We start from the raw sequence: 57,671 nt of genomic DNA on the forward strand, positions 1-57,671 counted from the left end.
GTTCAAAGAGGCAGAATTTGATATTATGTTCGGAAAAGGTATTTCAAAAGAAGGAGATATTCTGGATCTTGCAGTAAATCTTGGACTTGTCAACAAAAGTGGTGCATGGTTCTCCTGTAATGGAGATAAAATCGGCCAGGGACGTGAGAATGCTAAGATTTATCTCACAGAGCATCCGGAACTTATGGAGTCTTTGGATAAGCAGATTCGTGCACACTATAATTTTGACGGATCAGCATCAGAGGAAGCGGATACAAAGGAAGGAAAAAGCAGTAAAGCTGACAGTGCGGTCAAAGTAGCAGCAGAGGCAGAAAAAGAGGACTAACAGATGATTGTCACAAGAGTTGAAGCTGTGACAAAGACAAAGTATAAGGTATATGTAGATGGACAGTTTGCTTTTATATTGTATAAGGGTGAACTGTCCCGTTTTCATATAGCCGAAGATCAGGAATTGTCGCAGGAAAGCTATGAGAAGATTCGAACAGAGGTTATATTAAAAAGGGCAAAGCTTCGGGCAATGCATCTTTTGAATGATATGTGGCGTACAGAGGCGCAGCTTAGGGAGAAACTTACGCGTAATGAATATCCGGCAGATATCGTGGAGGCTGCAATCAGTTATGTAAAATCTTTTGGTTATATCAATGATTATGAATATGCAAGAAGTTTTATTGAATCAAGGAAAGAACGAAAAAGCAGGCGGGAGATTTATATGCAGCTTGTGGGAAAAGGAGTGTCCAGAGAACTAATTGATGAAGCATTTGAAGAGAGCTATGAGCGTGAAGATTCTACGGAGGCAATTCGCAGACTGCTAGAGAAAAAGCATTATGATCGGGAGAATACGACGCCGGAGGAAAAGAAAAAAATAATGGCTTACCTTGTCAGAAAAGGTTTTGACTATGATGATATCAGAAGAACCATGCAGATATATGAGTGTGAGATGTACAGTTGATATAAAGAAAACATATTTAAATTATAGAAGTTTCCAATGGTTAAGCTTGACATCTTTCACAAAACAGTATAGAATTTAACTGTTGTATTTGTACAATGAAAACTAAATAAGGAGGTGCTCCTGTGCCGATAGGAATAGTAATTGCTGTCGCAGTAGTGCTTGTCATTGTGTCAGCAGTCATCAGTCACTTTGTAACCGTTTCTAATCTGAAGAAGAATGCGGAATCTAAGATTGGTAATGCGGAGAACAAAGCGCGTGAGATTATCGATGATGCAGTGAAGACAGCCGAGGCTAAGAAGAAGGAGTCTCTCTTGGAAATTAAAGAGGAATCAATCAAGAATAAGAATGAACTTGAGAGAGAGTCAAAGGAACGCAGATCTGAATTACAGAGATATGAGAAGCGTGTACTTTCCAAGGAAGAAGCTTTGGATAAACGGTCTGAGGCAATTGAGAAGCGCGAAGCAAGCTTTACAGCAAAAGAAGAACAGTTGAAGCAGCGTGAGAAGAAAGTTGACGAGCTGAGTCAACAACGTGTACAGGAACTAGAAAGAATCTCAGGACTTACCTCCGAACAGGCAAAAGAATATTTGTTAAAAACTGTTGAAGAAGATGTGAAACATGATACTGCGAAGATGATCAAAGAGATGGAAGCGCAGGCAAAGGAAGAAGCAGATAAGAAGGCAAAGGAATGTGTTGTCACTGCTATCCAGAGATGTGCAGCAGATCATGTAGCTGAGACTACGATTTCTGTAGTTCAGCTTCCGAATGATGAGATGAAGGGAAGAATTATTGGTAGAGAAGGACGTAATATCCGTACTTTGGAGACACTGACAGGTGTGGAACTGATTATCGATGATACCCCGGAAGCTGTTGTATTATCAGGCTTTGATCCAATCAGACGTGAAGTTGCGAGAATTGCGCTTGAGAAGCTGATCGTTGACGGACGTATTCATCCGGCAAGAATCGAAGAGATGGTAGAAAAAGCGCAGAAAGAAGTCGATTCTATGATTCGCGAGGAAGGAGAGTCAGCTGCACTTGAAGTTGGTGTTCATGGAATTCATCCAGAGCTTATCAAGCTTCTTGGTAGAATGAAGTTCAGAACAAGCTATGGACAGAATGCATTGAAGCATTCTATTGAAGTGGCACAGTTATCCGGACTTCTTGCTGGAGAAATCGGTCTCGATGTCAGAGTGGCTAAGAGAGCCGGACTTTTACATGATATCGGTAAATCAATCGATCATGATGTGGAAGGATCACATATCCAGATCGGTGTTGACCTTTGCAGAAAATACAAAGAGTCAGCAACCGTTATCAATGCGGTTGAAGCCCATCACGGCGATGTAGAGCCGGAATCCCTGATTGCATGTGTTGTACAGGCTGCTGATACGATTTCTGCAGCAAGACCGGGTGCAAGAAGAGAAACATTAGAAACATACACAAACAGGTTAAAACAATTAGAAGATATCGCCAATCAGTTTAAAGGCGTTGAGAAATCTTTTGCAATTCAAGCAGGTAGAGAGATTCGTATCATGGTAGTTCCAGAACAAGTATCTGATGCAGACATGGTATTGCTGGCTAGAGATATTGCGAAACAGGTTGAATTTGAACTTGAATATCCAGGTCAGATTAAGGTAAATGTAATTCGTGAATCAAGAGTTACAGATTATGCCAAGTAGAAGATAAATGATAAGGAATCATCACATATAAAGCATAAAAGCTTATGGTGATGGTTCCTTTTTTGTATAATAAGAAATTGCTATAATAGTCCTAAAATGCTACAATTATGGTTGATAGTAAATAAAAGGAGATGTATGTGATGGATTTTAAAGAATATATCGTACAGAGAATCGAAGAGATGCCGCTTGTGACGCTGGCAACGGAGGAAAAAGATGGGGCAGTCTGCATCGATTTTACAAAAGTGGATGAGAAGATGTACAATGGAGTTCTGATTGGAAATACGGCAAATGCTGCGAAGATTCTGACAGAGGAATATATGACGGCTGTGACACCGGACGCAGAAAAAGATCAGCTGCTGTGGTTCACTTATGAAGGTATGACAGAAAAAAATCTCAAGAAGAAAATGAATATGATGGAAGCATTTGTATCATCTATATAAGAAAGGTGGCTGAATTATGAGCGAAGAAGTGAAACGTATCGGAAGAGATCTGGCATATGAAGGAACAGTCATAAAAGTTTATAAAGACCATATGAAATTTGCAAATGGTAACACGGCAGAATGGGATTTTATCCATCATGACGGGGCAGCCGCAGTTGTTCCGGTCATGGATGATGGAAAAATTCTCATGGTTACCCAGTATCGTAATGCGTTGGAGCGAGATACGCTTGAAATCCCGGCAGGGAAACTGGATGCGCCGGGAGAGCCTGGAATTGAATGCGCTTCCAGAGAACTGGAGGAGGAGACGGGATATCGTTCAGAGGATCTTGAATGGTTGATTACACTTCGGACAACAGTGGCATTTTGCGATGAGAAGATTGATATTTACGTTGCGAAAAATCTGATTCCGTCACACCAGCATCTGGACGAGGATGAATTTATCAATGTGGGAGCTTACACCATTGATGAATTGAGAAAAAAGATTTATTCCGGTGAGATTGAAGATTCCAAGACGGTGGCAGCACTTCTCGCATATGCGGACAAATATGGAAAATAGCAATCTGCAGACATCAGTGTTTACATGAGATGGAAAAGCAGATTTTTGAACAAAGAAGAATCACAACAAGTAAATAAGAATATATAGGAAGTCCGGGCATATAAATAGAGGGAGACTACATGCAAAAGTATCTGAACAGGAGGTTACGTGTGTGAAGATACAAAGAAGGCAAAGGTATCCTATTCTGATTTATATGCTGGGCTTTTTTCTTGGAATCATATATTTGAATGTTGCTTCGACCAGGTATGTTGTAGATGTGGGGATCTGGAGCGAGTGGTTCAGAAGACAGTATCTTGGCTATGATTTGAAATCTTTTGATTATATGTGGTATGTAGCGCAGATACGCCTGCTTCCGGCAGGCGGACTTGCAATACTTGGTGGGACAAAGTTCCGGAAAATAGCAGCTTATCTGTTTCTTTTATGGGCTGGACTGGCAAGTGGCATGATTCTGACATCGGCACTTCTTATGCTGGGAGTCAAAGGATTGATATTATGCGTTATAAGTATGCTTCCACATTTTTTGTGCTATATACCCGCTTATGCAATGCTTTTACTATATTTATTCCGATATCCGGTGAGCGAATGGAATTCTATGAAGACGTTAAGTTTTGTATTATTTCTTACTATGGGAATTGCATTAGAGTGTCTGGTCAATCCGGTATTGTTGAAAATGTTTTTGAGAACATTATAAAAACTAACATTCTTTTATGTGTTGTAATGAGAGCTCAAAAGCATCTGGCGTAAATGATAGCTTATATACAAAATCCCGGTTACGAAAAGGAATATCTGGCTTGCCAGGAGGCAATGCAGGTATCCCGGGATTCCCCAATATGCTGTAAAATATAAGACACCAATGATTCGAATGAAAAGACTTAGCGTATTTAGCAAGAAAGAAATGCCAGTTTTTCCGAGACCATGGATAATGCTGATGAGTGCACTGTTGGCGTATAAAAATGGACACATCCAGGAAAGGGTGCGTATGAACTCTCCGGCAAGAGAGCTATGGAAGAGCAGTCTTCCTAATACGGGACCAAGTAGAAAGAATCCGGCCAGGCATCCAGTTCCAAGAAAAATGCAACCACAGAGGGAACTTCGAATCATTTTCTTTATACGTTGTACGTTTTTTTGAGTCTGGGCTTCTGTGATGACAGGTAAGAGCATTGTGGAAGCAGAATTAGTAAGAGCGGATGGAAACAGGATACAAGGAAGAGCCATGCCTGTCAGGACACCATAAGTACTCAGGGCATCTGAGGTGGAAAGCCCGTAAATTAGTAAAGAAGCAGGGATAGAGACTGCTTCGATACTTTGCAGTATATTTAAAAGTATACGATTACCGGTAAGGGGAAGAGACAGTTTTATAAGCTCTTTTGCATCGGAAAACATTTGCTGTAAGGAAAGAAAAGGCGGAATAAGAAAATGAAGCCCAGGTTTATTACGAACGTATTTTAGACTATAAAGGGCAGAAGATATTTCACCGAATATCAACCCCAGAACAGCAATCCAGATGCCGGAAGATCCTTCGGTGTGGTTTAAAAACTGACAAATAACGAGAACACTGAAAATACGTACAGTTTGTTCTAATAATTGAGAGGATGAAGGAATTTTGGTGTCTTTTAGGCCGAGGCAGTATCCGGTAATACAGCTATGTATAGCACTGAAAGGAAAAACGTAAGAAAGCAGGATCAGAAGATGTTCACATCTTCGGTCGCCAAGTACAGAGCCAGCCAAAAATGGCGCGAATTTTTGCAGAAAAATTGTAAAACAGCAGGAGACGGACAACGTGATGAGAAGTCCGGTATAGAGAAGCTGGCGGGCTTCTTTTTTTCTGCCCTGAACAAGACGGCTGGCAACACTGCGGGAGAGAATCGTCTGAATTCCGGCACAAGTTGCGGAATAGCCAAGAGCATAAATGGGAAAAATAAGCTGGTAAAGTCCGACCTGAACCGCTCCAAATGTATGGCTTAGGAAAATGCGATAAAAAAACCCCATAAATCTGGTGAGCAGCCCTGTAACGGTTAAAATAAATGTTCCTTTGATAAGTGGATTGTGTAACTCCATGAAAGTACCTCAAAAGATGCCTTTATTTCTTTATTATATTCGTAGGAAAAGCTTGACAGAACGGAAAATGGGTGATATTCTACTTAAAGTAAATCCCCAGTATTTTGCTAGGGATTGGAAAAGAAGGTGAAAATATTGAAACTGTCGACAAAAGGAAAGTATGGTCTGCGCGCCATTATCGATTTGGCGAGATTTAGCGAGAAAGAACCGGTATCCATCGGCTGCATAGCTACGAGACAAAAATTGTCTGAGCGATATCTGGAACAGCTTTTTGCATTACTGAAAAAAGCTGGGCTTGTAAAAAGTATCCGGGGAGCGTCCGGAGGATATGTGCTTGCCCGTGATGCGTCAGAAATATCGGTAGGTGATGTACTGCGTGCCCTGGAAGGCAATCTGGAACCAGTAAGATGCGCAGCATTTTATTCAGAAGAAGGGTGTATGGCTTCAGATGAATGTGTCACAAAGTATGTATGGCAGAAAATCAACGACAGTATTAATAAAACCGTAAATGAAATCAAGCTGGATGAGCTTGTAAAAGAAAGCAAAGAACTGAATCCGGAGGGTGTTATCCACGGAGAATGCAGTCAACAATAGAGAAAGAAGGGTAATGTAAGATGTCTAAATTAATTTATCTTGATAATGCGGCAACAACAAAGACAGCTCCAGAGGTTGTAGAGGCTATGCTTCCTTATTTTACAGAATACTATGGAAATCCTTCCAGCGTATATAGCTTTGCAGCACAGAATAAAGAAGTGATCACACAGCAGAGAGAAATCATTGCAAATGCGCTCGGTGCCAAAACAGAAGAAATTTACTTTACAGCAGGTGGTTCAGAGTCTGATAACTGGGCATTGAAAGCAACTGCAGAGGCTTATGGAAATAAAGGAAAACACATCATCACAACAAAGATTGAACACCATGCAATTCTTCATAGTGCCGAGTATCTTGAAAAGAGAGGATACGAAGTAACTTATCTGGATGTAGATGAATATGGTGTAGTGAAATTAGATGACCTGAAAGCAGCAATACGTCCGGACACAATCCTGATTTCTGTGATGTTTGCTAATAACGAGATTGGTACGATTCAGCCAATCAAAGAGATTGGTGAGATTGCTCATGAGCATGGTATACTATTCCACACAGATGCAGTACAGGCATTTGGACAGGTTCCGATCAATGTTGACGAATGTCATATTGATATGTTGAGTGCCAGTGGTCACAAATTAAACGGACCTAAGGGAATTGGATTTCTTTACATCCGTAAAGGGGTTAAGATCCGCTCATTCGTTCATGGCGGAGCTCAGGAGAGAAAACGTCGTGCCGGAACAGAAAATGTACCGGGAATCGTGGGAATCGGAACAGCAACTGAGCGTGCGGTCCGCACGATGCAAGAACGTACAAAGAAAGAAACAGAAGTACGTGATTATCTGATCAAACGTGTTTTGGATGAGATACCGTATACAAGACTGAACGGACATCCGACAAAGAGACTTCCGAACAACGCAAACTTCAGCTTCCAGTTCATCGAAGGAGAGTCACTTCTGATCAGATTGGATATGAAAGGAATCTGTGGTTCCAGTGGATCCGCATGTACATCAGGATCTTTAGATCCGTCCCATGTACTTCTGGCAATCGGACTGCCTCACGAGATCGCACACGGATCGCTCAGACTGACTTTGAATGAGGAAATCACAAAAGAAGATATCGACTACGTTGTAGACAGTCTGAAAGAAATCGTGGCTTATATCCGTCAGATGTCACCACTTTATGAGGACTTCTTAAAAAAACAAAAATAGATAATAAATCACAAACATCAGGAGGAAATATAAATGTATTCAGCAAAAGTAATGGATCACTTTGAACATCCAAGAAATGTAGGAGAGATTGAGGATGCCAGTGGAGTAGGAACTGTTGGAAATGCAAAATGTGGAGATATTATGAGAATTTATCTGGACATCGATGAGAACCAGATCATTAAAGATGTAAAATTCAAGACATTTGGATGCGGAGCTGCAGTTGCAACAAGCAGTATGGCAACTGAGATGGTAAAAGGAAAGACGGTTCAGGAAGCAATGGAGGTTACGAATAAAGCGGTTATGGAAGCACTTGACGGACTTCCGCCGGTAAAGGTACACTGTTCCCTTCTTGCAGAGGAAGCAATCCATGCAGCACTGTGGGACTATGCACAGAAGAACGGTATTACAATTGAAGGACTCCAGAAACCAAAATCAGATATTCACGAAGGTGAAGAGGATGAGGCAGAAGAGTATTAAATCGCAAAGGTAGATGTGATGGAGAAGAAAAAAGTAGTAGTAGGAATGTCCGGTGGTGTGGATTCATCGGTGGCTGCCTGGCTTTTAAAGGAGCAGGGATATGATGTGATTGGTGTGACCATGCAGATCTGGCAGGATGAAGATGAATTCAAGCAGCAGGAAGAAGGCGGATGCTGTGGACTTTCCGCTGTGGAAGATGCAAGACGGGTAGCTGCCCGTCTGGGCATTCCTTATTATGTTATGAATTTTAAAAATGAATTTAAAAAATATGTCATCGATTATTTTATCGATGACTATTTGCATGGAAGGACACCGAATCCATGTATTGCCTGTAACCGTTATGTAAAATGGGAATCTCTGCTTACAAGAGCGATGGAGATTGGTGCAGACTATATTGCAACCGGTCATTATGCACAGGTAGAACAGCTTCCTAGTGGAAGGTATTCCATTAAGACTTCCGTGACAAGTGTGAAGGATCAGACTTATGCGCTATATAATCTGACGCAGGATCAGCTTAGTAAAACACTGATGCCAGTTGGAAAGTACAGCAAAGACGAAGTACGTAAGATGGCTGAGAATATCGGACTTCTGGTTGCTCATAAACCAGACAGTCAGGATATATGTTTTGTTCCGGATGGAGACTATGCCACATATATAGAAGAAAACACTGCGGCAGGTTCAATCCGGCCGGGGAACTTCGTAACTTCCGATGGAACGATTGTAGGACAGCATAAAGGAATCATACATTATACAGTGGGGCAGAGAAAGGGTCTTGGATTATCTCTGGGACATCCGGCATTTGTACTGGAAATCCGTCCAGAGACAAATGAAGTAGTTGTGGGAACCAATGAAGAATCCATGTCCAGATATGTACGTGCTAATCATGTGAATTTCATGTCGGTTGCTGATATTGATGGAAAGAAGCGTGCGTGGGGAAAGATCCGCTATAATCATAAAGGTGCATGGTGTACAGTCGAACGTACAGGTGAAGACGAAATTTTATGTACATTCGATGAACCGGTACGTGCGATTACACCGGGACAGGCACTGGTGCTTTATGATGGAGAATATGTTCTTGGAGGAGGAACGATTCTATGAAAACAGATGCACATATGCACAGCAGCTTTTCTTATGATGCAGAGGTCTGTCCAAAGAAAATGATAGAAGCTTCCATCCAGAAGGGTTTAAAAGCCATCTACTTTACAGATCATTATGACAAAGATGACGATCAGTGGGGCGAGGGAGAGCAGATTTTTGATGTAGATGAATATTTTACAACTATGACAAGGCTAAGGGAACAATATCGGGATCAGATAGAGGTCCGGATAGGGGTTGAACTTGGTCTCAGACCGCATCTTGCAGAATATTACAGCAGGTTCGTTCCAAAGTATCCATTTGATATGGTGATTGGATCGGTCCACTCGGTTCACGGCGTAGACCCGGCATCCGAAAAGCTGTTTGAAGGAAAGACTGATGCGCAAGTATACAGGATGACCTTTGAGGAGAGCCTGGAGGATATCAGACATTTTCATGATTTTGATGTTATGGGACATCTGGATTATGTGGTAAGATATGGTAAGAACAAAGAAAAAGAATATTCGTATAAGATGTTTGCAGATGAGATCGACGCTCTTTTAAGAGAACTGATCGAACATGGCAAAGGACTTGAGCTTAATATGGCAGGACTCAAATATGGACTGCCCTTCGCACATCCGCATCCGGATATTCTGAAGCGTTACAGAGAGCTTGGAGGCGAAATTGTTACAGTTGGTGCAGATGGGCACCGGCCAGAGCATATTGCATGGGAATTTGACAAGGCGTGTGACATTTTAAAAGGGTGTAATTTTAAATATTATACAGAATTTAAGGAAAGAAAGCCGATTTTTTTGACACTTCGATAGAATTCGAAAAGAGACTTGAATTTTTGTACTTTCTTTAGTACAATGAAAGAGGTTGATGAATCTTTAACAAACTTTTGTTGAAGATATCAGCATAAAATGCAAAGAACTAAATTTAAAACTTTAGGAGGAATTAATCATGGCAGTAAAAGTAGCGATTAATGGTTTTGGACGTATTGGACGTTTAGCTTTCAGACAGATGTTTGGAGCAGAGGGATATGAGGTAGTTGCAATCAACGACCTGACATCTCCTAAGATGCTTGCACACCTGTTAAAGTATGATTCTTCTCAGGGAAGATATGCTTTAGCTGATAAGGTAGAGGCTACAGAGGATTCTATCATTGTTGACGGAAAAGAGATCAAAATCTACGCAAAAGCTAATGCTGAGGAACTTCCATGGGGAGAAATCGGTGTAGACGTTGTTCTGGAGTGTACAGGATTCTATACATCTAAAGAAAAATCCATGGCACATATCAAAGCAGGAGCTAGAAAAGTTGTTATTTCCGCACCAGCTGGAAAAGACCTGCCAACAATCGTATATAATGTAAACCACAATGAGTTAAAACCAGAGGATACAGTTATTTCTGCAGCTTCTTGTACAACAAACTGTCTTGCACCTATGGCTAAGGCACTGAATGATCTTGCACCGATCAAATCTGGTATCATGAGCACAATCCATGCTTACACAGGAGATCAGATGACTCTTGATGGACCACAGAGAAAAGGTGATTTAAGAAGATCTCGTGCAGCAGCAGTTAATATCGTACCAAACAGCACAGGTGCTGCAAAAGCAATCGGTCTTGTTATTCCAGAGCTGAATGGAAAACTCATCGGTTCTGCACAGCGTGTACCAACACCTACAGGATCAACAACAATCCTTACAGCAGTTGTAGAGGGTAACGTAACAGTAGAGCAGATCAATGAGGCTATGAAAGCAGCTTCTAATGAGTCATTCGGATACAACACAGATGAGATCGTATCCAGTGATATCGTTGGAATGAGATATGGTTCACTGTTCGATGCAACACAGACAATGGTTATGCCACTTGACAACGGAACAACACAGGTTCAGGTTGTTTCCTGGTATGACAACGAGAATTCTTACACAAGCCAGATGGTAAGAACAATCAAATACTTCTCAGAGCTTGCATAAGATTTCGAGTATTTCATAAAGACTCACAAAGGGTCCGGTCTAATATGGACCGGATCCTTTTTCTGTAATAGAAATATAATTTTGTTGCAGAAAAGCCTCTGGCAGGACAAGCCAGAGCATATTCATTTTGAGAATGGAGAGAATGTTATGTTAAATAAAAAATCTGTAGACGATATCAATGTAAAAGGAAAAAAGGTTCTTGTAAGATGTGATTTCAACGTACCGCTTATTGACGGAAAGATCACAGATGAGAACCGTCTTGTTGCAGCGCTTCCTACAATTAAAAAGCTGATTGCTGACGGAGGAAAGATCATCCTTTGCTCACACCTTGGAAAACCGAAGGGACAGCCAGTACCGGAGTTATCTCTTGCACCAGTTGCAGTACGTCTCTCAGAGCTTCTTGGACAGGAAGTAAAATTTGCAGCAGATCCTGAGGTTGTAGGAGCTAACGCAAAAGCAGCAGTAGCCAATATGAAAGATGGAGATGTCATCTTACTTGAGAATACACGTTACAGAGCAGAAGAGACAAAGAATGAAGATGCTTTCAGCAAAGACCTTGCTTCTCTTTGCGACGTATTTGTAAATGATGCATTTGGCACAGCACACCGTGCACACTGTTCTAACGTAGGTGTTACAAAATATGTGGACACAGCAGTTGTAGGATATTTAATGCAGAAAGAGATCGATTTCCTTGGAAATGCAGTAAACAACCCGGAGAGACCTTTCGTAGCAATCCTCGGTGGAGCAAAGGTATCTAGCAAGATTTCTGTAATTGAGAACTTGATCGATAAAGTTGACACACTGATCATTGGTGGTGGTATGTCTTACACATTCAGTAAAGCTCAGGGCGGTACAGTTGGAAATTCACTTCTTGAGGCTGACTACTGCCAGTATGCACTTGACATGTTAAAGAAAGCACAGGAGAAAGGTGTAAAACTTCTTCTTCCTGTAGATACAGTTATTGCAGATGATTTCTCCAATGGAGCAAATAAAAAAGTTGTAAAAAGCGGTGAGATTCCGGACGGATGGCAGGGACTTGATATTGGACCTGAGACAGAGAAAATTTTCTGTGACGCAGTAAAAGATGCTAAGACAGTTGTATGGAACGGACCAATGGGCTGCTTCGAGATGCCGAACTTCGCACATGGAACAGAGGCAGTTGCAAAAGCACTTGCTGATACAGATGCAGTTACAATCATCGGTGGTGGAGATTCCGCAGCAGCAGTGAACCAGCTTGGATATGGCGACAAGATGACACACATTTCCACAGGTGGCGGAGCTTCTCTGGAATTCCTGGAAGGAAAAGAATTACCGGGTGTTGCAGCTGCTAACGATAAATAGGTGACGAAAACCAAGTATACACTCGTATCTAATGTTTTTCTTTGATTAATTTCAGAAAAATGCTGAACAATAAAATTTAAATTAGGAGATAAAATCATGGCAAGAAGAAAAATTGTTGCAGGTAACTGGAAGATGAATAAAACTCCAAGCGAGGCAGTTGCTCTTGTAAATGAGTTAAAACCTTTAGTTGCAAATGACGAAGTAGATGTAGTGTTCTGTGTACCAGCAATTGATATTATTCCAGTTGCTGAGGCAGTAAAAGGGACCAACATTCAGGTTGGCGCTGAGAATATGTATTTTGAAGAGAGCGGGGCTTACACAGGCGAGATTTCACCAGCTATGTTAGTAGATGCAGGTGTCAAATATGTTGTTCTTGGACATTCTGAGAGAAGAGAGTATTTTGGTGAAACAAATGCTGATGTCAATAAGAAAATCCTGAAAGCATTTGAACATGGTATTACACCAATTATGTGCTGTGGTGAGACACTGGAGCAGAGAGAGCAGGGTGTGACAATGGATTTCATCCGCCAGCAGGTGAAAGTCGGATTCCAGAATGTGACAGCAGATCAGGCAAAAACAGCAGTTATCGCTTACGAGCCAATCTGGGCAATTGGAACAGGTAAGACAGCAACAACCGAGCAGGCTGAAGAAGTATGCGCAGGTATTCGTGCATGTATCGCTGAAATCTATGATGAGGCAACAGCAGAAGCTATCCGTATTCAGTATGGCGGATCTGTAAATGCTGGAAATGCAGCAGAATTGTTCGCACAGGCTGATATCGATGGAGGACTTGTAGGCGGAGCATCTCTGAAAGCAGATTTCGGAAAAATTGTAAATTACAAGTAAGATTTTGAATCGCAGGGGGCGGCAGACACTTCCTGCGATTTTTACCCTGACTCGTCAAAGAGTCTTAAGGTATGATCAGTTTACGAAAATAAACAGCGCTAGAGGATAGTATTATGATATATAAAGAAATACCAATTCAAGTGGAAGGTTCTGATAAGACGAGCCGAGCACAGTTTTATATACTGGATACACTTCCGAACGAGATGAAGATCCAGAAACGGCCGATCATTCTGATTTGTCCGGGCGGCGGATACCACAAAGTCAGTTACCGAGAAGGAGAACCTCTTGCCATGCATTTTTTGAGTCTGGGCTATCATGCATGTGTGTTACAGTATTCTGTGTCACCGGAGGCATTTTATCCGACACAGCTTTTGGAAGTGACAGAGAGTGTCAGACAGATTCATGAACATGCAAAAGAATGGTATATTGACACAAAGAAAATTGTACTGGCGGGAGCTTCAGCAGGAGGACATCTGGCGGCTAATTACTGTGCATTTTGGAAACGCGAGTTTTTGGCGGAGAAAAGTGGTATGCAAAGAGAGATGTTAAAGCCAAGAGGCTTGATCCTTTGTTATCCGGTTATCACATCGGATCCGAAATATGCGCATACGCCAAGCTTCCAGAATCTTCTTGGAGATACAGTAGAGGAAGAGGCTTGGAACTTATCTTTGGATCATCAGATTACAGATTCCATGCCGCCTTGTTTTATCTGGCATACAGCAACAGATCAGACAGTACCGCTGCCGAATTCTCTGCTGCTTGCCATGGCATTATGGAAAGCAGGCATTCCGGTGGAGCTGCATGTGTATCCGGAAGGGATTCATGGACTCAGCCTTGCCAATGAACTGGTAGAATGTCTGGATGGCAGGGGTGTACAGGAGGAATGTACAAGCTGGATTTCGCTTGTTGATACATGGCTTGACAGACTTATGAAGAAAGAAGGAGAAGAATAATGAGCAAGAGACCAACAGTTCTTATGATTTTAGATGGTTATGGTTTAAATAATAATCAGAAAGGAAATGCTGTAGCTGAAGCAAAGACTCCGGTTGTGGATAAGTTAATGGCAGAGTATCCATTTGTAAAAGGATATGCAAGCGGACTAGCTGTCGGACTTCCGGATGGACAGATGGGAAACTCTGAAGTCGGACATCTGAATATGGGGGCCGGACGTATTGTGTACCAGGAATTGACAAAAATCACAAAATCTATTCAGGATGGAGATTTCTTTGAGAACAAAGCACTGCTTGCTGCGTGTGAAAATGTAAAGAAAAATGATTCTGCACTTCATTTGATGGGACTTGTATCAGATGGAGGAGTACACAGCCATATTGAGCATATTTTCGGACTTCTTGAGTTGGCAAAAAGACAGGGACTTAAGAAAGTTTATGTACACTGCTTCCTGGATGGACGTGATACACCACCGGCATCAGGAAAAGAGTATGTAGAGCAGTTAGAAGCTAAGATGAAAGAAATAGGTGTTGGTGAAGTAGCGTCTGTTATGGGACGGTATTATGCGATGGATCGTGATAATCGCTGGGATCGTGTAGAAAAGGCATACCGTGCAATTGCATACGGAGAAGGCGAAAAGGCAACAAGCGGACCAGCCGGAATCCAGGCATCTTATGATAAAGATACAACAGATGAGTTTGTTCTGCCAACAGTTGTTGAAAAAGATGGAGCTGCGCTTGCAACAGTCAAAGAAAATGATTCCATCATCTTCTTTAATTTCCGTCCAGACCGTGCGAGAGAAATTACAAGAACATTTTGCGATGATAAATTTGAAGGCTTTGACAGAGGCGTTAGAATTAAGACAACATTCGTATGCTTTACAGAGTACGATGTGACAATTGAAAATAAACTTGTGGCATTTGTAAAAGAAAAGATTACCAATACATTTGGTGAATTCCTTGCAAAGAATGGACTTAAACAGGCACGTATCGCCGAGACAGAGAAATATGCACATGTGACATTCTTCTTTAACGGTGGAGTTGAGGAGCCGAATGAGGGCGAGGATAGAATCCTTGTGAAATCTCCGAAGGTGGCAACTTATGATCTGAAACCGGAAATGAGTGCTTATGAAGTATGTGACAAATTAGTTGAAGCAATTGAATCTGATAAATATGATGTGATTATCATCAACTTTGCAAACCCGGATATGGTCGGACATACTGGCGTAGAAGGAGCTGCAATCAAGGCTATTGAGGCGGTTGATGAGTGTGTAGGAAAAACAGTTGAAGCAATTAAGAAGGTAGATGGACAGATGTTTATCTGTGCAGACCATGGAAATGCAGAACAGTTGATCGACTATGAGTCAGGCGAACCATTCACTGCTCATACAACAAATCCGGTTCCATTTATTCTTGTAAATGCAGATCCTGCATATAAATTAAGAGAAGGCGGATGCCTTGCAGATATTGCTCCGACATTGATTGAATTAATGGGAATGAAACAGCCAGCAGAGATGACCGGAAAGAGTCTTTTAGTGAAATAGTCGGTGAAAAATTGTAAGGGGCAGAACATGAATCGAGATCAAATTAAATTTCTTGCAATCATTACCATGACATGCAACCATATTGCAAATATATTTCTGACACCGGGAACGTTACTATTTGAGGTTATGATCGACATTGGGTATTTTACTGCAATTACGATGTGCTACTTTCTGGTGGAAGGTTACGGTTATAGCCATGATAAGAAAAAATATGGGGAGCGGCTGCTGCTGTTCGGTGTGATATCATTCATACCATTTTGTCTGGCATTTGGCATGGTCCAGATGAATATGCTGTGTACCTTATTTTTGTGTTTCCTGATTCTTAAGGTTATGGAAATGTCCACTTTAAAATGGGAAAAATGGACTGTAATATTAATTTTAATCTTTGTATCCCTGTATTCAGACTGGGCATTACTGGCTCCTGTTTTTACAATTTTATTTGCAAAAAGTAAAGGAAATCGAATAAAAACAGCAATATCATTTGGAATAGGAGCATGTTTATTTGCAGGATTTAATTATTTGTCAAATTTAGAGAGTATGAGTACGGGCAGTGCGCTGATTCATGCATTGTGTTCAGGTATCGGACCGGTTGTGGCAGGAATCATCATTTTATTCTGCTACAATGGAAAGAAATCTAATCATGCAGGGAAAGCGTCAAAATGGTTCTTTTACATATACTATCCGACGCATCTTCTTTTCTTGTGGGCAGTACATCAGCTTTGCATGTTGTAGAGAAGTATAAATAACAGGAGTACAGGAATATGAGCAAAAAATATGAGATATTATTATTTGATCTGGACGGAACTATCACAGATTCTGCTCTTGGAATCACCAATTCAGTCATGTATGCATTGAAAAAGTTCGGCATCGAAGAGACAGACCGGACAAAATTATATAAATTTATCGGTCCTCCGCTTACAGAGTCCTTTGAGAAATTTTACGGTTTTACAAAAGAGCAGAGTCTGGATGGAGTAAAGTATTACCGGGAATATTATCATGATAAAGGCATCTATGAGAATCGTGTTTATGATGGATTAGAAGAAGTTTTAAAGAAGATAAATGAAGCCGGAAAACAGGCAATTGTTGCAACATCAAAACCGGAGAAATATGCAAAGATTATTATTGATCATTTTCATCTGACTAAATACTTTGCATGCGTTGCAGGTATGGAGATGGACGGTGGAAGAGGAACAAAAGCTCAGGTCATTACCTATGCTCTTGAGAAAAATGATATTACAGACAAGTCTAAAGTACTTATGATCGGTGACCGCGAACACGATGTCATCGGCGCCCATGAAAATGGACTTGACTGTCTCGGCATTCTCTACGGATTTGGAAGCCGCAAAGAATTTGAAGAAGCCGGAGCGGATTACATTCGTGAAAATGTAGAAGACATTTTACAATTCGTATAAAAATTTATTCGCCAATATTAATCCAGAGAAAATTATTATTTGTCAAAGGCACGCTCGCGCTACCTTCCGCTGGTAGCGGTACATAAGGCGCTAAAAAACACCGCCTAAGTACCGACCGCTCCAGAGTACCTTTCTCCAAATAATAATTTTCCTGGATTTTCTATATTTTGAACAAAATTATAAGGTGATTTTCGCTTTTCGAAGGAATTATAAAGTGTAGTGATATTAGTGAATAAAAAGAATCCAGCAAGGTGATGTTATCTGACGGTAGAGTGATTTCTGATACATCTGCGAGTATAGTCTCATATATTTTACATTGTCTGAGTCCATACGGACGAGTTTGTAAAATATATGAGAAATAAACGACGCAGCAGATGTCAGAAATCATTCGTGTCAGAAACACATCTAGCTGGATTCTTTTTTATGTATCACTACAAATTATAAATTACGCCTCTAAATTCCTGTTTGCTGTGGAAAGCATCAGTTTAATTCGATTCAACTGATTTACTTCACTTGCGCCCGGATCAAAGTCGATCGCTACGATATTTGACTGTGGGTAGCGTCTTCGTAACTCTTTAATAACACCCTTGCCTACTACATGGTTTGGCAGGCAGGCAAATGGCTGTGTACACACGATATTTGGTGCACCGCTGTGAATCAGCTCTAACATTTCGCCGGTCAGGAACCAGCCTTCACCAGTCTGATTCCCAAGAGATACGATGTCAGAAGCCATCTTTCCGAGATCACGGATATCTGCAGGTGGGTTAAAATGTTTGCTCTTCTTAAATGCTTCGGTAGCCGGAGCGCGGAACCAGTCTATGACCTTGATGCCCCAGTTTGCAGCAGTTGCTTTTGATTTTGCAAATCCAAGCTTTTCTACTTTAAAGTTCTGATTGTAGAAGCAGTACTGCAGGAAATCCAGAAGATCTGGAACAACAGCTTCGGCGCCTTCGCTTTCCAGCAGATCGACCAGATGATTATTAGCTGCCGGAAGGAATTTGACAAGAATCTCACCGACAACGCCGACGCGTGGTTTTTTAACATCTAAAAGTTCGATATTATTGTCAAAGTCTTCGATGATCTGCCGGCATAACTTCTTGAATTTTCGTCTGGAAGGATAGCCGGAAGAGACAAATTCTTTACATACTTCCACCCATTTTCTATGCATTGCATTCACAGATCCCGCAACAGCTTCGTATGGTCTTAAACGATACACACATTTCATAAAGATATCACCAAATACTACACTGTAAATACCACGAAGTACGAGAGCGGGTGTGATCTTAAATCCAGGATTTTCTTCCAGTCCGCTTAAGTTAATGGAAATAACCGGAATATATTCGTAACCGGCTTTTTTTAGGGCACGGCGGATAAATCCGATATAATTGGAAGCACGGCAGCCACCACCGGTCTGGCTGATGATGACAGCAATCTTGTGTGTATCATATTTGCCGGAAAGGATGGCCTCCATGATCTGTCCGACAACCATAAGGGACGGGTAACATGCGTCATTGTTAACGTATTTAAGCCCCACATCTACTGCCTGTTTGTTGTCATTTGGAAGGACTTCGATGTTGTATCCGGAAGCTTTAAATGCAGACTCCATCAGTTCGAAGTGGATCGGTGACATCTGTGGGCAGAGAATCGTGTAATTCTCGCGCATTTCCTTTGTGAAAGATACTTTTTTAATAGCTGCGGAATGAATCGTACGTTTGTCATTTCGCTGTTCTCTGACGCGGATAGCAGCCAGAAGAGAGCGGACACGGATCCTTGCAGCACCTAAGTTGTTGACTTCATCAATCTTCAGAGATGTATAGATCTTATCTGAATTATTTAAAATATCCGCAACCTGATCGGTTGTGACCGCATCCAGTCCGCAACCGAAAGAGTTGAGCTGGATCAGATCCAGATTGTCTTTTGTTTTTACATAGTTTGCCGCTGCATACAGACGGGAATGGTACATCCACTGATCCATCACGTTGAGTGGGTGCTCAGCTGGATTTAAGTGGGAGATGGAATCCTCAGTCAGCACAGCAATATTATAAGAATTGATCAGTTCTGGAATGCCATGGTTAACCTCCGGGTCAATGTGATATGGACGTCCTGCCAGTACAATACCTCTGTTTCCGGTCTCATCCAGGAATTTGATAACTTCCTCCCCTTTTCGACGCATATCTTCACGGCATGCTGCAAGTTCTTCCCATGCTGCATGGACGGCAGAGTGAATCTCCTGATCGGAAATATCAAATTTCTTTCCAAGTTCTTCCACCAGGCGATAGGAGATCGTATCCTCGCTGGCAAAAGAGAGGAATGGGTGCATAAAATCAACTTCTCCATTTACAATGGCATCAATGTTATTCTTGATATTTTCCGGATAAGAAGTAACAATCGGGCAGTTGTAATGGTTGTCAGAGTCTGCAAATTCATTGCGCTCGTAAGGAATGCTTGGGTAGAAAATGTGTTTCACACCTTCGTTGATCAGCCATTGTACATGTCCGTGAGCCAGTTTTGCCGGGTAGCATTCAGACTCACTTGGAATGGACTCAATACCGAGTTCATAAATGCTTCTTGTAGAAGCAGGAGAGAGTTTGACAGAGAATCCAAGCTGATTGAAAAATGTGAACCAGAACGGATAGTTTTCGTATATATTTAATACACGGGGGATTCCGATTACACCGCGTTTTGCAGATCCTTCCGGCAATGGTTCATAATCAAAATAACGTTTTAATTTGTATTCAAATAAATTTGGCAGCTTATTCTCGGATTTTGTTTTTCCGAGTCCGCGTTCGCATCGATTTCCGGTAATGAACTTACGTCCGCCGCTGAAATGATTAATCGTCAGACGACAGTTATTTGTACAGCCTTTACATTTTGTCATAGTTGTAGAATATTCCATGGCCTCAATGTCCTCAATAGAGAGCATAGTCGTGCCTTCGCATTCTACATAACGTTCACGTGCAATGAGAGCTGCACCAAATGCGCCCATAATTCCGGCAATATCCGGACGGATAGCCTCACATCCTGCGATTTTCTCAAAACTTCGAAGGACAGCATTGTTGTAGAATGTTCCACCTTGAACTACGATATGTTTTCCAAGTTCCGATGCGTCAGAAACTTTGATGACCTTGAATAACGCATTCTTAATAACAGAATATGCAAGTCCTGCGGAGATATCAGCAACCTCAGCACCTTCTTTTTGTGCCTGTTTAACCTTGGAGTTCATAAATACAGTACAACGTGTTCCAAGGTCGATTGGATTTCTTGCAAATAAAGCTTCGTGGGCAAAATCTTCAACAGAATAATTCAGTGATTTTGCAAATGTCTCAATAAATGAACCACAGCCGGAGGAGCAGGCCTCATTGAGCTGTACACTGTCAACGGTCTGATTCTTGATCTTGATACACTTCATATCTTGACCGCCGATGTCCAGAATACAGTCAACATCCGGCTCAAAGAAAGAAGCAGCATAGTAATGAGAGACAGTTTCTACTTCACCTTCGTCAAGGAGAAGGGCTGCTTTGATCAGAGCTTCTCCATATCCGGTAGAGCAGGAGTGTACAATCTGTACATCCTCTGGTAATTTGCTGTAAATATCTTTGATCGCAGTAATTGTTGTACCAAGCGGATCTCCGTCATTGTTGTGATAGAAGGAATATAAAAGTGTTCCGTCTTCGCCGACAAGAGCTGCCTTTGTAGTGGTAGATCCGGCATCAATACCAAGGAAAGCTTTTCCTTTATAGGTAGCCAGATCTCTGATGGGAACCTGATCCTTGTCGTGCCGCTTTTTAAACTCTTGAAAGTCAGCTTCACTTGCAAACAAAGGTTCCATACGGTCAACTTCAAATTCCATCTTAATCTTGCCTTCCAGGCGCTTTTGCATCTCCTGGATTGGTACGTCCAGATCCTTTTTTGAGTTCAGGGCAGAACCAATGGCTGCAAACAGATGGGAATGATTCGGGGCAATGATGTGCTCATCATCCAGATTCAATGTACGGATAAATGCCTTGCGCAGTTCGGAGAGAAAATGCAGAGGTCCGCCAAGGAATGCAACGTGTCCGCGAATAGGTTTACCGCATGCAAGACCACTGATAGTCTGGTTGACAACTGCCTGGAAAATGGAGGCAGCCAGATCTTCTCTTGCAGCACCGTCATTGATGAGTGGCTGGATATCCGTCTTTGCAAATACACCACATCTTGCAGCAATAGTGTAAAGTGCTTTGTAATTCTTTGCGTATTCGTTAAGACCGGAAGCGTCTGTCTGAAGAAGAGATGCCATCTGGTCAATAAAAGAACCTGTACCACCGGCACAGACACCATTCATACGTTGTTCAATATTCCCGCCTTCAAAATAAATGATTTTAGCATCTTCACCGCCGAGCTCAATAGCTACATCGGTCTGAGGAGCGTAGTCCTGAAGAGCCGTGGATACGGCTATGACTTCCTGAACGAAAGGTACCCCCAGATGTTTGGCAAGTGTCAGTCCGCCAGATCCGGTGATGACCGGAGAGACGTGGATGGCACCAAGTTTATGAATGGCACGACCAAGAAGATCAGATAAAGTCTCCTGGATATTGGCAAAATGTCTTTCATAATCGGAGAACAGTACTTCATTATCCTGATCTAATACAGCAATCTTAACTGTAGTAGAACCGATGTCAATACCGAGAGTGTAAATGTCGTTTTGAACCATAATTTATGTACTCCTTATTCAATGTTTATTATTAAAAAAGATATGATTAAAATTCATTTGGCAGATATCTCTTCCTATTATAATGTAATCTGCCAATATAACTAAAATATTATACGACAGTTTGCGCCAAATTACAATTAAGAAATCGTGTTCTTAACATAAAAGAAACATAAAAGAAATATGAAATGCGAATTAAAAAATTGTAAAAAATGTAAAATTACCGAAAGCTGGGGAGCGTATGATTGACAAAATAATAGCAAGACGATAGAATGGCTATGTGTGAAAATAATTTTAACAGGAGTTAGGATAATATGAATTGGATGGACAAACTGGAACGAAAGATCGGAAGATATGCAGTTCCGAATCTGATGTTGTACATTATCATCATGTATGGAGCCGGATATGTGCTCTACTTGATAAATCCGGCATTTTATGCACAGTATCTCTGCCTGAATGCACAGGCAATTCTGCACGGACAGGTCTGGAGGATCATTACATTTATCATTCAGCCTCCGTCATACAGTCTGATCTGGATGCTGGTGGCATTATCTCTTTATTATTTTATCGGAAAAGAACTGGAACGGGCATGGGGGACTTTCCGTTTTAACCTCTACTTCTTTGCCGGAGTTCTGTTTCATGTGATCGCTGCCATTTTGGTCTATGTACTGACAGGGCTTGTATTGCCGCTTGGAACAGGATATCTGAACATGTCGTTATTCCTTGTATATGCAGCTATGAATCCGAATGCACAGTTCATGCTATATTTCATCATTCCGGTGAAAGCCAAATGGCTGGCGTGGCTGGACGGAGCATATTTTATCTGGGCAGTTATCCAGGCATTTCTCCCGGCGTATGGAGGAAGTGCCTATGGAATATACTATAAAGCAAATGCACTGGCGGCAGTTGTCTCAATCTTGAATTTCCTGATATTTTTCCTGAATTCAAGAAATGTAAGACCATACCGTCCTTCACAGGTGAAGCGCAAAAATGATTTTCACAGACAGGTTCATAAGGCACGCCCGGTCAATTACTATAAGGACGGTGCAAGACATAGATGCGCAGTCTGCGGAAGAACCGAACTGGATGACCCAAAACTGGAGTTTAGATATTGTTCCAAGTGCAATGGAAATTATGAATATTGCCAGGAGCATTTATTCACTCATAAACATGTAATTTAGAAATTGAACAACAAAAGGAGAACAGGAATGAAGAAAACAAAGATTGTCTGCACAATGGGACCGAATTCAAACGATGAGAATATCATGAGACAGCTTGTAAAAGAAGGCATGGATATTGCAAGATTTAACTTTTCACATGGCTCACATGAAGAACAAAAAGGCCGTATGGACATGTTGAAGAAGATTCGCGAAGAAGAGAAGAAACCAGTGGCAATCCTTCTGGATACAAAGGGACCGGAAATCCGTACAGGTGTTTTGAAAGACGGAAAAAAGGTATTGTTAAAAGAAGGCGAGACAATCACTCTGACGAATGAAGAAATCGAAGGAGATGAAACAAAAGTTTCTCTGACATACAAAGGTCTGGTCAATGATGTGCAGATCGGGAACATGATTCTGATCGATGATGGTCTGATCGGACTTAAAGTAAAAGAAAAGACGGAGACAGATATTGTCTGTACAATCGTTAATGGCGGTGAACTTGGTGAGAGAAAGGGAGTCAATGTCCCGAATGTTCCAGTCAGACTTCCGGCAATTACAGAAAAAGATAAAGAAGACCTGAAATTCGGTGTTGAGCAGAAAATCGACTTTATTGCAGCATCATTTGTAAGAAATGCTGAGTGTATATTGGAAATCCGTTCTTACTTAAATAAATGTGGAGCACCATATATTCCGATCATTGCAAAGATTGAGAACTCGGAGGGAATTGATAATATTGATGAGATTATCCGCTGTGCAGACGGTATCATGGTTGCCAGAGGAGATCTCGGTGTAGAAATCCCGGCAGAAGAAGTTCCATATCTTCAGAAATTGATCATTCAGAAATGCAATGATAATTACAAACCGGTCATTACAGCAACTCAGATGCTGGATTCTATGATCCGTAATCCACGTCCGACAAGAGCAGAGGTTGGAGATGTGGCAAATGCAGTTTACGACGGAACAGACGCTGTCATGCTTTCAGGTGAGACTGCACAGGGAAAATATCCGGTTGAAGCACTGAAGATGATGGTGCACATTGTAGAAAGTACGGAGCAGCATCTGGATTATAAGGAGATGCTGGAAAAAGCAGGTGCACATAGAATGAGAAATGCTTCCAGTGCTCTGGCATATGCAACTGTAACAACTGCAAAAAATCTGAAAGCAGCGTGTATTATTACACCGACTGTATCAGGTGCAACTGCAAGAGTTGTATCCAAATTTAAACCGAAGACAGAGATTATCGGTATATCACCAAACGAAGATACACTTCGCAGAATGCAGATTTACTGGGGAGTACGTCCGTATTGCTCTATTAATGCAAATTCTACAGATGAAATCTGCAGCAGCGCATTAGATCTTGTAAGAGCAAAACAGATTGCAGAGACTGGAGACACGGTAGTCTTGACAGCAGGAATCCCTTCCCCGAATATTTCCGGAAATGTTGCCGGAGTCAGCAATATTATGAAAATAGCAGTGATAGATTAAGAATTATTGAAAACGAACAACAGATGAGAGATTTCTTTCATCTGTTGTTCGCTTTTTGAACATATTTCTCATTTAAGTACTTGACTGATGGCGAGAAATATACTATAGTGTTCCGTGAGAGAACTACTACAAAAAGATGAAAATGAGAACAGGTGAAAAAATGGAAGATAAATCATATATTGAACGCCTGATGGAATTTGGGCTTACAAGGCAGGAAGCAGGAATTTACGGCTGCCTGATCAGTGAAGGAAAGACGACAGGCTATGAAGTCGCAAAGCAGCTTGGAATATCCAGATCCAATGCGTATAATTCGCTTGCAAGTATGACTGAAAAAGGCGCGGCTTATCTGGTGGAAGAAGGAACAACAAAAAAATATGTATCTGTGCCATTGGACGAATTTTGCCGGAATAGAATCCGGAGGCTGGAAGAGTCCCAAAGATGGCTAAAGAAGCATATGCCATCTGAAAAAGATCATGTAGAAGGGTACATTACAATAGAAGGTTCTTCTAATATTTTGGATAAGATTCGTAATCTTCTGGCAAAAGCCGAAGAGAGAGTATACATTTCCTGTACAAGAAATTACCTGTTATTGTTCGTGGATGAGCTGGAAAGTCTGATCCGGGCTAAAAAGAAAGTCGTAATTGTGACAGATCAACCTGTGAATTTCAGAAATGCCAGAGTCTATATGGGAAACAATCGTGGAATGCAGATTGGTGTGATTACAGATTCTAGATATGTGCTGACCGGAGAGTATGGAGAAGGAAGTATTAATACATGCCTTTATTCCGGACAGAAAAATTTTGTAGAGTTATATAAAAGTGCTCTTAGTAATGAAATAAAACTTCTGGCAATACGAGAGGAGAACATGCAATGAAGAAAAAACCATTTGTAACAAAAGAACAACTGGATGAAATTATTAAAAAATATCCAACTCCATTTCATCTTTATGATGAGAAGGGAATTCGCAAGAATATGCAGGCACTAAAAGAAGCATTTGCATGGAATCCGGGGTATAAAGAGTATTTTGCAGTTAAAGCAACGCCGAATCCGTTTCTGATTGATATTTTGAGAGAGTATGGATGCGGATGTGACTGTTCTTCTTATACAGAACTTCTCCTTTCAGATGCAATGGGAGTAAAGGGAGAGGACATTATGTTTTCTTCCAATGACACACCGAGAGAAGAATATGAACTTGCACACAAGTTAGGAGCAATTATTAATCTGGATGATATTACGCATATTGATTTCCTTGAAGAGACAATTGGCGAGATTCCAGAAACGATCAGTTGCCGGTATAATCCGGGCGGACTGTTTAAGATTAGTAATGATATTATGGATAACCCGGGAGATGCCAAGTTTGGTATGACAACGGAGCAGCTTTTTGAAGCATTTAAGATTTTAAAAAGCAAAGGTGCGAAGGAATTTGGAATTCATGCCTTCCTTGCAAGTAATACTGTAACAAATGAATATTATCCGATGCTTGCAAAAGTATTATTTGAAGTGGCTGTAAAGCTTCAGAAAGAGGTAGGCATTCATATCAAATTTATTAATTTGTCAGGCGGTATCGGAATTCCGTATACACCAGATCAGGAGCCAAATGATATCCGTGCGATTGGAGACGGTGTGCGGGAAGTTTATAATGAGGTTCTTGTGCCTGAAGGCATGGGAGATGTAGCTCTTTATACAGAACTTGGAAGATTTATGTTGGGACCTTATGGCTGCCTTGTAACAAAAGCAATTCATGAGAAACACACCCATAAGGAATATATTGGGGTAGATGCATGCGCAGTAAATTTGATGCGTCCGGCTATGTATGGTGCATATCACCATATTACAGTCATGGGAAAAGAAGATGTGCCGTGTGATCACAAATATGATGTAACAGGTTCTCTTTGTGAGAATAATGATAAATTTGCAATTGACCGTATGCTTCCGAAGATTGATATGGGAGATGTTCTTGTGATTCATGATACAGGGGCACATGGATTTTCTATGGGATACAATTATAATGGAAAATTAAAATCCGCAGAGGTGCTCTTAAAAGAAGATGGAAGCACACAGCTTATCCGAAGAGCTGAAACACCAGCAGATTATTTCGCAACCTTTGATTGTTTTGATATTGGAAAAAAATTAATAAAATAAATGTTGTATTTCACGCAGTTGTGTGTTACAATTAATCTCAGCTTGAAAAAGCTGGGATATGCGGATGTGGCGGAATGGCAGACGCATCAGACTCAAAATCTGACGTAGGTGACTATGTACGGGTTCAAGTCCCGTCATCCGCAGTTGATTTATGAAAGGGCATCGAAGACTTAAAGTTTTCGGTGCTTTTCTGCTCTTGCACATTTATTAGATATTCATTATAATAAAATCGATGTTTTTAGAGGAACAAAAGAAGAAAGAATGAAATGACGAAAGGAATAAGATTATGGGATTTACAGTACAGGATATGCTTGATATGAAATTATTTCAGAAAGCGAATCTGCTCTGGGGCAAAGGTGGTATTGGCCAGGAAATCCGTGGTGTTACGATTATTGAATCTCCAGATATTGTTCGTTTTATCAGTGGTGGAGAGGTCCTTCTGACAGGATTGAATGCATTTCAGAATTGTTCCCCGGAAGAGTTCCGCAGTTATATCGCGGAGCTTGCAAAGAAAAAAGTAAGTGCACTTGTGATTAAGCAAGGAAGAACCGTAGACTTCATGGAGGAAAAGATGGCGGTCATACAGGAGTATGCTCAAAAGACAGAAATTCCTGTCATTGAGATTCCGTTTGAAATGCCATTTCGAGAAATTCTTAATACGATCATGGAGCATGTTTTTAGTGAGGAAGTTATCAGACTTAAGTATTTTAAGACAACTCATGATAATTTCACGGCACTGTCACTTTCCTTTCATTCCATGGAAAATGGAGTGCAGCGTATTGTAGACATTTTGTCAAAACTGATTGGAAACCCGGTGGCATTGTTTGATCAGAATCTGGAATGCCAGGCGACAACAGATACGAGAATCCGTGAATTTGAAATTCAGCCGGACGCAAAAGAATATTCTTTAGACTTCTATTCAAATTATAAATACCGGAAACAGGAAATTACATTGGAGGAAAAACCGGAAGAAAAGATCGGGCAGTATCTTGTGCGATTGAATGTTATGTATAATGCGAGAATGTATCTGGTTGTTACTGAAACAGAACATCCGGTCAACGGTATGGATTTTATTGCAGTTGAGAATGCAGTAACAGCGTTGAAGCAGGAATTGTTCCGTCAAAGTTCACTGGCAGATCTTGAGAAAAAGTTCCAGAGTGATATTATGAACAATATTTTGAATGGAAAGGTTCACTCAATTCAGGAACTTCGAAGGGATAGTTTCCTGCTTGGGATTTCTATGGATGCGTCCTACCGTATTATTGCGTTCAATCTCGGATATAGCTCAAATCGGGTCGATCTGAATGACACGGTGAAATACACGAATATATTGAACAATGCGATCGCTATTGAATTTCCGAATGTGAAGATTCAGAATGATATGGACAGAGTCATTGTGATCCAGGAAGTAGATCCGGCGAGAAAACAGGAAGAATATCGTCACGAATTGAAAGAAATAGTCATGAAGATCCAGAAGCGTGTGGCAAGTACGAAAAAAGATTTGAAAGTCTGTGCCGGAGTCGGACGAATGATAGAGGGGATTGAACATATTCCGAGCAGTTTTAAAGAGGCAACTGATTCACTGATGTTTATTGATATTCTTGGAGATGAAAATGAAGACAGTCAGTCCAAAATTATGATTTTCTCCGACATGGGAATTTTCAAACTGCTTTGTCAGCTCAGTGATGAGAAAGAAATGATGGAATATGTACCAGAATCTCTTCAAAAATTATATCATTACAAAAAACAGCAGCGTCAGGATCTGATCCTGACACTTAAGACTTATCTGGAACACAACCAGAATCTGACAAAGACAGCTCAGGACTTGTATATACATTATAAGACGGCGGCCTATCGTATTGAGAGGATTTCGCAGATCACAGGCATAGATTTTGATAACCCTAATGAAGTACTATCTGTCCGAATTGGCTTAGTTGCATGTAAAATGATGGAAAATTTAAAAAAATAGCAGTTTTTTGAGAAAGTAACAGAGATTTATCAGTTGTTGATAAATCTCTGTTATTTTTTTGTCCAATTATGCAGATGCGTATTGTTAAAAAAATATCTATAATATGAGACATAGAAAAACAAAGATTCACAAGGGAGGAGGAATTCGGATGAAAGCAAATATAAATCGTGTGGTTTCCAGATTAGAAGACATTTATCAGTGTGGTAAAAAAGAAGATGGAACGTACACGAGAATGGCATTCTCCGAAGAAGATGTAAAAGGAAGAGAACTTTTTGCATCTTGGGCAAAGCGCCTTGGCATGACATGCCATGTGGACGAAGCTGGTAACCTGATTGCTCATATGGATGGGCAGGATAATGATCTTCCGGCAATCATGATGGGTTCACATCTTGACACAGTTCCGGACGGAGGCCGATATGATGGAGTGACTGGCTGCGTTGGAGGATTGGAAGTATGTGAAGTGTTAAAGGAACATGGAAAAGTTCCGAAACACCCGATCGAGGTGATTGTGTTTACCGATGAAGAAGGATTCCGTTTTGGAAAAGGACTTCTGGGAAGTAGTTCACTTTGTGGACAGGACCCGGATGTAAGTGATGATGAGCTGGATATTTACGGTGAGCCACGAGGCGAAGTGATGAAATCATATGGAATCACAAGTGCAAATGTGATGAAAGCCAAAAGAGATCCAAAGACGGTACACAGTTTTATCGAACTTCATGTAGAACAGGGATCCAGACTTTATAAAGCACATACACCGGTCGGCGTTGTATCATCGATTGCAGGTGTGAACCGATATGATGTGACTGTAGCAGGTGAGGCAAATCATGCAGGAAGTACTGCGATGGCTGACAGAAAAGATGCACTCGTTGCTGCGGCTGGATTCATCAACAAGGTTCCGGAAATTGTAAAAGAGTATGGAAATGAATTTACTGTTGCAACAGTCGGAACCATTAAAGTTACACCACATTCCGTTAATGTAATTCCAGGAACTTGCACTTTCAGCCTGGAGATTCGTGACCAGAGCGCAGAAGTTATGAAACTGATCGAAAATCATCTCAGACAGCTTCTTGAGGATATCTGCAAAAAATATGGAGTTACGTCTACATTTGTTCCGACATCTTATCATGATCCGGCACCAATGTCGGAATTGGTAAGAGGAACGATAGAGGAAGCGGTAAAAGAGCTTGGAATTGATTATACAGTCATCCCAAGCGGTGCATTTCATGACTCCCTGATCATGACAAGCGTATTCCCGACAGGAATGATTTTCGTGCCTAGCAAAGACGGAATCAGTCATTCCAGATATGAATACACAGCACCAGAAGACATTGAGAACGGCTGCAATGTTTTGCTAAATACAGTTTTAAAACTGGATGAAAAATAAAAGTCGAAAGACATGATGCATTTTAAGGAAACCTAAAAAAAGAAAGGCAGGTAAAAAACTATGGCAAAGAAAAAAATTGGTATTATCGGTGGCGGAATCTCAGGAGCAGGACTTGCTTATCACTTAAGCCTCTACGAAGGAGAAGCTGATGTGACAGTATTTGAAAAGGACACAATCGGTGGAGCTTCTACAGCAAAATCAGCCGGAACTGTATGTCTTTTTGATGATTCCCTCAAGAACAGATACTGGGACGTTAGACTTTATGGTTTCGAGTCCTACCTGAAAATGGAAGAGGAAGAGAAAGGTTCAGCAGGATTTGATAAGACAGGAACTCTTGTAGTAGCAACAAATGAAGAAGTAGAGAAGGTTATTAAGACAGGAATCGCTCTTGCAAAAGCAGCAGGATATACAGGAGAGTATATTACAGATAAAGACCGTATCAAAGAAATCCTTCCAGACATTTCTACAGAAAATATTCTTGGAGCAGGATATACAGAGGATGACGGATATTTTGATGGAACAATGATTTCCAATACATATATGAAAAAAGCTCAGAAAAATGGCGTAACTGTAAAGACAGGCGTGAAAGTTACAGATGTTAAGATCGTAGATAACAAAGTAAAAGGTCTTACAACTGACGATGGAGCAGAGTATGAGTTTGATGTAGTTGTTGACTGTACAGGTCCATGGAGCAAAATTACAGGAGAAATGGTTGGACTGAACGTACCAATCTGGCATACAAAAGCGGAAGCATTCTTCTTATGCCCTCCAGGAAAGAAATTAGACTACACATTCCCAGTACTGAAATACCCAGAGTTCTATGCACTGAGAGCAGGAGACAACATTTTTATCTGCAAATCTCACTTATCTATGGATCTGAACAATCCGATGCATGCAGGACAGTGGGATCCAGACAAATTACCTGCAACAGGTGGAACAGACGATTACTTCATCGACTTCCTTCTGGATCAGTTGGATGCTAAGGTTCCGGGAATTGTAGACAGCGGACTTGTATCTTCCTGGTTATCCTACCGTGCAGAGCCAAAGGATTTCTGGCCGGTACTTGGTAAGACACCAGTAGAAGGATACATGCTTTCAACAGGATTTGGTGGAAATGGAGTCATCGAGGTTCCGGCAGCAACACGTGATCTTGCAAAACTGATCATGCGTGACGAGAGCACACCACTTCTTGAGAACTGGGCATTCGAGAGACTTCTTGAAGACTAATAAGCAAACGAAAGTTACCATTGAAAGTAACAGATGAAAGTAAAAATAATAGGAGGAAACTATGAATATAGCAGTTCTTATTAAGCAGGTTCCGGTATCCAACGATGTATCTGTAGACCCGGAAACACATGCACTTGTACGTGCAAGCTCTGAAGGAATGATTAATCCGGCAGATCTGAATGCCATTGAAGAAGCAATGCAGTTAAAAGAGCAGACAGACGGAAAAGTTGTAGTATTTACGATGGGACCACCGGATGCAGAAAAAGCATTGCGTGATGCGATGGCACTCGGATGTGACGAAAGCTGCCTGATCACAGATAGAGCAGTTGCAGGAGGAGATACCGTAGCAACAGCAAAAGTATTAGCAAAAGCAATTCAGTTATATGGCGAATTTGACCTGATCTTAGGAGGTGCCCTGTCAGCAGACGGGGCAACCGGACAGGTGGCAGCAATGGTTGCAGAAGAATTAAATCTTCCACATGTTGTAGAAATCCAGTCTGTAAAATATAAGGAAGATCAGGCAGGAAAAGTTGAAGTTGTAAAGAAAATGCACGATACAAGTTTCAGGATTGCCTGCGCTACACCGGCAGTATTATCTGTAAACTTTGGCTGCAATGAGCCAAGACTTGCAACACTTAGAAGTAAACGTGCGGCAAAATCAAAACCACTTGTTACCTATACAAATGCTGAACTTGGATTTGCAGCAGAGGAAATTGGAATCAAGGGATCACCGACAGTTACTGTTGATTCCTTCCAGCCGGAGACAAAGAGAAGTGCTAAGATGCTTACAGGTACACCGGCAGAACTTGCAAAACAGCTTTATGACCTGATTGAAGAGGAGAAAGGAAAGTAGACCTATGGCTAATGGAATTTGTGTTTATGCAGAAAGTTATAATGGTGAATTAGAGACGGTAGCTGCAGAACTGGTTTCAGCGGCAAAAGGTCTGGCTGAGACAACAAAAGAAAAAGTTCAGGCAATCGTTCTTTCCGACCATGCAGAAGAACTTGTAAAAGAATTAGATAAGCTTGGTGTAGATGAAATCTATGCAGTAAAAGCAGATCATGATATCACACTTCAGGATGATGCAGTCAGTGCTGCAATTGCTGAAATGTTAAAGAAAATCGAGCCATCCGCAGTGCTTGTTCCGGCAACACCACAGGGACGTTCTATTTTCTCAAGAGTAGCGATGCGTCTTGGTTGTGGTATGACTGCGGACTGTACAGAGGTTCTGGCTGCTCAGAGAGAAGACGGTTCTTTCTATATTAAACAGAACAAACCGTCCTACGGAGAAAATGTATTTGTTACAATTCTTACAAAAGAAGGTATTTATCCGCAGATGATGACAGTAAGACCTGGTGTCTATGCAGCCTGTGAGGCAAAAGAAAGCGGAAATGCAAATGTAACATTTTTGGATGATATCAAAATTGAAAAATCTGGAGTTGAGATTCTGGAAGAACTTCCGGCAGAAAATACAACAGACAGTATTCTCGGAGCAGAAGTTGTTGTTGTCGGAGGACGTGGAGTTCTGGAAGATGATAACTTTGAACTTCTTGAGAAATTTGCTGAGAAAGTCGGAGGAGCAATCGGAGGAACAAGACCAATGGTTGATTCAGAGATGATTCCGTTCAATCACCAGATTGGACAGACAGGACTTACAATCCGTCCGAAGATCTGTATCTCCTTTGGTGTGTCCGGAGCAATTCAGCATACAGAAGGAATCAAGGATACAAATTTATATGTTGCAGTCAATACAGACGAAAATGCTGCGATTTTTGGAGTTGCAGATTACGGAATCCAGGCAGATTTAAAAGAAATTCTGGAGAACTACCTGACACTGTAATATAAAGACAGAAATTACTTACCTCAATTTTAGAATATATGCATGCTTTAAAAGGCATGACAAAAAGGAAAGCTCATCGCCGGGCTTTCTTTTTTTGCCATCAGAGTCTTGAATGGAACAATTTGATAGAAATGTATCAAATTTAGCGTTATTTTATTTGTTTTGATAATATATAGCTTTTAAAAAAAACAGATTTGGTGTATAGTAATAAGGTAGTTTGTTTATTAACAAGGAGACTATATGAGCGAGAATACAAATAAAAAAATTGTGCTCATCGATGGGCACAGCATATTAAACAGGGCATTTTTCGGACTTCCGGATCTGACGAATTCCGAAGGACTTCATACGAATGCAATCTATGGATTTCTGACGATCATGTTCAAGATTCTGGATGAAGAAAAGCCGGATTATCTGACGGTCGCATTTGACGTGCATGCGCCGACATTCCGTCATAAGATGTATGACGCTTACAAAGGAACAAGAAAGCCGATGGCAGACGAACTGAGGCAGCAGGTTCCGGTTATTAAGGAAGTCCTTTGCTCTATGGGGATTAAGACTATAGAGTGTGCGGGATTGGAGGCTGACGATCTTCTTGGAACACTGTCCAGACGATGTGAAGAAGAAGGAATGGAAGTGTCCGTTATTTCCGGAGACAGAGATCTTCTGCAGCTTGCAACGCAACATGTTAAGATCCGCATTCCAAAGACAAAGCAGGGTCGTACTGAAGTGGAAGATTATTATGCGGCAGATGTGAAAGAACGTTATCAGGTGACACCGAAGGAGTTCATTGATCTGAAAGCGCTGATGGGCGACACGGCCGATAACATTCCAGGAGTTCCAAGCATCGGAGAAAAGACAGCGACCAAGATTATCACAGAATATCATTCAATCGAGAATGCATATGAACATGTGAGTGAACTGAAGCCGCCACGAGCGTCCAAGGCACTTGCTGAGCACTGGGATATGGCAGTTATGAGCAAGACACTTGCCACGATTGAGGTGCATGCGGATTTTCCGTATGAACTGTCTGAGGCGAAGCTTGGTAATATATTTACAGAAGAAGCATATGCATTTTTCCAGAAACTACAGTTTAAGAATCTTTTGTCCAAATTCGATGTTACTGCACCGGCAAATCAGGTGGAAGACGGATTTGAACAGATTACAGATTATAAGAAGGCAGAAAAAGTTCTGGATCAGGCAAAAGAATCCACATGTGTTGGAGCGGTAATCTTCCAGAATACGGAAAATGTACTTCCGCTTTTTGCAAATGAAGCGGCAATTGGCGGTATTGGTCTTTGCTTTGATGAAGAGCATGCATACTGTATTGAAGTGACTGAGCAGATTACAAAGGAATTCCTTCTTGAAAAGCTGAGTAAGCTGAATGAAAGTTGCGGACGTTTTGTCATGTTCGATATCAAAGAAGCTATGAAGTGGCTGCCAATCAAAAATCAGAAGCATTGCTTTGATGCAACGGTTGCGGCTTACCTTTTGAATCCGTTGAAGAATGATTACACATACGAAGATGTGGCAAGAGAGCAGCTTAATATTGTAATTGAAGAAAAGTCAGAAGCTTATGTGAAGGTTTGCTATGAAGCATATACAGCGTTTAAGGGCAGTGACTTGTTATACAAGAAGTTAGAAGAAACACAGATGCTGCATCTATTTGAAGATATTGAGATGCCGCTTGTATTTACTCTTTATGATATGGAAAGAAATGGGATCCGTGCTGAAGGTGAGGCGCTGAAAGTTTATAGCAGCCAGCTTGGCGGACGGATTAGTGAACTGGAAAAAGAAATTTACGAAATGGCAGGTGAATCGTTCAATATTAATTCACCAAAGCAGCTTGGCGTGATCCTTTTTGAAAAGCTTTTACTTCCGGGAAGTAAAAAGACGAAAAGTGGTTATTCCACTGCGGCAAGTGTGCTGGACAAGCTTGCACCGGATTATCCGATTGTAAGTAAAGTGCTGGAATACAGACAGCTTACAAAGCTAAAATCTACGTATGCAGATGGTCTGGTCAATTATATTGAAGAAGATGGACGAATCCACAGCAAGTTCAATCAGACAATTACAGCGACCGGACGGATCAGCAGTACGGAGCCGAATCTTCAGAATATTCCGGTCCGGGTAGAACTGGGACGGCTGATCCGGAAGGTATTTGTGCCGGAGGACGGATACATTTTTGTGGATGCCGATTATTCACAGATTGAACTTCGTGTGCTGGCACATTGTTCCGGTGACGCAAATCTGATCGAGGCTTACCGGGAAGAAAAGGATATTCATAGAATTACAGCTTCTCAGGTATTTCACATTCCTTTTGAAGAGGTAACTCCACTTCAAAGAAGAAATGCGAAAGCGGTCAATTTCGGTATTGTATATGGGATCAGTTCTTTTGGATTGTCTGAGGACTTGAGTATTGGCAGAAAAGAAGCTGCAAAATATATTGAAGATTACTTTAAGACATATCCGGGAATCAAGACATTTCTGGATGATACTGTGGCACATGCAAAAGAGATGGGGTATGTTGTGACATTGTTCGGAAGAAGACGTCCGGTTCCGGAACTTTCTTCCAGCAATTTTATGCAGCGTTCCTTCGGAGAGAGAGTGGCAATGAATGCACCAATCCAGGGAACCGCAGCAGATATTATGAAAATTGCCATGATCGGTGTGAACCGTAGACTGAAAGAGCAGAATCTGAAGTCCAGACTTGTACTTCAGGTACATGATGAACTTCTCATAGAAGCTTACAGACCAGAACTTCCGGAAGTAGAAAAAATCCTCCGGGAGGAGATGGAGCAGGCGGCATCCTTAGATGTACCGCTGGAGATAGATATGCACACAGGAGAAAACTGGTACGAAGCAAAGTAAGGGGTGGAGATTATGAAAATTATAGGTATTACTGGCGGAGTAGGAGCAGGAAAGACACAGATACTGGAATATTTAAGTGACAAATACGGAGCTTCCGTTTGTCAGACTGATAAGGTGGCAAAGAAATTGCAGAAAAAAGGCGGAATCTGTTACGATCCGATCGTAGAACATTTTGGTACAGAAATACTGGACGAAAAAGGGGAGCTTGACAGAAAGAAGCTTTCAGATATCGTGTTCGGTGATCCAAAAGAGTTAAATGTACTCAATGAGATCGTACACCCGGCGGTAAAAGAGGAAGTAAATAAAAAAATCAAAAAAGAAGAACGCAAGAACACGAATCTTCTGATTGTAGAATCGGCTGTTCTTGTAGAAGATCATTATAATGAGATCTGTGATGAGCTCTGGTATATATATGTGGAGGATGCAGTGCGCAGAAACCGTCTTTACTATTCCAGGGGATATGATAATAAGAAGATTGATGAGATTATTGCAGCACAGCTGCCAAAGGAGATGTTCCTGAAAGCCTGTGACCGTGTAATTGATAATAGTGGAATCTTTGCAGAGACAATGATCCAGATCGATCAGATTGTAAAGGAATTATAGACAGATCTCATACCTAAGATATACGGAAGGAATTTACATATATATGAGACTATGCAGTATTGCCAGCGGAAGCAGTGGCAATTGTATCTATACGGGAGGAGAGCATACACATCTTCTTGTAGATACAGGAATCAGCAAAAAAAGAGTAGAGGAAGGTCTGAAAGCTCTGGATATCAAGGGAGAGGAGCTTAGCGGGATTCTGATCACTCATGAACATATTGACCATGTGCAGGGTCTTGGCGTGTTCAGCAGAAAGTATGAAGTGCCGATCTATGCGACAAAAGGTACAATAGAAGGAATCAAAAAGATTTCCAGTATTGGAAAGATGCCGGAAGGATTATTCCATGAAATCCAGACGGATGAAACATTTACACTGGGTGAGCTGAAAGTAGAACCATTCAAAATCTCTCACGATGCAAATGAACCGTCCGGATACCGGATCGGTGACGGGAAAAAATCCGTTGCAGTCGCAACAGATCTTGGAAAGTATGACGATTATACCGTGGAACATTTGAAAAATCTGGACGCAATCGTGCTGGAGGCAAACCATGACTTAAAGATGTTGGAGGTCGGTCCATATCCATATCCGCTCAAACGAAGAGTGGCAGGAGACAAAGGACATTTATCAAATGAATTGTCAGGAAGGCTGTTATGTGATATATTACATGATAACCTGAAACATGTTGTTCTTGGACATCTCAGTAAAGAGAACAATTATGAAGAGCTTGCCTATGAGACGGTGAAGTTAGAGGTTACTTTGGGAGATAATCCATATAAAGGGGACGATTTCCCAATCACTGTTGCAAAGAGAAGCAGTGTGTCAGAGATTATTGATCTGTAACTGTTTTGTAAAAAAAACACTGGTCAAAAATGATTGATCGGTAACTGCCTTACAAAAAAGCATAGTGTCAGAAATTTTACTGACACGGAGATTACGAGGAGGAACACCATGAAGAAATGTATCATTACTGTAGTTGGAAAAGACAAGGTTGGAATTATTGCGGGAGTATGTCAGTATCTTTCTGATATTTCTGTAAACATATTAAATATTTCCCAGACAATCGTAGAGGGTTATTTTAATATGATGATGATTGTAGATTTCACAAATTGTACAAAAGAAATTGCAGTAGTTGTTAATGAGATGGAAGAACTCGGAAAAACAATTGGCGTAGATATCCACTGCCAGCGGGAAGATATCTTTGAAAAAATGCATCGTTTGTAATCTTGAATAAAGCGGAGGATTGGACATGATTAATTTTTACGAAGTAAATGAAACCCAGCAGATGATTGAACATGAGAACCTGGATGTGAGAACGATCACACTTGGGATCAGTCTTTTGGACTGTATTGATTCTAATCTGGATAAGTTGAATCAGAAAGTATATGAAAAGATTACAACAGTTGCAAAGGATCTGGTTGCGACAGGTAATCAGATTGAACAGGAGTACGGAATCCCAATTGTCAATAAACGTATTTCTGTAACTCCGATTTCATTGATCGGTGGTTCAGCATGCAAGAAACCGGAAGACTTTGTGGAAATTGCAAAGACATTGGATAGGGCAGCGAAAGAAGTCGGTGTGAATTTTATCGGTGGTTATTCTGCATTAGTGTCAAAGGCTATGACAAAAAGTGATGAGCTTTTAATCCATTCTGTTCCACAGGCGCTTGCCTGTACGGATCGGGTGTGCAGTTCTATTAATGTAGGATCTACAAAGACAGGTATCAACATGGACGCAGTCCGTCTCTGCGGAGAGATTGTAAAAGAAACTGCAGAAGCAACGAAAGACAACGATTCTCTTGGATGTGCAAAGCTTGTTATATTCTGTAATGCACCAGATGACAACCCATTTATGGCGGGGGCATTTCTTGGCGTGACAGAAGGCGATGCGGTAATCAATGTAGGAGTCAGCGGACCGGGGGTTGTAAAGCATGCCATTGAGCAGGTGCGTGGACAGGGGTTTGAAGAATTATGTGAGACAATCAAGAAAACCGCATTTAAGGTGACACGTGTCGGTCAGCTTGTAGCAGGAGAAGCGTCAAAACGTCTTGGTGTTCCGTTTGGAATTGTCGATTTGTCACTGGCACCTACTCCGGCGATAGGAGACAGTGTCGCTGAGATTCTGGAAGAAATCGGTCTGGAACGTGTCGGTGCACCTGGAACAACAGCAGCTCTTGCAATGCTGAATGACCAGGTGAAAAAAGGCGGTGTTATGGCATCCTCTTATGTAGGTGGACTTAGTGGCGCATTTATTCCGGTCAGTGAAGACCAGGGAATGATCGATGCGGTAACGATAGGTGCGCTGACAATGGAAAAATTAGAGGCCATGACTTGTGTATGCTCTGTAGGTCTGGACATGATCGCTATTCCGGGGAAGACGAAAGCATCTACGATTTCAGGAATTATTGCCGATGAGATGGCGATCGGAATGATCAATCAGAAAACAACAGCAGTACGTCTGATTCCTGTTATAGGAAAAGACGTTGGAGATACCGCTAAATTTGGCGGATTGTTAGGATATGCACCGATCATACCGGTGAATGAATATGACTGTAGCGCATTTGTGAGCAGAAAAGGAAGGATTCCGGCTCCGGTGCACAGCTTTAAGAATTAGGAGGAAATTGACAAGAATGGGAAAGGTAGCAATCGTTACAGACAGCAACAGTGGAATTACACAGGAGGAAGGTAAGAAATTAGGAATCCATATTCTTCCGATGCCATTCTATATTAATGGAGAATTATTCTATGAAGATATCACATTGTCCCAGGAAGAATTTTATAAAAAACTGGCAGAGGATGCAGAGATATCTACCTCACAGCCATCTCCTGGAGATGTGATGGATTTGTGGGAAGAGCTTTTGAAAAAATATGATGAAATCCTTTATATTCCGATGTCAAGTGGACTTAGCAGTTCCTGTGATACAGCCATGGGACTTGCTATGGAATTTGAAGGAAAAGTCCGTGTAGTAAATAATCAGAGGATTTCTGTTACTCAGAGACAGTCGGTTCTTGATGCGATTGAACTGGCAGAGAAAGGGATGTCTGTACAGAAAATCGAAGAAGTTCTGATGCGTGAAAAACTAGAGTCCAGTATCTATATTACAGTAGATACACTAAAGTACTTAAAAAAAGGTGGACGTATCACACCGGCAGCGGCAGCTATCGGTACTGTGTTGAATTTAAAACCGGTTCTTCAGATTCAAGGCGATAAGCTGGATGCCTTTTCGAAAGCGCGTGGATGGAAATCTGCAAAGAAGACGATGCTTGATGCAATGGAAAAAGATTTGAAAGAACGGTTTGCCGGAGAAGAAGTACATCTCGAGGCTGCCTATACATGTTCTGCTGAAGAAGCACAGGAATGGAAAGCAGAGATAGAGGCAAGATTCCCGGGATATGATGTGGTGATGAATCCGCTGTCACTGAGCGTATCATGTCATATTGGACCAGGGGCAAGGGCAATTGCCTGCAGTCGTAAAATTAAATTGTAATAAATGAAATTACAATTTTAATGTGTGGACTCATACAGGGAGGAAAACTATGGAGATTACTGTAAGAGAATTTCGAAGTGAAGATACGAAAGATGCAATTGCAATCTGGAATGAAGTTGTAGATCAGGGGAAAGCATTTCCACAGCTTGAGGATTTGGGAGTGGAAGACGGAGAAGCATTTTTTAAAGAGCAGTCTTATACAGGTATTGCGGTCAATGAAAATGATGAGATCGTGGGACTTTATATTCTTCACCCGAATAATATTGGCAGATGCGGACACATCTGTAATGCCAGCTATGCAGTAAAAAGTACCGTAAGAGGGCAAGGCGTTGGTAAGGCAATCGTGACGGACTGCCTGGGAAAAGCGAAGGAAATTGGATTTCGCGTTATACAGTTCAATGCAGTTGTAAAAAGTAATACAACTGCACTGAAGCTTTATCAGAAGCTTGGATTCACACAGCTTGGGACAATTCCGGGTGGATTCCTGAACAAAGATGGTGTGTACGAAGATATTATTGTGCACTATAAAGAACTGTAAGTGTTATAGATCAGGTTCACGGATAATGATAATATCGTTTAACTTTAAAATGGTATTTTTTGTGGAAGCACAGAAAGATCATCTCGTAGTACAAGAAATATGGTGATCTGCTGTGTTTCTTCCATTTCTGGGACGAAATCTCAAAATGAATTAACGAAGGAAGGGTAGTTATGAATCAGGTTAAAGTAACAGAGCGTGTACAAAAACAGTTGTTTGAATTACAGGATTTACAATATCGGGATTTTCAGGCAAAACTCTTGCCGACAATAGAGAAAGAAACGGTTATTGGTGTGCGAATGCCTGTGCTTCGCAAATTTGCAAAAGGATATGGAAAAACAGAAGAAGCAAAAGAATTCTTGAAAATTCTTCCACATCAGTATTATGATGAAAATAATCTGCACGGGCTTTTGATTGAACAGATTAAGGATTATGACAGATGTCTGGCAGAGCTGGAACGATTTTTACCATACATCGATAACTGGGCAACTTGTGATATGCTGGCAGTCAAAGTAATGAAAAATCATCTGGATACATTTATAGAAGAGATCTGCCACTGGATGAAATCAGACCGCACTTATACAATCCGATTTGGTATCGGTATGCTGATGCGTTATTATCTGGGAGACGAATTCCGGATCGAATATCCCAGGAAAGTAGCTTTGGTTCAGTCAGACGAATATTATGTGAATATGATGCGGGCATGGTATTTTGCAACCGCGCTCGCAAAGCAATATGATCAGATACTCCCATTTATTGAAGAGCGCAAACTTGATGTGTGGACACACAATAAGTCCATTCAAAAAGCTATTGAAAGCTATCGGATTACTCCAGAACAGAAAGTATATCTGAAAACGCTCAAAATATGAAGGTAATAGAATAAATGAAAAGAAGTAAGAAGATGAAAAATTTAAGTCAAAGAATAATCGAATATGTAATGAAAAGTAAAAAAAGAAAAGTATATTGTATTTTGGGTCTGGTCTACTTTCTGGCAGTTGTATTTGTTATGAATGATGCCTGGCTATATCAGACGCCAATTGCGAAACTTACGAAGGTTGAGACGCGGATGACCGGAGAAGGGAAAAGCACTCGTGGAACGAAGGAGAAAAAATACGAGCAGAACATTCAAGGAGTTGTTCTAAACGGGAAAAATAAAGGGAAAAAAGTTTCGTTTTCTCATGAATATACTTATACAGGCATGTTGAAGCAAGGATACCATAAAGGGGAAAAAGTTTTCCTGAATGGTTCCAAAGATGATGTTGGATCGGGAATACGAGGTGTAAAAAGGGATACTGAGATTGTCGTACTGCTTGGATTTTTACTTCTGCTTCTTCTTATTGTAACCGGAAGACATGGAGCATTGACTGTCGGGACAGTCATAATAAATCTAATTATATTTTTCGTGGGATTCTGGAAATGTGGAGACAGTTCGAATGTGTTATCGCTTTGTAACAAATTGGTAATACTTTTTGCAGCAGCTACTTTGATTGGGCTAAATGGAATTAATAGAAAAACATGGGCAGCATTGTTGTCCACATTGTGTGTGCTCGCAATGATTATGGGGATTTTTGATCTGGTAATGAGACATATGGAAGAACTGGATTACTCCACAATGGAATATCTTGGAAGCATTGATAATCCAGATGAAATGTTTCATGCAGAAATATTATTGTCCGGGTTGGGAGCTATTATGGATGTATCCGTTGCAATTTCTGTCGCTTTGAGTGAAATTGTCCGGAAAAAACCAGATGTAACATTTTTTGAATTGTTTAAATCAGGAAGAGAAATTGGATATGATATTATGGGGACGATGATTAATGTACTGTTATTTGTATTTGGCTGTGGACTTATTCCAATGTGTCTGATTCGGATGAATAACAGTGTGCGGTTCGTTACAATTATTAAACTTCATATTCCGTGTGAATTATGTCGATTTTTTGTTGAGAGTATTGGTATTGTATTGGCAATACCGGTATCGATTATTATAACATCTGTTATGATGAAAATGTCTGTAAAGAAGGTGAAAAAGATATGCTGATAATACTTGGATTGATTTTGATTAGCTTGATTGTAATTGTTGGAGGAGACAGAGGAGTTGTATCTTTAATTGCCCTGGTCGGGAATTTACTTCTGCTTAGCTTTGCAATCTGGCTTATGGCTGCAGGAGTACCGGTTCTATTTGTTACGGTTGGAGCGGGAATCGTGATATCCTGCATTACATTATTTTATCAAAATGGAACGAATGTAAAGACCTGGAGCGCATTTATTTCTGTGGCTATTACAATGCTGGTTTTATTTTTTGTCATTTATGTTGTAATATGGAGTACTGAGGCTGGTGGATTGAATGAAATCCAATCTGTTGGAGATGACATTTTATATTACAATATGGATTTGAATATCAGTATGCGAAATGTGATGGTTTCAGTTATTTTGCTCAGTACACTGGGGGCAATTCTCGACATGGCTCTGACAGTTACGACTTCTGTATATGAGGTGAAAAATCATAAATCCGAGATGAAATTTACAGAGCTTGTAGAAAGTGGAATGAAAATCGGAAGAGAAGTGATTGGAACAACGGTAAATACATTGCTGTTTGCATATCTTGGAGAATCACTATTGTTATTTACCTATTTGAAAATGCAAAATTATTCGTTGGAACTTTTGCTAAATTCAAAAATATTGTTTCAAAATTTTGCTTCTATGATTTTCGGTGCAATTGCCTGTGTAATGGTGATGCCGATTGCGGCAGTGCTAATGGCAAAAATGCTTGCTGTAAAATAGAAATTCAACTATACTGAAGAAAAGATTCTATTTTAAATGTAGGAGATAGGAAATGAAATCAATTTCTATTTATGCAGTGACAAGAAATCAGAACATAGGACAGTTACAAAAACTGGAACGGCAACTATCAGGAAGGGAGTATTTTCTGAAAATGCGTACATGGGAACTGGAGAGTATGAAATCTCTTGTCCGTGAACTGGAAGCGCATATGGATGAAGTATACGCCCTTCGTTTTTTTTATTCCTTCCAGATTCCGAGACTTGGAAAGGAATTTGATCTGCTTCAGATCAAGGACGAGCAGATTGTGAATATTGAACTGAAAAGTGGCGCAGTATCCGATGAGACGATCCGGAAGCAGTTGATTCAGAACCGTTATTATCTGTCTGTGCTGGGACGCCCGATTTATTCTTACACTTACATCAGCAGTCAGAACCGGCTTGTAAGGCTGACGAACCACGATCATATTGTGGAGGCCGACTGGCAGCAGTTGTGCGGACTCTTGAAAAATAAAAGTTCAGATTATGGTGGAGAGATTGAAGATTTATTTCAGGCAGAAATGTATCTGATTTCGCCTCTGACAGAACCTTTGAAATTTTTGCGAAAGGAATATTTCCTGACTTCCCAGCAAAGAGACATTAAGCGTCAGATTCTAAAAAGAATCCGAACAGAACATACTGGGTATTATAGTTTCAGTGGACTTCCGGGAACAGGAAAAACTCTGTTACTTTATGATATTGCCATGAAGTTATCACAGAAGCATAAAGTGTGCATGATTCACTGTGGTGAGGCCGGAAAAAAATGGGAGATTCTGCATGAACGATTACGACGGATCGACTTTTGGTCGGATAATCAGATAAAAAATCCAATAAACTTAGAAGATTACAACGCTATTCTTGTGGACGAAGCACATTTGCTCTCGGCAGAAAAATTAGAATTATTGCTGGAATGTGTGAAAGAACAGCCGGTTATATTTTCCAGTGATGTGGAAGATATGATATCCTCAAAAGAAATTGACAGAAGAGGTACGCACAGAATCGAACATTTGCCGGAAATACAGATTTTTCGCCTGACAAACCGGATCCGGGCCAATGCAGAGGTATCTTCTTTTATTCAGAATATGATGCATCTGCCAACTGGGAAAAGTCAGAAAGGCTACCCACATATTGAAGTCGTCTATGCAAATGATTCAATAGAAGCGGAAAAATTGATAAAGAATTACAAAAGTCAGGGGTATCAATATCGCAAAGAGCCCTATGATGCAAATGATAATACTACCGGACAAGAGCATGCAGAGTATCTGGCAGTGGTGCTTAATGACCAGTATTATTATGACGAAGAAGGGTATCTTAGATCCAATAAGCAGGGAAGAAAAGAAATGTCTGATGTCCGAAAACTTTTTCATTACTTGAATCAGGTAAAAGAAAGTCTGGCTTTGGTCATACTTGAAAATGAAGAGGTGTATGGCAGATTACTGAATTTGCTGCAGGGAAAATAAAATAGATTTTTCAGACAATAAAAAGAAAATCACACAAAATGTCACTGAAATGTTATAATCAAAATATGTATTAATTGATAAAAATATACTGTAATCTGGCTGAGACGAGACGCCAGATTGCAGGGTGTAAATAGGAGGAATATTATGGGATTAATAAAAGCAGCTCAAGCCGCAACAGGGACGGTCATGGCAGATCAGTGGAAGGAATTCTTCTATTGTGATTCTCTTGATAACGATACACTGCTTGTAAGAGGAAAAAAGCGCACAGGGAGCCGTTCCTCAAATACAAACGGTAACGACAACATCATTTCCAATGGTTCTGGAATTGCAGTGGCAGATGGTCAGTGTATGCTGATCGTTGATCAGGGGAAAATTGCGGAAGTTTGTGCGGAGCCGGGCGAGTATACATATGATACTTCTTCCGAACCAAGTATTTTTGCAGGAAATTTAAGTGACAGTATCAAGAATACATTCCTGACAATCGGAAAGAGATTCAGTTATGGCGGTGATACAGGAAAAGATCAGAGAGTCTACTATATCAACACAAAGGAAATCACAGATAACAAGTTTGGAACAGCTAATCCAGTCTGGTTCCGTGTGGTAGACAAACGCATCAACCTGGACAAAGATATTGAGATCCGCTGTAACGGAGTGTATTCCTTTAAAATTACAAATCCGCTTTTGTTTTACACAAGTCTTAGCGGAAATGTGACAGAATGTTATGAAAAAAGTGAGATCATGCCGCAGCTTAAGACGGAGTTCGTAGATGCGCTGCAGCCAGCATTTGCTAAGATTGCAGAGATGGAGATACGCCCAAGCCAGATTCCGGCACATGCCACCGAGATTGGTGACGCCATGAACGAGATTTTGACGAAAAAATGGTCTGAGATCCGTGGACTTTCTATTGTGTCTGTTGCATTTAATCCAGTCACACTCAAAGAAGAAGATGCTGAGGCAATCCGTCAGGCACAAAATACATCTATGTATACAGATCCAAGCATGATGGCAGCCACACTTGGTATGGCACAGGCAGAGGCAATGAAGAATGCGGCCAGCAATCCGAATGGTGCTATGATGGGATTTATGGGAATGAATATGGCGAGTGGCGGCATGAATATCCAGGGACTCTATGACCAGGGAGCCACTCAGAAACAGGCGCAGCAAGAGCAGCAGGTACAAAAAGAGCAGAATCAGGCAAATGGACAGAATCCACAGGCGGGTGAACCCCAAAATCTGAAAAACAAAGCAGCAGCCCCGGCAGCAGGTGGAGAAACATCGTCCTGGACTTGTTCCTGTGGTCAGCTCAACAATGGCAGATTCTGTATCGAGTGTGGTAAGCCAAAACCACAGGATGACGAAAGCTGGACTTGCAGTTGTGGAACGCTCAACAAAGGAAAATTCTGCATGGAGTGCGGCAAACCGAAACCACAGAAATTACACTATCGCTGCGATAAATGTGGCTGGGAACCGGAAGATCCTGCAAATCCTCCGAAATTCTGTCCGGAGTGCGGAGATCCGTTTACAGATGACGACAGAAGTTAACTCCCACAGAATTGCATAAAATGAGACTTTGTAAGGAGAAACATGAATGTCAGAGATAAAAGAATACAAATGTCCGGCATGTGGCGGTGCCATGGAATTTGACAGCAAAAGCCAGAAAATGAAGTGCCCGTACTGTGATACAGAGATCTCCGTGGACGAATATGAATCGTTGATCGCAAAGGCAGATCAGGTAGTTGCCGCAGATGCAGCATCAGATGTCGAGACAGAACAGAAGAAGGCCGAAAACTATACTGCACATGACTGGAATCAGGATGAGATTGATAATATGGTTGTCTATATCTGTCAGTCTTGTGGCGGTGAAATCACGACAGACAAAAATACAGGCGCTACAACTTGTCCGTTCTGCGGAAATCGTGTTGTTTTAAAAGGACAGTTTGAAGGAGCGTTAAAACCGGATTATGTCATTCCATTCAAATTAGATAAAAAAGCTGCAAAAGAAGCTTATTATAAGCATCTGACAGGAAAAGCATTTATCCCGTCTGTGTTCAGACAGGAGAATCATATAGATGAGATTGTAGGTTTATATGTTCCGTTCTGGGTATTCAATATCGAATCAGAAGCTGATATATCCTATGACGCAGAAAAAATCCGTGTCTGGAAGTCCGGGGATACCGAATATACAGAACACAAATATTATAAAATCCGCCGGGGAGGCACAATCTATTTTGAACATGTGCCAGAAGACGGTTCTGTAAAAATGGATGATGCATTGATGGAATCACTGGAGCCTTATGACTTTAAAGATGCTGTACCATTTAAATCTGCGTACCTGGCAGGTTATGTAGCCGACCGATACGATGTAGACCAAGATGAATGCATGAAACGGGCGAAAAAGAGAATCAGACGGAGTACGGAAGATTCTTTTCGGGAGACTGTCAACGGATATTATGCACTTTCTACGCAGAGCAGTACAGTAAATATCCGGGATTCCAAGACCGGTTATGCCATGTATCCGGTATGGCTTCTGAATACTACGTGGAAAGGACAGAAGTACACATTTGCCATGAACGGACAGAGTGGAAAGATTGTAGGAGATTTGCCGGCGGACGAAGGTGCATTCTGGAAATATGTAGGAACAAGAGGGATTCTTATCAGTGTGATCCTTTATATCATCATGATGGTTGTCATGTTTTTGTAGGAGGGTGGGAATATGAGAGAAAATAAAATAACAAGAAAAATTTTCACCCTGCTATGTGTACTGACATTGATAGTCGGGTTTAGCATTTTGAACATCCCGGTATGTGCGGAAGAAATCCCACAGGATCGCCAACTTCCCAGACTAGTAGACGATGCAGATCTTCTGACGGACAGTGAAGAGCAGGAGCTTAACACAGAACTGGACGAAATCAGTGAAAAACAGCAATGTGATGTTGTTGTAGTGACGGAAAATTCATTAGATGGAAAAAGCGCGCAGGATTATGCGGATGACTTCTTTGATTATAATGGACATGGATACGGTGATGATGACAGCGGTGTTCTGTTTCTGATTGGGATGGACGAACGGAAATGGGCAATTACTACATACGGCTATGGTATCACTGCATTTACGGATTATGGACTGGAATATATGGAAGATGAATCCTTGTCTTATTTAAGTGATGGTGAATATATGGAAGCATTTTCAAAATATGCCACACTTTGCGATGATCTTCTTACTCAGGCGAGAGATGGGCATCCATATGATGTAGACAGCGATGATGATAAGCCAGATGTTTTCACTATGATCTTCTGGGGTGTTGTGGATCTGCTCATAGGATTTGTTGTTGCATTCATAATGGCGCAGGTGAAGAAAAGCAAATTAAAATCTGTCAAAAATCAAGTTGCTGCCAATGCGTATAAGAAACAAGGCAGTATGAAAGTGACAATAAAAGAGGATCGATATATCAATAGTATTGTGACAAAACGCCTGATTCCAAGAGATGATGAGGATCACGGCCACAGTGGCGGAGGCGGAAGCACAACACATGTCAGTTCTTCCGGCCGGTCACACGGTGGACGAAGTGGTGGTTTTTAATATCAGCTGGGAGTCAATCCCCCAGCTGATATAGCCTCCGGCAGGGCGCACATTGTCCGGTGGACAATGGTTTTGCGCCGACCGAAACGGAGTGTAGACTTGCAGAGGCATTCTTGAATATTATACTTAAGACTTAAGTCGAATAATCTGTTTTTGGTATTCATTTTTATAAGGGGTATGATACTTGTCTGTCACAACACTTTCGTACAGATCTGATGCAAAAATATTCTGCTCCAGCATATGGATATCTATACCGGCAGGCTGTGATAATTTCGAGATAACAGGAATGCCGGTATTTTTTTTGATAGAAGTAAGTACCCATGAGGATTCTTGGCGGAAACCAAGAAGTCTGGCATATCCACACCTGGAATCTGCTGCCTGCTCCGGTACATCACATTTGCTGATGCCGAGTAAAATGTGGATCAGACATCTGCTGATGCGGGAGTAGGTTACATTTTTTGTTTTTATCAGGTCGCAGAACTGGCTGAAAGTTAAAAAATCATTTCTAAATGTGATGATCCGGTTTGCAATCTCCGGGGTAATATCCAGATATCGCGTCAGTGTATCTTTTGTTTCGGTCAAAAGCTTTGCTTTTAAAAGCAAGGAAAAATCATCTGCAAACACAGGAAAGCATTTGTGATAGTTTTCTTTAAAAATCTTGTGACAGTTTTGCGGCAGTTCCCGAAGTATATGATTAATAGCAGGAGTGTGATTCGCATTTTTTGTAAGTTCACAATCCTGTAATCCCTGCCGGATTGCAGAGGCAGAGCTGAAAAGGGCACCGAGTGTCTGGTCATGATATCCGGCCCCTTCGCGTGTAATTGTCACCGGTTCGATGGAACTGTTCAGACAGGAAAGCGCTTTTAGATATTCAATACCCAGAATATTATTTGGCGAATCCAGAATCTTACTGATCTGTTCGGGAATACAGGATAAGGATTTGTGTTGATTTAAATATTCTATAAAAGCCAGTTTTCTTGCGGCAGGAAATGTATTTCCATTTTTAAAATTTTTTTGAAGGAGAACTTTGTAATGCGCGGGTTCCTTACAAAGAACATCGGCAATCTGTTGTAATATTTTTATTTCGCCGCACTCACTTCCAAAGCACAGATAATCTACACAGCCGAGAGCTTCAAGGAGGCTGACCGCACCGGTGGCAAAGTATTCTGCACTTCCGGTTGCGTAACAGACTGGTAGTTCTAAAACTACGTCGGCACCACATGCAAGTGCCATCTGGGTACGCAGATGCTTTGGCATGATGGAAGGAATTCCACGCTGAACATAGTCGCCGCTCATAATAATAATTGCAGCATCAGCGCCTGTGATTTTCTTTGCTTTTTCTATATGGAATTCGTGCCCTTTGTGAAATGGATTGTATTCCGCAATAATTCCAACAATTTTCATACACTTTCTCCTTGTCACTGTTAATAAAATTTATTATACTATAACTATGTTTTGCTTGCAAATGAATGACAACAGGCAGGAGGGTATGTATGGAAGAGGAACAGATGCTGACAAAAGAACAGATTCTTGATATGCTTGATGCAGGTCAGTACAAAGAATTAAAAGAAGAACTGGGAAATATGTACCCCGTCGATATTGCCGAGACACTGGAAGATTTTGAGCAGAAACCTCTCGTTATGGTGTTCCGTCTCCTGGCAAAAGAAGAGGCCGCTGAGACATTTACTTATATGAACAGTGACATGCGTGAGGTACTGATCGGGGCACTTACCGATTCCGAGTTGGAAGAGGTCATGGAAGAGATGTATCTGGACGATACGGTCGATGTCCTGGAAGAGATGCCTGCGAATGTTGTGGATCGTCTTTTGATGGCTACCGATGAAGAGACAAGAGCCCAGATCAATCAGCTTTTGCAATATCCGGAAGACAGTGCCGGAAGTATTATGAATGTGGAGTACATTGCACTCCGCAAAGAGATGACGGTTGAGGAGTCTATTTTAAAAATCCGTCAGGTTGGTCTGAACCGTGAAACTATCTACACTTGTTATGTTACGGAAAAACGAAAACTGATCGGACGGGTCGATGTCAAAGAACTTCTGACAACCGGTGAATCCAGAACAATCGAAGAGATTATGGATACGAATGTGCTTTACGCGCATACAACAGACGATCAGGAAGATGTAGCTATGATGATTAATAAATATGGTCTTATTGCCCTTCCAATCGTGGATCATGAAATGTGCATGGTCGGTATCGTAACTGTTGACGATGCCATGCTTGTAATGCAGGAAGAGACAACAGAAGATATCAGTATCATGGCCGGTATGTCTCCAAGTGAAGAGGCTTATTTTGGAACATCTGTTGTGGAACATGTAAAAAGCAGGCTTCCATGGCTGTTATTTCTGATGCTTTCTGCGACAGTGACACAGATGATCATGAACAGCTATGAAAGCGCACTTGTAGTTATGCCACAGCTTGCCGGTTTTATTCCAATGCTGACAGGAACCGGTGGAAACTGCGGTTCACAGAGTTCTACGTTGGTTATTCGTGGACTGTCTGTAGGAGAAATAGAATTTCGGGATTTATTCAAAGTTATATTTAAAGAAGTCCGGGTGGCAGCAGTGGTCAGCGTGATACTGGCAGTTGTGAATGGAATCAGGATCATCGTTATGGGACAAGGAGATGCGCTCATTGCATTATCCATCGGTGGAACTATGATCTGTACCGTCCTGATCGCAAAAGTCGTAGGCTGTACGCTTCCGATGCTTGCCTCCAAGATTGGGCTCGATCCCGCAATCATGGCGACCCCGCTTATTTCTACCCTTGTAGATATCAGCACAGTAACTGTATACTTTATGATCGTCAGCCATGTATTCCACTTATAATAACATTTTGTATTTAATCAGAAACAATCCCAATGTACTGAATTTAGTACGCAGATACAACTTGTCCATGCCAATCCTTTGTATTATAATAAAAACGTTGAAATAACTGAATACAAACGAAAGGAGTCTTTAAGTCATGGGATTTATTGATGATATTAAAGCGAGAGCAAAAACAAGTAAAAAGACAATTGTACTTCCGGAGACAGAGGATATCAGAACATATGAAGCAGCAGAAGCAGTTCTGAAAGAAGGAACAGCAAACCTGATTCTTGTCGGCAGCGAAGAAGAGATTGCAAAGAACAAAGGTTCTTTTGATATCAGCGGAGCAACAATCGTAGATCCTGCAAAGAGCGAGAAGACAGACGCCTACATCGCAAAACTTGTAGAATTACGTGAGAAAAAGGGAATGACAGAGGAAAAAGCAAGAGAACTTCTTCTGACTAATTATCTCTACTATGGTGTTATGATGGTTAAGATGAAAGATGCTGACGGAATGGTATCCGGAGCATGCCACTCAACGGCAGATACATTAAGACCAAGCCTTCAGATCCTGAAGACAAAACCGGGAACAAAGCTCGTAAGCGCATTCTTTATCATGGTCGTACCGGATTGTGAGATGGGTGCCAACGGAACATTCCTGTTTGGTGATTCCGGACTTGAGCAGAATCCGGATCCGGAGAAACTTGCAGCAATCGCACTTTCATCCGCAGACTCCTTTAGACTTCTGACAGAAAAAGAGCCAGTTGTAGCACTTCTTTCACATTCAACAAAAGGAAGTGCAAAACACGCTGACGTAGATAAAGTTGTAGAGGCTACAAAGATTGCAAAAGAGAATGCTCCGGAAGGACTTCTCATTGACGGAGAATTCCAGCTTGATGCAGCAATTGTTCCGTCAGTAGGAGCATCTAAAGCACCGGGAAGCCCGGTTGCGGGAAAAGCGAATGTACTGATCTTCCCAGACCTTGATGCTGGAAACATCGGATACAAATTAGTTCAGAGACTTGCAAAAGCAGAAGCTTACGGTCCTCTTACACAGGGAATCGCAGCGCCTGTCAATGATCTCTCCCGTGGTTGCAGCGCTAAGGATATTGAGGGTGTAATCGCAATTACAGCAGTTCAGGCAATGGCAGAAGATAAATAAATTTCATATCTTTAATGATCAGCCATATGCATTTTGCACACAAAATATGCATATGGCTGAAATTTTTTCAAATTAGGGATAGACATTAGGGACGAAAGTCCTTATTATATAAGTTAAGAATTCTAATCTAAAAGAGAGGTAAATGAAATGAATGTATTAGTAATCAACTGTGGAAGTTCTTCACTGAAGTTCCAGCTCATCAACTCTGAGTCAGAGAAAGTACTTGCAAAAGGACTTTGCGAGAGAATCGGAATTGATGGAAGCCTTACATACCAGCCAGCAGGCGGTGAGAAGGTTAAATCTGACAAAGCTATGCCTACACATACAGAGGCTATTCAGTTTGTAATCGACGCATTAACAGATGCCGAGACAGGTGTTGTTAAGAGTCTGGATGAGATTGGGGCAGTCGGACATCGTGTCGTACATGGTGGAGAGAAGTTTGCAAGCTCTGTTGTAATTACTGATGAGGTAAAAGCTGCAATTGAAGAGTGTAATGATCTTGCACCACTTCACAACCCGGCAAACTTAATCGGTATCAATGCATGCCAGAAGTTAATGCCTGGAACACCGATGGTAGCTGTATTCGATACTGCATTCCATCAGACAATGCCGGAGAAAGCTTACATGTATGGTCTTCCATATGAGTATTATGACAAATACAAAGTAAGAAGATATGGTTTCCATGGTACAAGCCACAGCTTTGTATCTAAGAGAGCTGCTGAGCTTGCAGGAAAATCTTACGATGATCTCAAGACAGTTGTCTGCCACCTTGGTAACGGTGCAAGTATCTGTGCAGTAGAGAATGGAAAATCCGTAGATACATCTATGGGTCTTACACCACTTGAGGGACTTGTAATGGGAACACGTTCCGGAGATATTGATCCGGCTATCCTTGAGTTCGTAGCTAAGAAAGAGGGACTTGATATTTCTGAGCTTATGACAATGCTCAACAAGAAGTCAGGTGTATATGGACTTTCCAACAACCTTTCAAGTGACTTCCGTGACCTTGAGAACGCAGCTAACGAAGGAAATGCTCAGGCTAAAGTAGCTCTTGAAGTATTCGCTTACCGTGTAGCTAAGTATGTGGGAAGCTATGTAGCAGCTATGAATGGTGTTGATGTAATTGCATTTACAGCAGGAATCGGAGAGAACTCAGGTACAGTTAGAAGTGCTGTTCTGAAATATCTTGGATACCTTGGAATTACAGTAGATGAGAAAGCAAATGATACTCACGGAGAAGAGATTACAATCTCTACACCAGATTCAAAAGTTCTTGTTATGGTTATTCCTACTAACGAAGAGCTTGCAATCGCACGTGAGACAGTAGCATTAGTTTAATCTAAAACTATTGTAAAAAAGTTATTGATTTGATTATTTACACCCTTCCGTCTGAATACGGAAGGGTGTATGTCTGTAATAATTACAAGATGTAGAATATTTTCTGGACAGAACAAAGTATGATGTTTAGTTCGAAAAGAAGATGCGTATAAAAATATTTGGAATAATCAAAAAATAATTTCTAAAATGTAGTTGACAAACAGCTTTTCCATGATATAATAGACAGGTATGAATAGGGGTGATTAATATGTTGATTGACCTATCCAATGTCTTATCCGAACCACACAGATCTGTTGATGAGACAGTTCCATGTGAACTTAAAATATTTCGGAACGGGCTTGGTGAGTATCCGGTCACTGAAAGTTCTGATGTTCATGTAAAGATTAATTATATGGAGAACGGAAAACTTCAGATAGAAGGAGCTTGCAAGCTGACTGTAGAGATTCCGTGTGACAGATGTCTGGAACCGGTGGCGACAGTATTCGATCTGAATATTTCACGCATCACAAAGGGAAATGTCACAGATGAGAGTGAAGTGGAATCAGAGGATTTAGACGAAGCAAATTATATTGACGGATATACACTCGATGTTGATCAACTGGTCGGCAGCGAGATTCTAATAGGGTGGCCGACGAAGATTCTGTGTAGCGAAGACTGTAAAGGGATTTGCAACGTATGTGGTCAAAACCTGAATCAGGGAACTTGTAACTGTGAAGATACGAGTCTTGACCCTAGAATGTCAGTTATCCGCGATGTTTTTAAGAATTTTAAGGAGGTGTAACCTATGTCAATTTGTCCAAAGAACAAATCTTCAAAAGCTAGAAGAGATAAGAGAAGAGCTAATTGGAAGATGAGTGCTCCGAACCTGGTAAAATGCAGCAAATGCGGCGAATTAATGATGCCTCATAGAGTCTGCAAGGCTTGCGGAAGCTACAACAAAAAAGAAATCATTGCTCAGGACTAATGAGTAAGAAACGCTGTAAATCTAGGGGGTTGAGGCATTCCTTAACCCCGTGATAAAGCGGTATTTTCTAAAATGTACCCCACTCTGTACCCCAATTTAAACAAACGAATTTCAACGGTTATGTATAGTCCATGTGTATAAATTTTATTGATTTAACTTCGTAGCAGCTTAAAGCTGTTTTTTTTGTGCCATTTTATATGACAACAAGATTCGTGATTGGGATTACTGTGGGTGGATATAAGGTTACTGAGCACAGGTACTATGAACGGTAACTATATAAGATTGGAAGTTAAGGATTGAAAAAATGAAATTCTGTGGTATAGTAAAACCTGAGTAAAATAGAAGTAGAGGGACAGATTATGAACGACATTTTATACCGCGCAGCAGCATATCTGCTTATTATTGCACTTGGAGTTTTTCTGAAGAAAGTCGGATTTTTTCATGAACAGGATTTTCGTACACTTGCAAAAATTTTGCTGAATATCACGTTGCCTTGTGCAATTATCTATTCATTTTCAAAAGTAGATTTTCAGATTTCGCTTTTAACAGTGACAGGACTTAGTCTTTTTGTTGGAATTCTTATGATGTTTATTGCGTTTTTTACATCGAGAATAACAGGGAAAAAAGAGAATATTCCATTTGATATTTTGAATTTGTCAGGATATAATATCGGAAATTTCTGCCTGCCGTTTGCACAGAGCTTTTTAGAGCCGCTTAGTCTTCTTGGCATCACGCTATTTGATATGGGAAATGCTTTTTATTGTAACGGTGGGGCAAAGGCAGTTGCGGAAGTATTCAAAAACTCCATACATAGGGTGCCGGGAACAGAGACAGCTGCCAAAACACAGTTAAAAAATTCGCTGAAGACTATGGGGCGGGCATTGAGTAGATCCACTCCGTTTCTTGTTTATTTTGGGATGTTGATTGTTCTGATTCTAGGGATTCCGATTCCCAGACTTGTATTGTCGGTTACACAGATTGGCTCCAATGCCAATGCATTTACGGCGATGCTGATGATTGGGGTCGGATTCAAACTGAATATTAAAAAAGATGGAATCAGTCATGTGATCCGGATTTTGTTCACGCGTTATGCAGTGACCATATCATTTGCTGCGATTGCTTTTTTCTGTCTGCCATTCCCGCTGCAGATCAGACAAGCGCTTGTTCTTGCATTTTTAAGCCCGATTGCCAGCGCCTGCCCAGCTTATACAGATGCTCTGGGAGAAGATTATGAGCTTTCCAGTACAATTAATTCCATTTCGATGCTGATCAGTATCGGATTGATCACAGCTGCATTGATTGTCATGTTGTAAAGATACGTGTTGATTTTTCCGGTGATGTTTAGTAGAATATTACCAGTAGAGACAGGAGGAAATATCATGTCAGAAATTACAACAGTAGTACTGGATGCTATGGGTGGAGATAATGCTCCGGCTGCAATGATTGACGGCGCAATTGATGCCATTTCCAAGGAAAAGAATGTAAAAGTCATTCTGGTCGGTATTGAAGACGTCATAAGAAAAGGTCTGGAAGGCAAGACATACAATCCAGAGCAGATCGAGATTGTGAATGCGACAGAAGTGATCGAGACAGCAGAGCCGCCGGTACATGCTATACGCAGGAAGAAAGATTCTTCCATCGTAGTCGGGATGAAGCTTGTAAAAGAGGGAAAAGCAGATGCTTTTGTATCTGCTGGAAGTTCAGGAGCGATTCTTGTGGGCGGACAGGTGATTGTTGGCAGAATCAAAGGTGTTGACCGTGCGCCATTAGCTCCGCTTATTCCAACGGAAAAAGGAGTTTCTCTTTTGATTGACTGTGGTGCGAATGTAGACGCCAGACCGGCACATCTTCTTCAGTTTGCCAAGATGGGGTCCATCTATATGGAGAATGTTCTTGGTATAAAGGATCCGAAGGTAGGTATCGTGAATATCGGTGCGGAAGAAGAGAAGGGCAATGCACTGGTCAAAGATACATTTCCACAGTTAAAAGAACTTCCGGGAATTAATTTTATCGGAAGTGTGGAGGCGAGAGAGATTCCACATGGCCAGGCAGATGTAATTGTCTGTGAAGCATTTGTGGGAAATGTGATCTTAAAGCTTTATGAAGGACTGGGGGCTGTTCTTGTCGATAAGATCAAAGGCGGTATGATGTCCACTCTTCGAAGCAAGATTGGCGCGCTTCTTGTAAAACCGGCGCTTAAGACGACTTTGAAGACATTCGATGCTACAGAGTACGGTGGAGCTCCGCTTCTGGGACTGAACGGTCTTGTAGTTAAGACCCATGGAAGTGCGAAAGCAAAAGAAGTGACGAATACAATCATTCAGTGTGTCACATTTAAACAACAGAATATCAGTGAGAAAATCAAAGCAAGTATTCAGGCGGAAGAAGCTGCCGCTGAATAATAGAATGAACAAACAAGCAAAAGGAGACGTAATTATGGAGTTTGAAAAACTGAAAAAAATTATTGCAGAGGTCTGTGATGTTGACGAGGACAAAATTACAATGGATTCTACATTCAAGGATGATCTGGACGCAGATTCCTTGGATGTATTCCAGATTGTTACAGCTATAGAGGATGAGTTTGAACTTGAAATCAGTGATGAAGATGCTGAGAAGATCGTAACGGTAGGAGATGCTGTTGAGCAGATCCAGAATGCAACTGGAAACAACTAAGATATTATAAGTGAGAAAGTCCGGAAAAAAGGGCTTTCTCTCTTTCTGACTATAGGAGAATGAGCATGAAGAGAAATTTAAAAGAATTAGAACATAGAATCGGATATACATTTCAGGATTTTGCGCTTCTTAAGAAGGCAATGAGTCACAGCTCCTATGTGAATGAAGAGCATCTTCCGAAGTATGAATGTAATGAGCGCCTGGAATTCCTGGGTGATGCAGTACTGGAACTTGTGTCCAGTGAATTTTTATTTTTTGAACATCCGACAACTCCGGAAGGAGAATTAACAAAGACCCGCGCCAGCATGGTCTGCGAACCAGCACTCGCATTTTGTGCACGGGAGATTGAACTTGGAGAATATCTGCTTCTTGGAAA

53 protein-coding genes and 1 tRNA gene (2 of these 54 cut by a window edge) are annotated in these 57,671 nt (G+C 41.2%); 51 read left to right on the forward strand and 3 right to left on the reverse strand.

The window, feature by feature from the left end; genetic code table 11:
- The 6 genes from recA to LI149_RS00305 all read left to right on the forward strand — a co-directional run.
- Nucleotides 1-325 carry the end of a recombinase RecA gene (gene recA, locus LI149_RS00280; protein WP_005332501.1) on the forward strand. 767 nt of this gene lie to the left of the window's left edge, so 325 of the gene's 1,092 nt are visible here — the last part of the coding sequence; its start codon lies beyond the left edge, outside the window; it ends in the stop codon at nt 323-325.
- A 3-nt stretch (nt 326-328) separates the two neighbouring features.
- Nucleotides 329-949 carry a regulatory protein RecX gene (locus LI149_RS00285; protein ID WP_227142855.1) on the forward strand — a complete coding sequence of 207 codons (621 nt, stop codon included), beginning with the start codon at nt 329-331 and terminating at the stop codon, nt 947-949.
- A 122-nt stretch (nt 950-1,071) separates the two neighbouring features.
- On the forward strand, nt 1,072-2,625 hold the full coding sequence (gene rny / locus LI149_RS00290) for a ribonuclease Y (RefSeq protein WP_005336573.1): 1,554 nt from the start codon (nt 1,072-1,074) through the stop codon (nt 2,623-2,625).
- 140 nt (nt 2,626-2,765) lie between these two features.
- Nucleotides 2,766-3,065 carry a hypothetical protein gene (locus tag LI149_RS00295; protein WP_005336572.1) on the forward strand — a complete coding sequence of 100 codons (300 nt, stop codon included), beginning with the start codon at nt 2,766-2,768 and terminating at the stop codon, nt 3,063-3,065.
- A gap of 16 nt (nt 3,066-3,081) precedes the next feature.
- Nucleotides 3,082-3,621, forward strand: coding sequence for an NUDIX hydrolase (locus LI149_RS00300; protein ID WP_168933054.1), 540 nt, complete (start codon nt 3,082-3,084; stop codon nt 3,619-3,621).
- A 151-nt stretch (nt 3,622-3,772) separates the two neighbouring features.
- On the forward strand, nt 3,773-4,312 hold the full coding sequence (locus tag LI149_RS00305; protein WP_227142856.1) for a stage II sporulation protein M: 540 nt from the start codon (nt 3,773-3,775) through the stop codon (nt 4,310-4,312).
- A 14-nt stretch (nt 4,313-4,326) separates the two neighbouring features.
- Here the strand turns inward: LI149_RS00305 and LI149_RS00310 are convergent, their stop codons facing one another.
- Nucleotides 4,327-5,610 (reverse strand): polysaccharide biosynthesis protein, encoded by a 1,284-nt coding sequence (locus LI149_RS00310; RefSeq protein WP_334301057.1) that lies wholly within the window; start codon nt 5,608-5,610, stop codon nt 4,327-4,329.
- A gap of 204 nt (nt 5,611-5,814) precedes the next feature.
- Between LI149_RS00310 and LI149_RS00315 the strand changes: the two genes are divergently transcribed.
- The 12 genes from LI149_RS00315 to LI149_RS00370 all read left to right on the forward strand — a co-directional run bounded on the left by LI149_RS00315 (nt 5,815) and on the right by LI149_RS00370 (nt 17,093).
- Nucleotides 5,815-6,273, forward strand: coding sequence for an Rrf2 family transcriptional regulator (locus LI149_RS00315; RefSeq protein ID WP_022279039.1), 459 nt, complete (start codon nt 5,815-5,817; stop codon nt 6,271-6,273).
- A 20-nt stretch (nt 6,274-6,293) separates the two neighbouring features.
- Nucleotides 6,294-7,475, forward strand: coding sequence for a cysteine desulfurase NifS (gene nifS, locus LI149_RS00320; protein ID WP_117606107.1), 1,182 nt, complete (start codon nt 6,294-6,296; stop codon nt 7,473-7,475).
- A 33-nt stretch (nt 7,476-7,508) separates the two neighbouring features.
- Nucleotides 7,509-7,952, forward strand: a complete 444-nt coding sequence (gene nifU, locus LI149_RS00325) for a Fe-S cluster assembly scaffold protein NifU (RefSeq protein WP_005332537.1) — start codon at nt 7,509-7,511, stop codon at nt 7,950-7,952.
- Between the two features lie 18 nt (nt 7,953-7,970).
- A complete protein-coding gene (gene mnmA / locus LI149_RS00330; RefSeq protein WP_117494234.1) occupies nt 7,971-9,050 on the forward strand; it encodes a tRNA 2-thiouridine(34) synthase MnmA in 1,080 nt (359 codons plus the stop codon).
- Complete coding sequence (locus tag LI149_RS00335; RefSeq protein WP_227142858.1) at nt 9,047-9,853, forward strand: histidinol-phosphatase HisJ family protein; 807 nt, start codon at nt 9,047-9,049, stop codon at nt 9,851-9,853. The genes mnmA and LI149_RS00335 overlap by 4 nt, the downstream gene beginning before the upstream one ends.
- A 136-nt stretch (nt 9,854-9,989) precedes the next feature.
- A complete protein-coding gene (gene gap, locus LI149_RS00340) occupies nt 9,990-11,003 on the forward strand; it encodes a type I glyceraldehyde-3-phosphate dehydrogenase (RefSeq protein ID WP_005332543.1) in 1,014 nt (337 codons plus the stop codon).
- Between the two features lie 147 nt (nt 11,004-11,150).
- Nucleotides 11,151-12,344 carry a phosphoglycerate kinase gene (gene pgk / locus LI149_RS00345; protein ID WP_168933059.1) on the forward strand — a complete coding sequence of 398 codons (1,194 nt, stop codon included), beginning with the start codon at nt 11,151-11,153 and terminating at the stop codon, nt 12,342-12,344.
- A gap of 96 nt (nt 12,345-12,440) precedes the next feature.
- A complete protein-coding gene (gene tpiA, locus LI149_RS00350) occupies nt 12,441-13,190 on the forward strand; it encodes a triose-phosphate isomerase (RefSeq protein WP_005332546.1) in 750 nt (249 codons plus the stop codon).
- Between the two features lie 113 nt (nt 13,191-13,303).
- Nucleotides 13,304-14,143 (forward strand): alpha/beta hydrolase, encoded by an 840-nt coding sequence (locus LI149_RS00355; RefSeq protein WP_168933060.1) that lies wholly within the window; start codon nt 13,304-13,306, stop codon nt 14,141-14,143.
- Entirely contained in the window at nt 14,143-15,681 is a 1,539-nt protein-coding gene (gene gpmI, locus LI149_RS00360; RefSeq protein ID WP_173785732.1) for a 2,3-bisphosphoglycerate-independent phosphoglycerate mutase, read from the forward strand. Before LI149_RS00355 ends, gpmI begins: the two co-directional genes overlap by 1 nt.
- Before the next feature lie 27 nt (nt 15,682-15,708).
- Entirely contained in the window at nt 15,709-16,413 is a 705-nt protein-coding gene (locus LI149_RS00365; protein WP_227142859.1) for a TraX family protein, read from the forward strand.
- Between the two features lie 29 nt (nt 16,414-16,442).
- A complete protein-coding gene (locus LI149_RS00370; RefSeq protein ID WP_168933063.1) occupies nt 16,443-17,093 on the forward strand; it encodes an HAD family hydrolase in 651 nt (216 codons plus the stop codon).
- Nucleotides 17,094-17,538: 445 nt separating this feature from the next.
- Here LI149_RS00370 and LI149_RS00375 read toward each other — a convergent pair whose 3' ends face one another.
- A complete protein-coding gene (locus tag LI149_RS00375; RefSeq protein ID WP_227142860.1) occupies nt 17,539-21,783 on the reverse strand; it encodes a 2-hydroxyacyl-CoA dehydratase in 4,245 nt (1,414 codons plus the stop codon).
- Nucleotides 21,784-22,094: 311 nt separating this feature from the next.
- Here LI149_RS00375 and LI149_RS00380 point away from each other — a divergent pair, with 311 nt between their 5' ends.
- From LI149_RS00380 to LI149_RS00495, 24 genes are all read left to right on the forward strand, one after another.
- Nucleotides 22,095-22,961, forward strand: coding sequence for a rhomboid family intramembrane serine protease (locus LI149_RS00380; protein ID WP_005336558.1), 867 nt, complete (start codon nt 22,095-22,097; stop codon nt 22,959-22,961).
- Nucleotides 22,962-22,988: 27 nt separating this feature from the next.
- On the forward strand, nt 22,989-24,425 hold the full coding sequence (pyk, locus tag LI149_RS00385) for a pyruvate kinase (protein WP_173785737.1): 1,437 nt from the start codon (nt 22,989-22,991) through the stop codon (nt 24,423-24,425).
- 142 nt (nt 24,426-24,567) lie between these two features.
- Nucleotides 24,568-25,299: a TrmB family transcriptional regulator gene (locus LI149_RS00390; RefSeq protein WP_005332555.1), complete on the forward strand. Its 732-nt coding sequence runs from the start codon at nt 24,568-24,570 to the stop codon at nt 25,297-25,299.
- Nucleotides 25,296-26,567, forward strand: coding sequence for a diaminopimelate decarboxylase (locus LI149_RS00395; protein WP_173785738.1), 1,272 nt, complete (start codon nt 25,296-25,298; stop codon nt 26,565-26,567). Before LI149_RS00390 ends, LI149_RS00395 begins: the two co-directional genes overlap by 4 nt.
- A 60-nt stretch (nt 26,568-26,627) precedes the next feature.
- A tRNA-Leu gene (locus LI149_RS00400) sits at nt 26,628-26,710 on the forward strand.
- A gap of 143 nt (nt 26,711-26,853) precedes the next feature.
- A complete protein-coding gene (locus LI149_RS00405) occupies nt 26,854-28,536 on the forward strand; it encodes a PucR family transcriptional regulator (RefSeq protein WP_227142861.1) in 1,683 nt (560 codons plus the stop codon).
- A gap of 148 nt (nt 28,537-28,684) precedes the next feature.
- On the forward strand, nt 28,685-29,920 hold the full coding sequence (locus LI149_RS00410; RefSeq protein WP_040015436.1) for a Zn-dependent hydrolase: 1,236 nt from the start codon (nt 28,685-28,687) through the stop codon (nt 29,918-29,920).
- A 60-nt stretch (nt 29,921-29,980) separates the two neighbouring features.
- On the forward strand, nt 29,981-31,147 hold the full coding sequence (locus LI149_RS00415) for an FAD-binding oxidoreductase (RefSeq protein ID WP_005332569.1): 1,167 nt from the start codon (nt 29,981-29,983) through the stop codon (nt 31,145-31,147).
- A gap of 61 nt (nt 31,148-31,208) precedes the next feature.
- Complete coding sequence (locus tag LI149_RS00420; protein ID WP_117494245.1) at nt 31,209-32,000, forward strand: electron transfer flavoprotein subunit beta/FixA family protein; 792 nt, start codon at nt 31,209-31,211, stop codon at nt 31,998-32,000.
- Between the two features lie 4 nt (nt 32,001-32,004).
- Nucleotides 32,005-32,988 (forward strand): electron transfer flavoprotein subunit alpha/FixB family protein, encoded by a 984-nt coding sequence (locus LI149_RS00425; protein ID WP_227142862.1) that lies wholly within the window; start codon nt 32,005-32,007, stop codon nt 32,986-32,988.
- A gap of 240 nt (nt 32,989-33,228) precedes the next feature.
- The gene (polA, locus tag LI149_RS00430; protein WP_117648915.1) at nt 33,229-35,856 is read left to right on the forward strand and encodes a DNA polymerase I; all 2,628 of its coding nucleotides are present in this window, start codon (nt 33,229-33,231) and stop codon (nt 35,854-35,856) included.
- 12 nt (nt 35,857-35,868) lie between these two features.
- On the forward strand, nt 35,869-36,459 hold the full coding sequence (coaE, locus tag LI149_RS00435; RefSeq protein ID WP_005332574.1) for a dephospho-CoA kinase: 591 nt from the start codon (nt 35,869-35,871) through the stop codon (nt 36,457-36,459).
- 43 nt (nt 36,460-36,502) lie between these two features.
- Complete coding sequence (locus LI149_RS00440; protein WP_005336549.1) at nt 36,503-37,300, forward strand: MBL fold metallo-hydrolase; 798 nt, start codon at nt 36,503-36,505, stop codon at nt 37,298-37,300.
- Nucleotides 37,301-37,408: 108 nt separating this feature from the next.
- A complete protein-coding gene (locus LI149_RS00445) occupies nt 37,409-37,681 on the forward strand; it encodes an ACT domain-containing protein (protein ID WP_117612745.1) in 273 nt (90 codons plus the stop codon).
- Nucleotides 37,682-37,706: 25 nt separating this feature from the next.
- Nucleotides 37,707-39,071 carry a PFL family protein gene (locus tag LI149_RS00450; protein ID WP_173785741.1) on the forward strand — a complete coding sequence of 455 codons (1,365 nt, stop codon included), beginning with the start codon at nt 37,707-37,709 and terminating at the stop codon, nt 39,069-39,071.
- Between the two features lie 16 nt (nt 39,072-39,087).
- Nucleotides 39,088-39,945 (forward strand): DegV family protein, encoded by an 858-nt coding sequence (locus LI149_RS00455; protein ID WP_173785742.1) that lies wholly within the window; start codon nt 39,088-39,090, stop codon nt 39,943-39,945.
- Nucleotides 39,946-39,994: 49 nt separating this feature from the next.
- Nucleotides 39,995-40,483 carry a GNAT family N-acetyltransferase gene (locus LI149_RS00460; RefSeq protein ID WP_168933071.1) on the forward strand — a complete coding sequence of 163 codons (489 nt, stop codon included), beginning with the start codon at nt 39,995-39,997 and terminating at the stop codon, nt 40,481-40,483.
- Nucleotides 40,484-40,653: 170 nt separating this feature from the next.
- Nucleotides 40,654-41,349 carry a DNA alkylation repair protein gene (locus LI149_RS00465; RefSeq protein ID WP_173785743.1) on the forward strand — a complete coding sequence of 232 codons (696 nt, stop codon included), beginning with the start codon at nt 40,654-40,656 and terminating at the stop codon, nt 41,347-41,349.
- A 68-nt stretch (nt 41,350-41,417) separates the two neighbouring features.
- Entirely contained in the window at nt 41,418-42,518 is a 1,101-nt protein-coding gene (locus LI149_RS00470) for a YibE/F family protein (protein WP_173785770.1), read from the forward strand.
- Nucleotides 42,512-43,261 (forward strand): YibE/F family protein, encoded by a 750-nt coding sequence (locus LI149_RS00475; RefSeq protein WP_005332585.1) that lies wholly within the window; start codon nt 42,512-42,514, stop codon nt 43,259-43,261. The genes LI149_RS00470 and LI149_RS00475 overlap by 7 nt, the downstream gene beginning before the upstream one ends.
- Nucleotides 43,262-43,313: 52 nt before the next feature.
- Nucleotides 43,314-44,756, forward strand: a complete 1,443-nt coding sequence (locus LI149_RS00480) for an ATP-binding protein (protein ID WP_227078235.1) — start codon at nt 43,314-43,316, stop codon at nt 44,754-44,756.
- Between the two features lie 144 nt (nt 44,757-44,900).
- Nucleotides 44,901-46,298, forward strand: a complete 1,398-nt coding sequence (locus LI149_RS00485) for an SPFH domain-containing protein (RefSeq protein ID WP_227078236.1) — start codon at nt 44,901-44,903, stop codon at nt 46,296-46,298.
- Nucleotides 46,299-46,344: 46 nt separating this feature from the next.
- A complete protein-coding gene (locus tag LI149_RS00490; RefSeq protein ID WP_168933077.1) occupies nt 46,345-47,457 on the forward strand; it encodes a hypothetical protein in 1,113 nt (370 codons plus the stop codon).
- 12 nt (nt 47,458-47,469) lie between these two features.
- Nucleotides 47,470-48,333 (forward strand): TPM domain-containing protein, encoded by an 864-nt coding sequence (locus LI149_RS00495; protein ID WP_227078237.1) that lies wholly within the window; start codon nt 47,470-47,472, stop codon nt 48,331-48,333.
- Nucleotides 48,334-48,459: 126 nt separating this feature from the next.
- On the opposite strand, the gene LI149_RS00500 is transcribed toward LI149_RS00495, so the two are convergent.
- Nucleotides 48,460-49,737 (reverse strand): nucleotidyltransferase, encoded by a 1,278-nt coding sequence (locus LI149_RS00500; protein WP_227078238.1) that lies wholly within the window; start codon nt 49,735-49,737, stop codon nt 48,460-48,462.
- Between the two features lie 89 nt (nt 49,738-49,826).
- Between LI149_RS00500 and mgtE the strand changes: the two genes are divergently transcribed.
- From mgtE to rnc, 9 genes are all read left to right on the forward strand, one after another.
- Entirely contained in the window at nt 49,827-51,179 is a 1,353-nt protein-coding gene (gene mgtE, locus LI149_RS00505; protein WP_168933080.1) for a magnesium transporter, read from the forward strand.
- Nucleotides 51,180-51,315: 136 nt separating this feature from the next.
- Complete coding sequence (gene pta / locus LI149_RS00510; protein ID WP_022279061.1) at nt 51,316-52,320, forward strand: phosphate acetyltransferase; 1,005 nt, start codon at nt 51,316-51,318, stop codon at nt 52,318-52,320.
- A gap of 147 nt (nt 52,321-52,467) precedes the next feature.
- Nucleotides 52,468-53,658, forward strand: a complete 1,191-nt coding sequence (locus tag LI149_RS00515) for an acetate/propionate family kinase (protein ID WP_005332597.1) — start codon at nt 52,468-52,470, stop codon at nt 53,656-53,658.
- Nucleotides 53,659-53,905: 247 nt separating this feature from the next.
- Entirely contained in the window at nt 53,906-54,439 is a 534-nt protein-coding gene (locus tag LI149_RS00520; protein WP_168933081.1) for a DUF177 domain-containing protein, read from the forward strand.
- Between the two features lie 3 nt (nt 54,440-54,442).
- A complete protein-coding gene (gene rpmF / locus LI149_RS00525) occupies nt 54,443-54,622 on the forward strand; it encodes a 50S ribosomal protein L32 (protein WP_005332600.1) in 180 nt (59 codons plus the stop codon).
- A gap of 359 nt (nt 54,623-54,981) precedes the next feature.
- Nucleotides 54,982-55,935 (forward strand): AEC family transporter, encoded by a 954-nt coding sequence (locus LI149_RS00530; RefSeq protein WP_168933082.1) that lies wholly within the window; start codon nt 54,982-54,984, stop codon nt 55,933-55,935.
- A 66-nt stretch (nt 55,936-56,001) separates the two neighbouring features.
- Nucleotides 56,002-57,024 carry a phosphate acyltransferase PlsX gene (plsX, locus tag LI149_RS00535; protein ID WP_040015438.1) on the forward strand — a complete coding sequence of 341 codons (1,023 nt, stop codon included), beginning with the start codon at nt 56,002-56,004 and terminating at the stop codon, nt 57,022-57,024.
- A 34-nt stretch (nt 57,025-57,058) separates the two neighbouring features.
- Nucleotides 57,059-57,295 carry an acyl carrier protein gene (acpP, locus tag LI149_RS00540; RefSeq protein ID WP_005336507.1) on the forward strand — a complete coding sequence of 79 codons (237 nt, stop codon included), beginning with the start codon at nt 57,059-57,061 and terminating at the stop codon, nt 57,293-57,295.
- A gap of 65 nt (nt 57,296-57,360) precedes the next feature.
- On the forward strand, nt 57,361-57,671 hold the start of the coding sequence (gene rnc / locus LI149_RS00545; RefSeq protein WP_040015439.1) for a ribonuclease III. Its footprint extends 385 nt past the window's final position; 311 of the gene's 696 nt are visible here — the first part of the coding sequence; the start codon lies at nt 57,361-57,363; its stop codon lies beyond the right edge, outside the window.

The sequence above is a fragment of the Dorea sp. 210702-DFI.3.17 genome (genome assembly GCF_020560825.1).
GTDB classification, from domain to species: domain Bacteria; phylum Bacillota; class Clostridia; order Lachnospirales; family Lachnospiraceae; genus Dorea; species Dorea formicigenerans.

What these genes read in the sequence shown, in the direction of transcription:
- LI149_RS00285 (WP_227142855.1), top strand. Translation starts at nt 329, where the DNA reads ATGATTGTCACAAGAGTTGAAGCTGTGACAAAGACAAAGTATAAGGTA.
- LI149_RS00295 (WP_005336572.1), top strand. Translation starts at nt 2,766, where the DNA reads ATGGATTTTAAAGAATATATCGTACAGAGAATCGAAGAGATGCCGCTT.
- LI149_RS00300 (WP_168933054.1), top strand. Translation starts at nt 3,082, where the DNA reads ATGAGCGAAGAAGTGAAACGTATCGGAAGAGATCTGGCATATGAAGGA.
- LI149_RS00310 (WP_334301057.1), bottom strand. Translation starts at nt 5,610, where the DNA reads ATGGGGTTTTTTTATCGCATTTTCCTAAGCCATACATTTGGAGCGGTT.
- nifS (WP_117606107.1), top strand. Translation starts at nt 6,294, where the DNA reads ATGTCTAAATTAATTTATCTTGATAATGCGGCAACAACAAAGACAGCT.
- nifU (WP_005332537.1), top strand. Translation starts at nt 7,509, where the DNA reads ATGTATTCAGCAAAAGTAATGGATCACTTTGAACATCCAAGAAATGTA.
- mnmA (WP_117494234.1), top strand. Translation starts at nt 7,971, where the DNA reads ATGGAGAAGAAAAAAGTAGTAGTAGGAATGTCCGGTGGTGTGGATTCA.
- LI149_RS00335 (WP_227142858.1), top strand. Translation starts at nt 9,047, where the DNA reads ATGAAAACAGATGCACATATGCACAGCAGCTTTTCTTATGATGCAGAG.
- gap (WP_005332543.1), top strand. Translation starts at nt 9,990, where the DNA reads ATGGCAGTAAAAGTAGCGATTAATGGTTTTGGACGTATTGGACGTTTA.
- pgk (WP_168933059.1), top strand. Translation starts at nt 11,151, where the DNA reads ATGTTAAATAAAAAATCTGTAGACGATATCAATGTAAAAGGAAAAAAG.
- tpiA (WP_005332546.1), top strand. Translation starts at nt 12,441, where the DNA reads ATGGCAAGAAGAAAAATTGTTGCAGGTAACTGGAAGATGAATAAAACT.
- LI149_RS00355 (WP_168933060.1), top strand. Translation starts at nt 13,304, where the DNA reads ATGATATATAAAGAAATACCAATTCAAGTGGAAGGTTCTGATAAGACG.
- gpmI (WP_173785732.1), top strand. Translation starts at nt 14,143, where the DNA reads ATGAGCAAGAGACCAACAGTTCTTATGATTTTAGATGGTTATGGTTTA.
- LI149_RS00365 (WP_227142859.1), top strand. Translation starts at nt 15,709, where the DNA reads ATGAATCGAGATCAAATTAAATTTCTTGCAATCATTACCATGACATGC.
- LI149_RS00370 (WP_168933063.1), top strand. Translation starts at nt 16,443, where the DNA reads ATGAGCAAAAAATATGAGATATTATTATTTGATCTGGACGGAACTATC.
- LI149_RS00375 (WP_227142860.1), bottom strand. Translation starts at nt 21,783, where the DNA reads ATGGTTCAAAACGACATTTACACTCTCGGTATTGACATCGGTTCTACT.
- LI149_RS00380 (WP_005336558.1), top strand. Translation starts at nt 22,095, where the DNA reads ATGAATTGGATGGACAAACTGGAACGAAAGATCGGAAGATATGCAGTT.
- pyk (WP_173785737.1), top strand. Translation starts at nt 22,989, where the DNA reads ATGAAGAAAACAAAGATTGTCTGCACAATGGGACCGAATTCAAACGAT.
- LI149_RS00390 (WP_005332555.1), top strand. Translation starts at nt 24,568, where the DNA reads ATGAGAACAGGTGAAAAAATGGAAGATAAATCATATATTGAACGCCTG.
- LI149_RS00395 (WP_173785738.1), top strand. Translation starts at nt 25,296, where the DNA reads ATGAAGAAAAAACCATTTGTAACAAAAGAACAACTGGATGAAATTATT.
- LI149_RS00405 (WP_227142861.1), top strand. Translation starts at nt 26,854, where the DNA reads ATGGGATTTACAGTACAGGATATGCTTGATATGAAATTATTTCAGAAA.
- LI149_RS00410 (WP_040015436.1), top strand. Translation starts at nt 28,685, where the DNA reads ATGAAAGCAAATATAAATCGTGTGGTTTCCAGATTAGAAGACATTTAT.
- LI149_RS00415 (WP_005332569.1), top strand. Translation starts at nt 29,981, where the DNA reads ATGGCAAAGAAAAAAATTGGTATTATCGGTGGCGGAATCTCAGGAGCA.
- LI149_RS00420 (WP_117494245.1), top strand. Translation starts at nt 31,209, where the DNA reads ATGAATATAGCAGTTCTTATTAAGCAGGTTCCGGTATCCAACGATGTA.
- LI149_RS00425 (WP_227142862.1), top strand. Translation starts at nt 32,005, where the DNA reads ATGGCTAATGGAATTTGTGTTTATGCAGAAAGTTATAATGGTGAATTA.
- polA (WP_117648915.1), top strand. Translation starts at nt 33,229, where the DNA reads ATGAGCGAGAATACAAATAAAAAAATTGTGCTCATCGATGGGCACAGC.
- coaE (WP_005332574.1), top strand. Translation starts at nt 35,869, where the DNA reads ATGAAAATTATAGGTATTACTGGCGGAGTAGGAGCAGGAAAGACACAG.
- LI149_RS00440 (WP_005336549.1), top strand. Translation starts at nt 36,503, where the DNA reads ATGAGACTATGCAGTATTGCCAGCGGAAGCAGTGGCAATTGTATCTAT.
- LI149_RS00445 (WP_117612745.1), top strand. Translation starts at nt 37,409, where the DNA reads ATGAAGAAATGTATCATTACTGTAGTTGGAAAAGACAAGGTTGGAATT.
- LI149_RS00450 (WP_173785741.1), top strand. Translation starts at nt 37,707, where the DNA reads ATGATTAATTTTTACGAAGTAAATGAAACCCAGCAGATGATTGAACAT.
- LI149_RS00455 (WP_173785742.1), top strand. Translation starts at nt 39,088, where the DNA reads ATGGGAAAGGTAGCAATCGTTACAGACAGCAACAGTGGAATTACACAG.
- LI149_RS00460 (WP_168933071.1), top strand. Translation starts at nt 39,995, where the DNA reads ATGGAGATTACTGTAAGAGAATTTCGAAGTGAAGATACGAAAGATGCA.
- LI149_RS00465 (WP_173785743.1), top strand. Translation starts at nt 40,654, where the DNA reads ATGAATCAGGTTAAAGTAACAGAGCGTGTACAAAAACAGTTGTTTGAA.
- LI149_RS00470 (WP_173785770.1), top strand. Translation starts at nt 41,418, where the DNA reads ATGAAAAGTAAAAAAAGAAAAGTATATTGTATTTTGGGTCTGGTCTAC.
- LI149_RS00475 (WP_005332585.1), top strand. Translation starts at nt 42,512, where the DNA reads ATGCTGATAATACTTGGATTGATTTTGATTAGCTTGATTGTAATTGTT.
- LI149_RS00480 (WP_227078235.1), top strand. Translation starts at nt 43,314, where the DNA reads ATGAAATCAATTTCTATTTATGCAGTGACAAGAAATCAGAACATAGGA.
- LI149_RS00485 (WP_227078236.1), top strand. Translation starts at nt 44,901, where the DNA reads ATGGGATTAATAAAAGCAGCTCAAGCCGCAACAGGGACGGTCATGGCA.
- LI149_RS00490 (WP_168933077.1), top strand. Translation starts at nt 46,345, where the DNA reads ATGTCAGAGATAAAAGAATACAAATGTCCGGCATGTGGCGGTGCCATG.
- LI149_RS00495 (WP_227078237.1), top strand. Translation starts at nt 47,470, where the DNA reads ATGAGAGAAAATAAAATAACAAGAAAAATTTTCACCCTGCTATGTGTA.
- LI149_RS00500 (WP_227078238.1), bottom strand. Translation starts at nt 49,737, where the DNA reads ATGAAAATTGTTGGAATTATTGCGGAATACAATCCATTTCACAAAGGG.
- mgtE (WP_168933080.1), top strand. Translation starts at nt 49,827, where the DNA reads ATGGAAGAGGAACAGATGCTGACAAAAGAACAGATTCTTGATATGCTT.
- pta (WP_022279061.1), top strand. Translation starts at nt 51,316, where the DNA reads ATGGGATTTATTGATGATATTAAAGCGAGAGCAAAAACAAGTAAAAAG.
- LI149_RS00515 (WP_005332597.1), top strand. Translation starts at nt 52,468, where the DNA reads ATGAATGTATTAGTAATCAACTGTGGAAGTTCTTCACTGAAGTTCCAG.
- LI149_RS00520 (WP_168933081.1), top strand. Translation starts at nt 53,906, where the DNA reads ATGTTGATTGACCTATCCAATGTCTTATCCGAACCACACAGATCTGTT.
- rpmF (WP_005332600.1), top strand. Translation starts at nt 54,443, where the DNA reads ATGTCAATTTGTCCAAAGAACAAATCTTCAAAAGCTAGAAGAGATAAG.
- LI149_RS00530 (WP_168933082.1), top strand. Translation starts at nt 54,982, where the DNA reads ATGAACGACATTTTATACCGCGCAGCAGCATATCTGCTTATTATTGCA.
- plsX (WP_040015438.1), top strand. Translation starts at nt 56,002, where the DNA reads ATGTCAGAAATTACAACAGTAGTACTGGATGCTATGGGTGGAGATAAT.
- acpP (WP_005336507.1), top strand. Translation starts at nt 57,059, where the DNA reads ATGGAGTTTGAAAAACTGAAAAAAATTATTGCAGAGGTCTGTGATGTT.